General features: G+C 56.9%; 49 protein-coding genes, 7 tRNA genes, 3 rRNA genes and 1 other annotated feature (2 of these 60 only partly in view). Of the genes, 9 read left to right on the top strand and 50 right to left on the bottom strand.

Annotation, left to right across the window (positions count from 1 at the left end; genetic code table 11):
- From rrf to rluD, 8 genes are all read right to left on the bottom strand, one after another.
- Positions 1–59 (bottom strand): 5S ribosomal RNA (gene rrf, locus E7738_RS18705); it reaches 57 nt to the left of the window's first position.
- A 202-nt stretch (positions 60–261) separates the two neighbouring features.
- Positions 262–3167, bottom strand: a 23S ribosomal RNA gene (locus E7738_RS18700).
- A 199-nt stretch (positions 3168–3366) separates the two neighbouring features.
- Positions 3367–3442, bottom strand: a tRNA-Ala gene (locus E7738_RS18695).
- A 149-nt stretch (positions 3443–3591) separates the two neighbouring features.
- A tRNA-Ile gene (locus E7738_RS18690) sits at positions 3592–3668 on the bottom strand.
- A 74-nt stretch (positions 3669–3742) separates the two neighbouring features.
- Positions 3743–5284: ribosomal RNA gene (locus E7738_RS18685) — 16S ribosomal RNA — on the bottom strand.
- The 16S, 23S and 5S rRNA genes sit together here with 2 tRNA genes alongside, the layout of an rRNA operon.
- Positions 5285–5757: 473 nt before the next feature.
- Positions 5758–8331 (bottom strand): ATP-dependent chaperone ClpB, encoded by a 2574-nt coding sequence (clpB, locus tag E7738_RS18680; RefSeq protein ID WP_021507314.1) that lies wholly within the window; start codon positions 8329–8331, stop codon positions 5758–5760.
- A gap of 125 nt (positions 8332–8456) precedes the next feature.
- A complete protein-coding gene (gene yfiH / locus E7738_RS18675) occupies positions 8457–9185 on the bottom strand; it encodes a purine nucleoside phosphorylase YfiH (RefSeq protein WP_222951717.1) in 729 nt (242 codons plus the stop codon).
- Positions 9182–10162 (bottom strand): 23S rRNA pseudouridine(1911/1915/1917) synthase RluD, encoded by a 981-nt coding sequence (gene rluD / locus E7738_RS18670; protein ID WP_021507316.1) that lies wholly within the window; start codon positions 10160–10162, stop codon positions 9182–9184. Before rluD ends, yfiH begins: the two co-directional genes overlap by 4 nt.
- 129 nt (positions 10163–10291) lie before the next feature.
- On the opposite strand from rluD, the gene bamD reads away from it, so the two are divergent.
- The 4 genes from bamD to pheA all read left to right on the top strand — a co-directional run bounded on the left by bamD (position 10292) and on the right by pheA (position 13034).
- Positions 10292–11032: an outer membrane protein assembly factor BamD gene (bamD, locus tag E7738_RS18665; RefSeq protein ID WP_058759616.1), complete on the top strand. Its 741-nt coding sequence runs from the start codon at positions 10292–10294 to the stop codon at positions 11030–11032.
- A 267-nt stretch (positions 11033–11299) separates the two neighbouring features.
- Positions 11300–11626, top strand: coding sequence for a ribosome-associated translation inhibitor RaiA (raiA, locus tag E7738_RS18660; RefSeq protein WP_021507319.1), 327 nt, complete (start codon positions 11300–11302; stop codon positions 11624–11626).
- Positions 11627–11723: 97 nt separating this feature from the next.
- Positions 11724–11848 (top strand) — a sequence feature (Phe leader region).
- Positions 11725–11772, top strand: a complete 48-nt coding sequence (pheL, locus tag E7738_RS18655) for a pheA operon leader peptide PheL (protein WP_121497579.1) — start codon at positions 11725–11727, stop codon at positions 11770–11772. It overlaps the preceding feature by 48 nt.
- Positions 11849–11870: 22 nt before the next feature.
- Positions 11871–13034 carry a bifunctional chorismate mutase/prephenate dehydratase gene (pheA, locus tag E7738_RS18650; protein WP_021507320.1) on the top strand — a complete coding sequence of 388 codons (1164 nt, stop codon included), beginning with the start codon at positions 11871–11873 and terminating at the stop codon, positions 13032–13034.
- A gap of 33 nt (positions 13035–13067) precedes the next feature.
- Here pheA and tyrA read toward each other — a convergent pair whose 3' ends face one another.
- Complete coding sequence (gene tyrA / locus E7738_RS18645; RefSeq protein ID WP_021507321.1) at positions 13068–14189, bottom strand: bifunctional chorismate mutase/prephenate dehydrogenase; 1122 nt, start codon at positions 14187–14189, stop codon at positions 13068–13070.
- Positions 14190–14195: 6 nt separating this feature from the next.
- Entirely contained in the window at positions 14196–15275 is a 1080-nt protein-coding gene (locus E7738_RS18640) for a 3-deoxy-7-phosphoheptulonate synthase (protein WP_021507322.1), read from the bottom strand.
- Positions 15276–15578: 303 nt separating this feature from the next.
- Between E7738_RS18640 and E7738_RS18635 the strand changes: the two genes are divergently transcribed.
- Positions 15579–16100: a GNAT family N-acetyltransferase gene (locus E7738_RS18635; RefSeq protein ID WP_021507323.1), complete on the top strand. Its 522-nt coding sequence runs from the start codon at positions 15579–15581 to the stop codon at positions 16098–16100.
- 57 nt (positions 16101–16157) lie between these two features.
- Here E7738_RS18635 and rplS read toward each other — a convergent pair whose 3' ends face one another.
- From rplS to ffh, 5 genes are all read right to left on the bottom strand, one after another.
- Positions 16158–16508, bottom strand: coding sequence for a 50S ribosomal protein L19 (gene rplS / locus E7738_RS18630; protein WP_021507324.1), 351 nt, complete (start codon positions 16506–16508; stop codon positions 16158–16160).
- Between the two features lie 42 nt (positions 16509–16550).
- Positions 16551–17315, bottom strand: a complete 765-nt coding sequence (trmD, locus tag E7738_RS18625; protein WP_021507325.1) for a tRNA (guanosine(37)-N1)-methyltransferase TrmD — start codon at positions 17313–17315, stop codon at positions 16551–16553.
- Positions 17316–17350: 35 nt separating this feature from the next.
- Complete coding sequence (gene rimM / locus E7738_RS18620; RefSeq protein WP_021507326.1) at positions 17351–17899, bottom strand: ribosome maturation factor RimM; 549 nt, start codon at positions 17897–17899, stop codon at positions 17351–17353.
- Between the two features lie 18 nt (positions 17900–17917).
- Positions 17918–18166, bottom strand: coding sequence for a 30S ribosomal protein S16 (gene rpsP / locus E7738_RS18615; RefSeq protein WP_007893313.1), 249 nt, complete (start codon positions 18164–18166; stop codon positions 17918–17920).
- A gap of 142 nt (positions 18167–18308) precedes the next feature.
- Complete coding sequence (gene ffh / locus E7738_RS18610; RefSeq protein WP_021507327.1) at positions 18309–19670, bottom strand: signal recognition particle protein; 1362 nt, start codon at positions 19668–19670, stop codon at positions 18309–18311.
- A gap of 166 nt (positions 19671–19836) precedes the next feature.
- On the opposite strand from ffh, the gene E7738_RS18605 reads away from it, so the two are divergent.
- Together E7738_RS18605 and E7738_RS18600 are read left to right on the top strand one after the other, a co-directional pair.
- Positions 19837–20631, top strand: coding sequence for a cytochrome C assembly family protein (locus tag E7738_RS18605; protein WP_010617128.1), 795 nt, complete (start codon positions 19837–19839; stop codon positions 20629–20631).
- Between the two features lie 13 nt (positions 20632–20644).
- Positions 20645–21931, top strand: coding sequence for an HlyC/CorC family transporter (locus E7738_RS18600; protein ID WP_021507328.1), 1287 nt, complete (start codon positions 20645–20647; stop codon positions 21929–21931).
- Between the two features lie 57 nt (positions 21932–21988).
- Here the strand turns inward: E7738_RS18600 and luxS are convergent, their stop codons facing one another.
- From luxS to mltB, 17 genes are all read right to left on the bottom strand, one after another.
- Positions 21989–22504 (bottom strand): S-ribosylhomocysteine lyase, encoded by a 516-nt coding sequence (gene luxS, locus E7738_RS18595; RefSeq protein ID WP_010617126.1) that lies wholly within the window; start codon positions 22502–22504, stop codon positions 21989–21991.
- 150 nt (positions 22505–22654) lie between these two features.
- Entirely contained in the window at positions 22655–24259 is a 1605-nt protein-coding gene (gshA, locus tag E7738_RS18590) for a glutamate--cysteine ligase (protein WP_021507329.1), read from the bottom strand.
- Between the two features lie 31 nt (positions 24260–24290).
- On the bottom strand, positions 24291–24719 hold the full coding sequence (locus E7738_RS18585; protein ID WP_264442093.1) for a YqaA family protein: 429 nt from the start codon (positions 24717–24719) through the stop codon (positions 24291–24293).
- Positions 24716–25282, bottom strand: coding sequence for a fructose-1-phosphate/6-phosphogluconate phosphatase (gene yqaB / locus E7738_RS18580; RefSeq protein ID WP_264442090.1), 567 nt, complete (start codon positions 25280–25282; stop codon positions 24716–24718). The genes E7738_RS18585 and yqaB overlap by 4 nt, the downstream gene beginning before the upstream one ends.
- A gap of 404 nt (positions 25283–25686) precedes the next feature.
- Positions 25687–25763 (bottom strand) — tRNA-Arg (locus E7738_RS18575).
- 57 nt (positions 25764–25820) lie between these two features.
- Positions 25821–25897 (bottom strand) — tRNA-Arg (locus E7738_RS18570).
- Positions 25898–25955: 58 nt separating this feature from the next.
- Positions 25956–26032 (bottom strand) — tRNA-Arg (locus E7738_RS18565).
- Positions 26033–26131: 99 nt separating this feature from the next.
- Positions 26132–26208 (bottom strand) — tRNA-Arg (locus E7738_RS18560).
- 9 nt (positions 26209–26217) lie between these two features.
- Positions 26218–26310: transfer RNA gene (locus tag E7738_RS18555), tRNA-Ser, on the bottom strand.
- A 307-nt stretch (positions 26311–26617) separates the two neighbouring features.
- Positions 26618–26803 (bottom strand): carbon storage regulator CsrA, encoded by a 186-nt coding sequence (gene csrA, locus E7738_RS18550; protein ID WP_058759760.1) that lies wholly within the window; start codon positions 26801–26803, stop codon positions 26618–26620.
- A gap of 249 nt (positions 26804–27052) precedes the next feature.
- Entirely contained in the window at positions 27053–29680 is a 2628-nt protein-coding gene (alaS, locus tag E7738_RS18545) for an alanine--tRNA ligase (RefSeq protein WP_264442088.1), read from the bottom strand.
- A 135-nt stretch (positions 29681–29815) separates the two neighbouring features.
- Positions 29816–30331: a regulatory protein RecX gene (locus E7738_RS18540; protein WP_223815705.1), complete on the bottom strand. Its 516-nt coding sequence runs from the start codon at positions 30329–30331 to the stop codon at positions 29816–29818.
- 107 nt (positions 30332–30438) lie between these two features.
- Complete coding sequence (gene recA / locus E7738_RS18535; protein WP_058771490.1) at positions 30439–31509, bottom strand: recombinase RecA; 1071 nt, start codon at positions 31507–31509, stop codon at positions 30439–30441.
- Between the two features lie 93 nt (positions 31510–31602).
- Positions 31603–32097, bottom strand: coding sequence for a nicotinamide-nucleotide amidase (gene pncC / locus E7738_RS18530; protein WP_010616727.1), 495 nt, complete (start codon positions 32095–32097; stop codon positions 31603–31605).
- Between the two features lie 102 nt (positions 32098–32199).
- A complete protein-coding gene (gene tam / locus E7738_RS18525) occupies positions 32200–32976 on the bottom strand; it encodes a trans-aconitate 2-methyltransferase (RefSeq protein ID WP_152390528.1) in 777 nt (258 codons plus the stop codon).
- 214 nt (positions 32977–33190) lie between these two features.
- The gene (locus tag E7738_RS18520) at positions 33191–33526 is read right to left on the bottom strand and encodes a zinc ribbon domain-containing protein YjdM (protein ID WP_211725143.1); all 336 of its coding nucleotides are present in this window, start codon (positions 33524–33526) and stop codon (positions 33191–33193) included.
- Between the two features lie 86 nt (positions 33527–33612).
- Positions 33613–34695 (bottom strand): lytic murein transglycosylase B, encoded by a 1083-nt coding sequence (gene mltB / locus E7738_RS18515; protein WP_031279678.1) that lies wholly within the window; start codon positions 34693–34695, stop codon positions 33613–33615.
- A 455-nt stretch (positions 34696–35150) separates the two neighbouring features.
- Here mltB and mutS point away from each other — a divergent pair, with 455 nt between their 5' ends.
- The gene (gene mutS, locus E7738_RS18510) at positions 35151–37694 is read left to right on the top strand and encodes a DNA mismatch repair protein MutS (protein WP_394516354.1); all 2544 of its coding nucleotides are present in this window, start codon (positions 35151–35153) and stop codon (positions 37692–37694) included.
- A gap of 95 nt (positions 37695–37789) precedes the next feature.
- Here the strand turns inward: mutS and rpoS are convergent, their stop codons facing one another.
- The 17 genes from rpoS to cysG form a co-directional block, all read right to left on the bottom strand.
- Positions 37790–38782: an RNA polymerase sigma factor RpoS gene (rpoS, locus tag E7738_RS18505; RefSeq protein WP_021507339.1), complete on the bottom strand. Its 993-nt coding sequence runs from the start codon at positions 38780–38782 to the stop codon at positions 37790–37792.
- Between the two features lie 51 nt (positions 38783–38833).
- Positions 38834–39958: a murein hydrolase activator NlpD gene (gene nlpD, locus E7738_RS18500; protein ID WP_058776000.1), complete on the bottom strand. Its 1125-nt coding sequence runs from the start codon at positions 39956–39958 to the stop codon at positions 38834–38836.
- A gap of 166 nt (positions 39959–40124) precedes the next feature.
- Positions 40125–40751, bottom strand: coding sequence for a protein-L-isoaspartate(D-aspartate) O-methyltransferase (locus tag E7738_RS18495; protein ID WP_021507341.1), 627 nt, complete (start codon positions 40749–40751; stop codon positions 40125–40127).
- A 385-nt stretch (positions 40752–41136) separates the two neighbouring features.
- Positions 41137–42981, bottom strand: a complete 1845-nt coding sequence (locus E7738_RS18490) for a glycoside hydrolase family 9 protein (protein WP_394515930.1) — start codon at positions 42979–42981, stop codon at positions 41137–41139.
- 11 nt (positions 42982–42992) lie between these two features.
- A complete protein-coding gene (locus tag E7738_RS18485; RefSeq protein WP_394515929.1) occupies positions 42993–44384 on the bottom strand; it encodes an OprD family outer membrane porin in 1392 nt (463 codons plus the stop codon).
- A 79-nt stretch (positions 44385–44463) separates the two neighbouring features.
- The gene (locus E7738_RS18480; protein ID WP_394515928.1) at positions 44464–45831 is read right to left on the bottom strand and encodes a PTS transporter subunit EIIC; all 1368 of its coding nucleotides are present in this window, start codon (positions 45829–45831) and stop codon (positions 44464–44466) included.
- Between the two features lie 30 nt (positions 45832–45861).
- A complete protein-coding gene (locus E7738_RS18475; protein ID WP_394515927.1) occupies positions 45862–46932 on the bottom strand; it encodes an SIS domain-containing protein in 1071 nt (356 codons plus the stop codon).
- Between the two features lie 159 nt (positions 46933–47091).
- A complete protein-coding gene (locus E7738_RS18470; RefSeq protein ID WP_150361125.1) occupies positions 47092–48135 on the bottom strand; it encodes a LacI family DNA-binding transcriptional regulator in 1044 nt (347 codons plus the stop codon).
- Between the two features lie 15 nt (positions 48136–48150).
- On the bottom strand, positions 48151–49194 hold the full coding sequence (gene truD / locus E7738_RS18465) for a tRNA pseudouridine(13) synthase TruD (RefSeq protein ID WP_394515926.1): 1044 nt from the start codon (positions 49192–49194) through the stop codon (positions 48151–48153).
- Entirely contained in the window at positions 49191–49673 is a 483-nt protein-coding gene (gene ispF / locus E7738_RS18460) for a 2-C-methyl-D-erythritol 2,4-cyclodiphosphate synthase (RefSeq protein WP_031279680.1), read from the bottom strand. The genes truD and ispF overlap by 4 nt, the downstream gene beginning before the upstream one ends.
- Positions 49673–50389, bottom strand: coding sequence for a 2-C-methyl-D-erythritol 4-phosphate cytidylyltransferase (gene ispD, locus E7738_RS18455; protein WP_021507349.1), 717 nt, complete (start codon positions 50387–50389; stop codon positions 49673–49675). Before ispD ends, ispF begins: the two co-directional genes overlap by 1 nt.
- Before the next feature lie 3 nt (positions 50390–50392).
- Complete coding sequence (ftsB, locus tag E7738_RS18450; RefSeq protein ID WP_021507350.1) at positions 50393–50710, bottom strand: cell division protein FtsB; 318 nt, start codon at positions 50708–50710, stop codon at positions 50393–50395.
- 170 nt (positions 50711–50880) lie between these two features.
- Positions 50881–51201, bottom strand: a complete 321-nt coding sequence (locus E7738_RS18445; RefSeq protein ID WP_021507351.1) for a DUF3561 family protein — start codon at positions 51199–51201, stop codon at positions 50881–50883.
- 54 nt (positions 51202–51255) lie between these two features.
- Positions 51256–51861 carry an adenylyl-sulfate kinase gene (cysC, locus tag E7738_RS18440; protein WP_059010914.1) on the bottom strand — a complete coding sequence of 202 codons (606 nt, stop codon included), beginning with the start codon at positions 51859–51861 and terminating at the stop codon, positions 51256–51258.
- Entirely contained in the window at positions 51861–53288 is a 1428-nt protein-coding gene (gene cysN / locus E7738_RS18435) for a sulfate adenylyltransferase subunit CysN (protein ID WP_058775992.1), read from the bottom strand. Before cysN ends, cysC begins: the two co-directional genes overlap by 1 nt.
- Before the next feature lie 10 nt (positions 53289–53298).
- Positions 53299–54207: a sulfate adenylyltransferase subunit CysD gene (gene cysD, locus E7738_RS18430; RefSeq protein ID WP_021507354.1), complete on the bottom strand. Its 909-nt coding sequence runs from the start codon at positions 54205–54207 to the stop codon at positions 53299–53301.
- Between the two features lie 9 nt (positions 54208–54216).
- On the bottom strand, positions 54217–55632 hold the full coding sequence (gene cysG / locus E7738_RS18425; RefSeq protein WP_021507355.1) for a siroheme synthase CysG: 1416 nt from the start codon (positions 55630–55632) through the stop codon (positions 54217–54219).
- A 248-nt stretch (positions 55633–55880) separates the two neighbouring features.
- Here cysG and E7738_RS18420 point away from each other — a divergent pair, with 248 nt between their 5' ends.
- Positions 55881–56900, top strand: a complete 1020-nt coding sequence (locus E7738_RS18420) for an aminopeptidase (RefSeq protein WP_394515925.1) — start codon at positions 55881–55883, stop codon at positions 56898–56900.
- A 56-nt stretch (positions 56901–56956) separates the two neighbouring features.
- Here the strand turns inward: E7738_RS18420 and E7738_RS18415 are convergent, their stop codons facing one another.
- On the bottom strand, positions 56957–57671 hold the 3' portion of the coding sequence (locus E7738_RS18415) for a phosphoadenylyl-sulfate reductase (protein ID WP_058759741.1). 20 nt of this gene lie beyond the right edge of the window; 715 of the gene's 735 nt are visible here — the last part of the coding sequence; its start codon lies off the right edge, out of view; its stop codon occupies positions 56957–56959.

The following is a 57671-nucleotide window of genomic DNA, read 5'->3' as shown; positions in this document are numbered from 1 at the left end:
CGTTTCACTTCTGAGTTCGGCATGGGGTCAGGTGGGACCACCGCGCTGTTGCCGCCAGGCAAATTCTGGTGCACGAAACGAATCTTTTTCACTGATGCCGCGTTGGCCGCCCTCGCAAAGTCAGTCACATACTCGTGTATGCTCCTTCCTTTCCTTCGGCCTGCCGCCTCGCCTCAGCGCAAAATCTTTCGTTTCCGCTAATTTTTCCGTCACAAGCTGAAAATTCTCCGGTCTCTCAGACCAAAACGCCTCTGGCGTTGTAAGGTTAAGCCTCACGGGTCATTAGTACCGGTTAGCTCAACGCATCGCTGCGCTTACACACCCGGCCTATCAACGTCGTCGTCTTCAACGTCCCTTCAGGACCCTCAAGGGGTCAGGGAGAACTCATCTCGGGGCAAGTTTCGTGCTTAGATGCTTTCAGCACTTATCTCTTCCGCACTTAGCTACCGGGCAGTGCCATTGGCATGACAACCCGAACACCAGCGGTGCGTTCACTCCGGTCCTCTCGTACTAGGAGCAACCCCCCTCAATTCTCCAGCGCCCACGGCAGATAGGGACCGAACTGTCTCACGACGTTCTAAACCCAGCTCGCGTACCACTTTAAACGGCGAACAGCCGTACCCTTGGGACCTACTTCAGCCCCAGGATGTGATGAGCCGACATCGAGGTGCCAAACACCGCCGTCGATATGAACTCTTGGGCGGTATCAGCCTGTTATCCCCGGAGTACCTTTTATCCGTTGAGCGATGGCCCTTCCATTCAGAACCACCGGATCACTATGACCTGCTTTCGCACCTGCTCGAGCCGTCACTCTCGCAGTCAAGCTGGCTTATGCCATTGCACTAACCTCCTGATGTCCGACCAGGATTAGCCAACCTTCGTGCTCCTCCGTTACGCTTTGGGAGGAGACCGCCCCAGTCAAACTACCCACCAGACACTGTCCGCAGCCCGGATTACGGGCCTACGTTAGAACATCAAACATTAAAGGGTGGTATTTCAAGGTTGGCTCCACGCAGACTGGCGTCCACGCTTCAAAGCCTCCCACCTATCCTACACATCAAGGCTCAATGTTCAGTGTCAAGCTATAGTAAAGGTTCACGGGGTCTTTCCGTCTTGCCGCGGGTACACTGCATCTTCACAGCGATTTCAATTTCACTGAGTCTCGGGTGGAGACAGCCTGGCCATCATTACGCCATTCGTGCAGGTCGGAACTTACCCGACAAGGAATTTCGCTACCTTAGGACCGTTATAGTTACGGCCGCCGTTTACCGGGGCTTCGATCAAGAGCTTCTCCTTGCGGATAACCCCATCAATTAACCTTCCGGCACCGGGCAGGCGTCACACCGTATACGTCCACTTTCGTGTTTGCACAGTGCTGTGTTTTTAATAAACAGTTGCAGCCAGCTGGTATCTTCGACTGGCCTCGGCTCCGGGAGCAAGTCCCTTCACCTACGCGCCAGCGTGCCTTCTCCCGAAGTTACGGCACCATTTTGCCTAGTTCCTTCACCCGAGTTCTCTCAAGCGCCTTGGTATTCTCTACCTGACCACCTGTGTCGGTTTGGGGTACGATTTCGTGTTACCTGGAGCTTAGAGGCTTTTCCTGGAAGCAGGGCATCAGTTACTTCACCGCCGTAGCGGCTCGTCGTCACGCCTCAGTGTTAAAGAAGACCGGATTTGCCTGGTCTTCACACCTGCACGCTTAAACCGGGACAACCGTCGCCCGGATAACCTAGCCTTCTCCGTCCCCCCTTCGCAGTAACACCAAGTACAGGAATATTAACCTGTTTCCCATCGACTACGCTTTTCAGCCTCGCCTTAGGGGTCGACTCACCCTGCCCCGATTAACGTTGGACAGGAACCCTTGGTCTTCCGGCGAGCGGGCTTTTCACCCGCTTTATCGTTACTTATGTCAGCATTCGCACTTCTGATACCTCCAGCGTGCCTCACAGCACACCTTCAGCGGCTTACAGAACGCTCCCCTACCCAACAACGCCTAAGCGTCGCTGCCGCAGCTTCGGTGCATGGTTTAGCCCCGTTACATCTTCCGCGCAGGCCGACTCGACCAGTGAGCTATTACGCTTTCTTTAAATGATGGCTGCTTCTAAGCCAACATCCTGGCTGTCTGTGCCTTCCCACATCGTTTCCCACTTAACCATGACTTTGGGACCTTAGCTGGCGGTCTGGGTTGTTTCCCTCTTCACGACGGACGTTAGCACCCGCCGTGTGTCTCCCGTGATAACATTCTCCGGTATTCGCAGTTTGCATCGGGTTGGTAAGCCGGGATGGCCCCCTAGCCGAAACAGTGCTCTACCCCCGGAGATGAGTTCACGAGGCGCTACCTAAATAGCTTTCGGGGAGAACCAGCTATCTCCCGGTTTGATTGGCCTTTCACCCCCAGCCACAAGTCATCCGCTAATTTTTCAACATTAGTCGGTTCGGTCCTCCAGTTAGTGTTACCCAACCTTCAACCTGCCCATGGCTAGATCACCGGGTTTCGGGTCTATACCCTGCAACTTAACGCCCGGTTAAGACTCGGTTTCCCTTCGGCTCCCCTATGCGGTTAACCTTGCTACAGAATATAAGTCGCTGACCCATTATACAAAAGGTACGCAGTCACACCCGAAGGTGCTCCCACTGCTTGTACGTACACGGTTTCAGGTTCTGTTTCACTCCCCTCGCCGGGGTTCTTTTCGCCTTTCCCTCACGGTACTGGTTCACTATCGGTCAGTCAGGAGTATTTAGCCTTGGAGGATGGTCCCCCCATGTTCAGACAGGATACCACGTGTCCCGCCCTACTCGTCGGACTCACAACTCATGCATCTTCGTGTACGGGGCTGTCACCCGGTATCGCGCGACTTTCCAGACGCTTCCACTGATGCACAAGCTGATTCAGGTCCTGGGCTGCTCCCCGTTCGCTCGCCGCTACTGGGGGAATCTCGGTTGATTTCTTTTCCTCGGGGTACTTAGATGTTTCAGTTCCCCCGGTTCGCCTCGTTAACCTATGTATTCAGTTAACGATAGTGTGTCGAAACACACTGGGTTTCCCCATTCGGACATCGACGGCTGTAGCGGTTCATATCACCTTACCGTCGCTTTTCGCAGATTAGCACGTCCTTCATCGCCTCTGACTGCCAGGGCATCCACCGTGTACGCTTAGTCGCTTAACCTCACAACCCACAGGCGTTTTGCAACGCTGCGGACTGCAAGCATTTGAGAGACCCGAACGCATCGTAAATTTCATTCTTATTACGGAGAATGAATACGACGCGTCGTTTCAAATTTTCAGCTTGTTCCGGATTGTTAAAGAGCAAATACTTCGCAGCACACCGTCGCCGGTATACTCTGAAGTAAGTTTCAGTACTGTAATGGTGGAGCTAAGCGGGATCGAACCGCTGACCTCCTGCGTGCAAGGCAGGCGCTCTCCCAGCTGAGCTATAGCCCCATACAGTCACTGCAGAGACCATCTACATCCACTCACCAGGAGTCACGTTTCTCACACGGGAAATGTGATTTCGTCTCAGGCAAGGCATGTTTTCGCGAAGCATAGTGAACTATGCGAGCCGGAAACATAACGCGGCATGAGAAGAAATCTGGTAGGCCTGAGTGGACTTGAACCACCGACCTCACCCTTATCAGGGGTGCGCTCTAACCACCTGAGCTACAAGCCTGTAGAGGTTTTTTCTGCTCGTTACTTTTCTATCAGACAATCTGTGTGAGCACTTCGCGGGAAGGTATCTTCAGGTAAGGAGGTGATCCAACCGCAGGTTCCCCTACGGTTACCTTGTTACGACTTCACCCCAGTCATGAATCACAAAGTGGTAAGCGCCCTCCCGAAGGTTAAGCTACCTACTTCTTTTGCAACCCACTCCCATGGTGTGACGGGCGGTGTGTACAAGGCCCGGGAACGTATTCACCGTAGCATTCTGATCTACGATTACTAGCGATTCCGACTTCATGGAGTCGAGTTGCAGACTCCAATCCGGACTACGACGCACTTTATGAGGTCCGCTTGCTCTCGCGAGGTCGCTTCTCTTTGTATGCGCCATTGTAGCACGTGTGTAGCCCTGGCCGTAAGGGCCATGATGACTTGACGTCATCCCCACCTTCCTCCGGTTTATCACCGGCAGTCTCCTTTGAGTTCCCGGCCGAACCGCTGGCAACAAAGGATAAGGGTTGCGCTCGTTGCGGGACTTAACCCAACATTTCACAACACGAGCTGACGACAGCCATGCAGCACCTGTCTCAGAGTTCCCGAAGGCACCAAAGCATCTCTGCTAAGTTCTCTGGATGTCAAGGCCAGGTAAGGTTCTTCGCGTTGCATCGAATTAAACCACATGCTCCACCGCTTGTGCGGGCCCCCGTCAATTCATTTGAGTTTTAACCTTGCGGCCGTACTCCCCAGGCGGTCGACTTAACGCGTTAGCTCCGGAAGCCACGCCTCAAGGGCACAACCTCCAAGTCGACATCGTTTACGGCGTGGACTACCAGGGTATCTAATCCTGTTTGCTCCCCACGCTTTCGCACCTGAGCGTCAGTCTTCGTCCAGGGGGCCGCCTTCGCCACCGGTATTCCTCCAGATCTCTACGCATTTCACCGCTACACCTGGAATTCTACCCCCCTCTACGAGACTCAAGCCTGCCAGTTTCAAATGCAGTTCCCAGGTTAAGCCCGGGGATTTCACATCTGACTTAACAGACCGCCTGCGTGCGCTTTACGCCCAGTAATTCCGATTAACGCTTGCACCCTCCGTATTACCGCGGCTGCTGGCACGGAGTTAGCCGGTGCTTCTTCTGCGGGTAACGTCAATCGGCGAGGTTATTAACCTCACCGCCTTCCTCCCCGCTGAAAGTACTTTACAACCCGAAGGCCTTCTTCATACACGCGGCATGGCTGCATCAGGCTTGCGCCCATTGTGCAATATTCCCCACTGCTGCCTCCCGTAGGAGTCTGGACCGTGTCTCAGTTCCAGTGTGGCTGGTCATCCTCTCAGACCAGCTAGGGATCGTCGCCTAGGTGAGCCATTACCCCACCTACTAGCTAATCCCATCTGGGCACATCCGATGGTGTGAGGCCCGAAGGTCCCCCACTTTGGTCTCGCGACGTTATGCGGTATTAGCTACCGTTTCCAGTAGTTATCCCCCTCCATCGGGCAGTTTCCCAGACATTACTCACCCGTCCGCCACTCGCCACCCAAAGAGCAAGCTCTTCTGTGCTGCCGTTCGACTTGCATGTGTTAGGCCTGCCGCCAGCGTTCAATCTGAGCCATGATCAAACTCTTCAATTTAAAGTTTGATTTGCTGCAACCAGTGCAGCGATGCTCTGTGAATTAAACTTCGTAATGAATTACGTGTTCACTCAGCAAAGACTTGATATTTTTTTACGTCCGGAGACGCTGATATCAATCCTGCGAGTGCCCACACAGATTGTCTGATAAATTGTTAAAGAGCGGTGCGACGCGGCGTTCGGCCTGCTGTCGCGAGGTGGCGTATATTACGCTTTCCTCCTTCAGAGTCAAACACTTTTTTCAGCGTTTTTCTCCGGCGGGGTGAATCGCTTCACGCCCTGCTGAGCCGCCTGCGTTGCCGCTTTGCCGTCTCAGTGGTGGCGCATTATAGGGACTTCGTTTCGCCTGACAAGCGCTAATTTGCAGTTTTTGCGCGACCGCTCACTTTCCAGGCAACACGTTGCAAAAACCAGCTGATTCTTGCGAAACAGCATAAAAAAACGGGCCCTGAGGCCCGTTTTTGTCACGTTGCGTTATTGATGCGCGACGATGGCATCGTCCTGCACATCCATTTCGATGGTTTTTCCCGGAACCAGCGCGCCAGACAAAATCTTCTGCGCCAGCGGGTTTTCAATCTGCTGCTGAATCGCCCGTTTCAATGGCCGCGCACCGTAAACCGGATCGTAACCATTTTCGCCCAGCAGTTTCAGCGCCGCGTCGGAAATGTGCAGCTGATAACCGCGCTCTTCCAGACGCTGATACAGCCGCTGCAGCTGAATCTGCGCAATCGAGGCAATATGTTTTTCACCCAGCGGATGGAATACCACCACCTCATCAATACGGTTGATAAACTCCGGACGGAAATGGTGTCCGACGACCGTCATCACCACATCTTTCATTTCCGCGTAATCAAGCGCGCCGAAACGTTCCTGAATCAGATCCGAACCGAGGTTAGATGTCATGATCACCACGGTATTGCGGAAGTCCACGGTGCGCCCCTGACCATCGGTCAGACGCCCATCATCCAGCACCTGCAGCAGAATGTTGAACACATCCGGATGCGCTTTTTCCACCTCATCCAGCAAAATCACCGAGTAAGGGCGACGACGCACCGCCTCTGTCAGGTAACCGCCTTCTTCATAACCGACGTAGCCTGGAGGTGCCCCGACCAGACGCGACACCGAATGTTTCTCCATGAATTCCGACATATCGATACGCACCATCGCGTCGTCGCTATCGAACAGGAAATTAGCCAGCGCCTTACACAGCTCGGTTTTACCGACACCGGTCGGTCCAAGGAACAGGAACGATCCGATTGGCCGGTTCGGGTCAGACAAACCGGCTCGGCTACGGCGAATGGCGTTCGATACCGCTTCAACCGCTTCGTCCTGGCCGATAACCCGGGCATGCAGCTCCTGCTCCATCCGCAACAGTTTATCGCGCTCACCTTCCATCATGCGGGCCACCGGAATACCGGTCCAGCGCGCCAGCACATCGGCGATCTCGACATCCGTTACGCGGTTGCGTAACAGCTTCATGGTTTTACCTTCCGCCTGCGTGGCGCTTGCCAGCTGTTTTTCCAGCTCCGGAATTTTGCCGTACTGCAGTTCCGACATCTGGCCAAGGTCACCCACACGCCGTGCCTGCTCCATAGCCAGACGCGCCTGTTCCAGCTCAGCTTTGATGTTTTGCGTGCCGGTCAGCGAGGCTTTTTCCGCTTTCCACTCTTCTTCAAGCTCAGCATATTCGCGCTCTTTCTGATCCAGCTCGCTTTCCAGCATCTCCAGACGCTTAACGCTGGCGTCATCCGATTCTTTCTTCAGCGCCTGCTGCTCCAGTTTGAGCTGGATGATACGCCGTTCGAGACGATCGAGCGGTTCCGGCTTGGAGTCAATCTGCAAACGAATACTCGACGCCGCTTCATCAATCAGGTCGATGGCTTTATCCGGCAACTGGCGATCGGCAATATAGCGGTGCGACAACGTTGCCGCAGCGACAATCGCCGGATCGGTAATTTGCACATGGTGATGCAGCTCATAACGCTCTTTCAGGCCACGCAGAATGGCGATGGTGTCTTCCACGCTCGGTTCGGCGACGAACACTTTCTGGAAGCGGCGCTCCAGCGCGGCATCTTTCTCAATGTACTGGCGATATTCATCCAGCGTGGTGGCACCCACGCAGTGCAGTTCACCGCGCGCCAGCGCCGGCTTCAGCATGTTGCCGGCATCCATCGCGCCGTCGGCTTTACCGGCGCCGACCATGGTATGCAGCTCATCGATAAACAGAATGACGTTGCCTTCCTGCTTGGCGAGGTCGTTCAGTACGCCTTTCAGGCGCTCTTCAAACTCGCCGCGATATTTCGCGCCGGCCACCAGCGCGCCCATATCCAGCGCCAGTACGCGCCGGCCTTTCAGCCCTTCCGGCACTTCGCCGTTAATGATGCGCTGTGCCAGCCCTTCAACGATGGCGGTTTTACCGACGCCCGGCTCACCGATGAGCACCGGGTTGTTTTTGGTACGACGCTGCAATACCTGAATGGTGCGGCGAATCTCTTCGTCACGCCCGATAACCGGATCTAACTTGCCGAGCTCAGCGCGCTCCGTCAGATCGATGGTGTATTTTTTCAAAGCCTGGCGCTGATCTTCAGCCCCCTGATCGTTCACGTTTTCCCCTCCCCGCAGTTGCTCGATGGCCTTAGCGAGTTTGTCCGCCGTGGCACCGGCAGACTTCAGTAAATCCGCCAGCGAGCCGCGCGATTCGAGGGCCGCCAGAACAAATAATTCAGATGAAATAAAGTTGTCGCCGCGCTTTTGCGCCAGCTTGTCACACAGATTCAGTACCCGGACCAAATCCGCTGATGGCTGAACGTCGCCGTCGGTCCCTTCGACCTGCGGCAAACGATTGATGGCTTGTTCAATGCTGGTACGCAGGTTAGCGACATCCGCTCCCGCCGCGCTGAGCAGCGGACGTACCGATCCACCCTCCTGGTTGAGCAGCGCGCTCATCAGGTGCAGGGGTTCGATGAATTGATTATCGTGTCCCAGAGCAAGGGACTGTGCATCGGCCAGGGCCAACTGGAATTTGTTGGTAAGACGATCCAGACGCATGATTCCTCCCATTACAGGTCAAAATGCTACTGGAGATTAAATGAGGTCATCCCTCAAATTTTCAAGGTTAATGACCTGAGTTGTGAGCAAAAAATACGCTTACTGGATCGTCTTGCGGCGTAAGGTTATCTCAGCCAAATCAAAGTTGCCATACGCCCGGTGATTCCGTCGCGTCGGAAGGAGAAAAAATCGGCGCTTTCCTGATAGGTGCAGCGCGCATCAGCCGTGACAGATCGCACGCCAGCGGCCTGCAGACGCTGGGTTGCCAGCAGCCAGATATCGGCAAAATATTTCTCGCCGGCCGGGCGAAAAGCCGCATCGGCAGCGGCATCCTGCGCCAGGAACGCACTGCGCACCTCGGCCCCCACTTCAAATGCCTGCGGACCAATCGCCGGACCGAGCCAGGCATGAATCTCGCTCGCCGGGCAGTGAAACTGTGCCAGCGTCTGCTCCAGCACCCCATGACACAACCCGCGCCAGCCGGCATGTGCCGCGGCAACTTCGCTGCCATCATGGCTGCAAAACAGCACCGGCAGACAGTCGGCGGTCATCACTGCACACACCACGCCGCTTTCCCGCGTTATCGCCGCATCGGCTCGCGGCAGGGACGCAGCCGCCGGCAGACGCGCCACCGTCTGGCCGTGTACCTGCTCCAGCCACTGCGGCATCGCCGGTAGCGCCAGTTGCTCGACCACGCGCTGACGATTGTGCATCACGCAATCCGCCTCGTCCCCGACGTGCGCGCCAAGGTTGAGGGAATCCCATGGCGCAGTGCTAACGCCGCCGTGCCGCGTGGTCGAATAAGCCTGCACGCGCGCCGGCGCTGGCCACTGCGGCACGATCCAGTCACTCATAGCCAGTCCAGCTGATCGCGGAACTCGTCGGTATCGGCTTTCAGTGCCTCAATCAGATCAACCATGTCCTGCGGCAATGGCGCGTGCCACTCCATCTCAATCCCGGTGATCGGATGATAAAGACGCAGCATAGTGGCGTGCAGCGCCTGGCGGTCAAAACCGCGCAGCGTACTGATAAAAGCCTCAGAAGCGCCCTTTGGCGGACGCGGACGACCACCGTACAGCGGATCGCCCACCAGCGGATGATTAATGTGCGCCATGTGCACGCGAATCTGGTGAGTACGGCCGGTTTCCAGGCGCAGGCGTAAGCGCGTATGGGCGCGGAAATGCTCCATGATGCGATAGTGCGTGGTGGCCGGTTTACCCATCGGATGCACCGCCATGTGGGTACGCTTGGTAGAGTGACGCGCCATCGGCTCATTCACCGTACCGCCGGCGGTCATGGTGCCAATCGCCACCGCTTCATATTCACGGGTGATTTCACGCAGCTGCAGCGTTTCAACCAGATGCGTCTGCGCCGGTACCGTTTTGGCCACCACCATTAGTCCGGTGGTGTCTTTATCCAGACGGTGCACGATGCCGGCGCGCGGCACGTCGGCAATCGCCGGATAGTGATAAAGCAGCGCATTCAGTACCGTGCCGTCCGGATTACCGGCGCCAGGGTGGACCACTAAGTCGCGCGGTTTGTTGATCACCAGGATGTGGTCATCTTCATAAACAATATCCAGCGGAATATTTTGCGCTTCCCAGCGCTGCTCCTCTTCGATCTCGGCATCAATCGCCACCCGCTCACCGCCGAGTACTTTCTCTTTCGGTTTATCGATGATGGTGCCGTTGACGCTGACCCGACGCTCAAGGATCCACTCTTTTATGCGGGAACGTGAATAATCAGGGAACAATTCCGCCAAAGTCTGATCTAAGCGTTGTCCAAGCTGTGCTTCGGACACCGTTGCGGTGAGTTGAACTTGTTGTGCCATATACAGCTTCTTCGTTAACGTTGGGTTTTCACGGCGATGCCGTTTAATATAATGTGCTATCGTACTGGTCATTACCGGGAGCTATACGGACAGCTTCCGCCATAACACTTTGAGGATAATCATTTCGTCATGACGCGTATGAAACATCTGGTGGCTGCTGCCACACTGAGCCTGAGCCTGGCACTGGTGGGCTGTTCCGGCTCATCGGACCCGGTCCCGGACAGCCCGCCGTCTGAAATTTACGCCACAGCGCAGCAAAAGCTGCAGGACGGTAACTTTAAAGCGGCGATTAAGCAACTGGAAGCGCTGGATAACCGTTATCCGTTTGGTCCTTACTCGCAGCAAGTGCAGCTGGATTTGATCTACGCGTACTACAAAAATGCCGATCTGCCACTGGCGCAAGCCGCCATTTCCCGCTTTATGCGCCTGAACCCGACGCACCCTAACATTGATTACGTGATCTATATGAAGGGCCTGACGGACATGGCACTGGATGATTCCGCGCTGCAGGGCTTCTTCGGGATCGATCGTTCCGACCGCGATCCTACCCATGCGCGTGATGCATTCCGTGACTTCTCTCAGCTACTGCGCGGCTATCCGAACAGCCAGTACGCGGCAGATGCGCAGAAACGTCTGACGTTCCTGAAAGATCGCCTGGCGAAGTATGAGCTCTCCGTGGCGCAATTCTATACCAAGCGCGGTGCCTATGTCGCCGTTGTTAATCGGGTTGAAGGTATGATGCGCGATTATCCGGACACCCAGGCCACGCGTGACGCGCTGCCGTTGATGGAAAATGCCTATCGCCAGCTGCAGCTGACGACGGAAGCCGACAAAGTCGCGAAAATCATTGCGGCGAATAGCGCGTCCTGATTTTCGTGCCATAAAAAAAGCAGCCGCTGTGGCTGCTTTTTTTTGGTCAGAAAACCGTCTGCAACGGGTTTTTCCGCTACGGTTAACTCATCAATCTTGCCCCTGTCCCCGCTGTGCATCAAGCTTTTTTCGCCCTTTTCCCGGCCTTTCTCACAATTCGCTGGCATTGACAAAAAGTGACATTCCAATGTGATCCAGATCACACATTTTCCTGATTTGCGCGGTATGCTGGTCCTACCCAGACGGAAATGACAGAGAGGTTTAACTATGATTCTGAACATTACCAGCAAACAAATGGAAATCACTGCGGCAATCCGCAACCATGTCGAAGACCGTCTCGCCAAGCTGGAAAAATGGCAAACCCACCTGATAAATCCGCACATTGTGTTATCGAAAGAGCCGAAAGAATTTGTGGCCGATGCCACCATTAACACGCCAAACGGCACGCTGGTCGCCAGCGCGAAACACGATGATATGTATACGGCCATCAATGACTTGATCGCCAAGCTGGAGCGCCAGCTAAATAAAGCACAGCACAAGCCTGAAGCACGGCGCGCCACCAGCAGTGTTAAAGATTTCACCCCTGCCGGGTAATTTATCGCTTTTCAGCAACGCGCCTGCGGGCGCGTTTTTTATTGACAGCTTTTAAGCTGTGCGGTTACTCTCAGTTCACTTTATTGCCGGAATTGATCATGAAACTACTGCCGTTCTTCTTCGCATTCTTTTTTACCTTCCCCTGATTGGGAGGCGATTCGTCGTGTGAAAATGAATGCGAAGACGAACAACAAAGCCTCCCAACCGGGAGGCTTTTTTATTGGACATTTTACAGGTGAGCCCTATGAATCCCGAGAATCCGCTGCTGGCGTTACGCGATAAGATCAGCGCTGTCGATGCCAGGCTGTTAACGCTGCTGGCTGAACGGCGCGCGCTGGCCGTTGAGGTAGCGCAGGCCAAGCTGGCCACCCATCGCCCGATTCGTGACGTCGAGCGCGAACGCGCCCTGCTGGAAAATCTCATCGCGCTGGGTAAAAAACATCAGCTGGATGCGCACTACATCACGCGCCTGTTCCAGTTAGTGATTGAGGATTCGGTGCTGACCCAGCAGGCGCTGCTGCAGAAAAACCTGAATCATCCACATGCGCACGCGCCGCGCATCGCCTTCCTCGGCCCAAAAGGCTCCTATTCGCACCTTGCCGCCCGTAAATACGCCACGCGCCACTTCGATTCGATGGTGGAAATGGGGTGTCTGAAATTCCACGACATCATTCAGCAGGTTGAAAGCGGTCAGGCGGATTACGCGGTGATGCCGATTGAAAACACCAGTTCCGGCTCGATCAATGACGTATATGATTTGCTGCAGCAAACGTCGCTGTCGATCGTCGGCGAGCTGACGATTCCTATCGAACACTGCGTGCTGGTTAGCGGTAATACCGATTTGCAGCAGATTGAAACCGTGTATAGCCATCCGCAGCCGTTCCAGCAGTGCAGCCAGTTCATCAACCGCTTCCCGCAGTGGAAAATCGAATACACCGAAAGTACGGCGGCGGCGATGGAAAAAGTAGCCGCGATGAACTCGCCGCACGTGGCCGCGCTGGGCAGCGAAGCCGGCGGTGAGCTGTATGGTCTGCAGGTGCTGGAGCGCAACCTGGCGAATCAGCAGCAGAACCATACCCGCTTCATTGTGCTCGCGCGTAAACCGATTGAAGTCTCCAGCCAGGTGCCGGCCAAAACCACGCTGATTATGGCGACGGGCCAGCAGGCCGGCGCGCTGGTTGAAGCACTGCTGGTGTTGCGTAATCACAATCTGATCATGAGCAAGCTGGAAAACCGGCCAATCAACGGTAACCCGTGGGAAGAGATGTTTTACATTGATGTGCAGGGCAATCTGCAGTCGGAGAATATGCAGCAGGCGCTGGAAGAACTGCGTGCGCTCACGCGTTCACTGAAGGTGCTGGGCTGCTATCCCGGTGAGAACGTGGTACCGGTAGAACCGCGTCTGTAAAACAAAAAGGCATCCTCGCGGATGCCTTAATCATTACTGGCGACTGTCGTTGGCGGAGCGCAGCATGCTGCGGCTCTCGACAAGGAAGCGTTTCGCGTAGTCACCAAACCAGTGTTCCACACGCTCAAAGCTGTTGATGAACGCCTGTTTATCGCCCTGCTCCAGCAGCGTGATGGCTTCACCAAAACGCTGATAGTAGCGTTTAATCAGCGCCAGATTACTTTCCGACGACATGATAATGTCGGCGTACAGCTGCGGGTCCTGCGCAAACAGCCGTCCTACCATCGCCAGTTCGAGGCGATAGATAGGCGAGGACAGCGCCAGCAGTTGATCCAGATTGACGTTCTCTTCCGCCAGATGCAAACCGTAAGCAAACGTGGCGAAGTGGCGCAGCGCCTGAATGAACGCCATGTTCTGATCGTGCTCAACCGCACTGATGCGGTGTAAGCGCGCGCCCCACACCTGAATCTGTTCCAGGAACCACTGATAGGCTTCCGGCTGACGGCCATCGCACCATACCACCACCTGCTTCGCCAGGCTGCCGCTGTCCGGACCGAACATCGGATGCAGTCCCAGTACCGGGCCGCTGTGCGCCGCCAGCATCGCCTGCAGCGGACGGTTCTTCACCGACGCCAGATCCACCAGAATGCAGTCATCAGGCAGCGCTGGCAGATCGGCAATGATCTGTTCGGTCAGGTGGATCGGCACGCTGATGATCACCATGCCCGCATCGTGCAGCAGTTCATCCGCGCGCGGCCAGTCATCTTTATCAAGAATACGCACCTGATAGCCGGAGAGCGTCAGCATCTTCTCGAACAGACGTCCCATCTGACCGCCGCCGCCGACAATCACCACCGGACGCAGTTCAGGACACAGCGTTTTGAAGCCTTTGTCATTTTCATGCGCATAGGATTCACGCATCAGACGACGCAGTACATCTTCGATCAGGTCCGGCGACACGCCGAGCGCTTCCGCTTCCTGACGACGCGACGCCAGCATACTGGCCTCGCGCTCAGGCACATAAATCGGTAAACCGTAGCGGCTTTTGACTTCGCCGACTTCGGCCACCAGCGCCAGTCGTTTCGCCAGCAGCCCCAGCAGGGCTTTATCTACTTCATCAATTTGATCGCGCAGCGCGGTCAGTTCAGCCACCATGACTCATTACACCTCGTGTGACAGACGCGCCGACAGCACTCCCTGCAGATCCCGATGGATTTCACGCAGCAAAGTTTCAGTGGTTTCCCAGTTGATGCAGGCATCAGTGACGGAAACCCCGTACTTCATCTCGCTACGCGGTTGCTCAGAAGACTGGTTGCCTTCGTGAATATTACTTTCCAGCATCAGGCCAATGATGGAGCGGTTTCCATCTTTAATCTGCGCGATAGCCGATTCGGCTACGCCAGGCTGACGGCGATAGTCTTTGTTAGAATTGCCATGGCTGCAATCTATCATTAAGGCCGGACGCAGTCCCGCTTTCAGCATCTCTTTTTCACACTGCGCGACATCTTCCGGGCCGTAGTTTGGCGCTTTGCCACCGCGCAGAATCACGTGACCATCCGGGTTGCCCTGAGTTTGCAGCAGGCACACCTGACCGGCCTGGTTAATGCCGACGAAGCGGTGCGGCATCGCAGCGGCGCGCATGGCGTTGATTGCGGTGCCGAGGCTGCCATCGGTGCCGTTTTTAAAGCCTACCGGCATCGACAGGCCAGACGCCATTTCACGGTGCGTCTGCGATTCTGTGGTACGCGCCCCAATCGCCGACCAGCTAAACAGATCGCCGAGGTATTGCGGGCTATTGGGGTCGAGTGCTTCGGTGGCCAGCGGCAGGCCCATCTCCACAAGATTGACCAGCAGCTGACGCGCAATGTGCAGGCCGGCTTCCATATCAAACGAGTTGTTCATGTAAGGATCGTTGATTAACCCTTTCCAGCCGACGGTGGTACGGGGTTTTTCAAAATAGACGCGCATAACGATATACAGCTGATCCTTCAACTGTGCTGAGAGTGTTTGTAACTGACGAGCGTAATCCAGTGCGGCTTCGGTATCGTGAATCGAGCAGGGACCGCACACCACCAGCAGACGCGGATCGCGACCCGCGATGATATCCGCGATGGTCTGGCGGGAAGCGGCAATTTGCGCTTCCTGCGCCGCAGTCAGCGGGAACTTCGCTTTCAGTTCCTGTGGCGTGATTAAAATCTGTTCGTCGGCGATATGCACATTGTTCAGCGCGTCTTTTTGCATGATGGCGATCCTTTTTCACTCGTTATGCGGTTTTACGATCCTCACTGAGGATGACGCTTACTTTACCACAGCATGTAAATCATGCAATCCATGCATGTACACTTTTATTACCACTCTCTTTTAAACTACAAAATAAAAGTTAATTAAAATATATAAATCATTAAGTTAACAACCTTAAAGCCTGTAAGCTCCATCAAACAAAAATGTAAAGTTATAATTACACCCATCTGACCAGGCCAGATGTTTTTTCCTTACGATATCGCTAACATGCTGTTATCCATTTGATTAATTCAGGATCGCTTTATGTCCATCCCTGAAGTCGCGCTGCGTCCTTTTATTCTGCAGGATGCCGAAGCGTTTACGCATGCCGTTAATCAGTCTCTGAACAGCCTGCTGCCGTGGATGGTATGGGCACATGCGGATTACAGCGTTGATGAAGCCGTGAGCTGGATCAACTTCACCCATCTGCAGCGTCAAAAGGGTGAAGCTGAAGAGTTCGCGATTGTTGATGGCAACGATCGGTTGCTGGGCGGTGCTGGCTTACGTTATGCGCGTCAGCCCGGTGAGTTCAGTGCGCTGGGCTACTGGGTTCGCAGCGAGGCGCAGCAACAGGGCGTTGCCCGCCGGGCAGTGGCACAGCTGGTGAATCTGGCGTTCGCCCAGCCACACATAACTGTGCTGGAGATTCTTGCTGCAGAAGAGAATCACGCCAGCCGCGCCGTGGCCCTGCGCAGCGGCTTCTCGTTTGTGGATTACCGCTACGGGTTGATTGTGCTGGAGAGCGGGCCGGTCAACACGGCGATCTATCACCTCAGACGCCCATAAAAAAAGGGGCTGGCCTTATGGCCAACCCCTTGTTTGCTATTAACTTTGGGATGTCGCTTACGCGCCAAGACGCTCTTTGATACGAGCTGACTTACCGGTACGCTCACGCAGGTAGTACAGTTTGGCTTTACGCACAGCACCACGACGTTTGACAGTAATGCTGTCAATTACCGGAGAGTGAGTCTGGAAGACACGCTCAACGCCTTCGCCGTTAGAAATCTTGCGAACAGTGAATGCAGAGTGCAGACCGCGGTTACGAATAGCGATAACCACGCCCTCGAATGCCTGCAGACGTTTCTTAGAACCTTCAACGACCCATACTTTCACTTCCACGGAATCACCCGGACGGAAGGAAGGTACGTCCTGTTTCATCTGCTCTTGTTCAAGTTGCTTGATAATGTTGCTCATAATTAAATCTCTTATCCTGGGTAAACTGATAGTCAGGGAAGATTACTCTTCCACCTCATCGTTTTGTTGCTGCTGATGTTCCCGCTGGAACTCACTTAGCAACCTTGCTTGCTCTTCAGTCAGAGCCAGGTTTTCCAGAAGTTCAGGTCTTCTTAGCCAGGTACGGCCCAGCGACTGTTTCAGGCGCCAGCGGCGAATATCGGCATGGTTGCCCGACAGCAGAACTGGCGGAACCTCCATCCCTTCTAACACTTCAGGTCGGGTATAGTGCGGGCAATCCAGCAGACCTTCCGAGAACGAATCCTCATCGGCTGACGCCTGTTTCCCCAGCACGCCAGGAATAAACCGGGCGACCGAGTCAATTAACGTCATCGCTGGCAGCTCACCGCCACTGAGCACGTAATCACCGATTGACCATTCTTCATCAATCTCAGTGTGAATCACACGCTCATCTATCCCTTCATAACGACCGCAAACCAGAATTAACTTCTGGCTGGTCGCCAGTTCGCAAACGCCTTGCTGGTCAAGTTTGCGACCCTGAGGTGAAAGATAAATCACCTTAGCGCCTTCTCCCGCCGCCGCTTTCGCTGCGTGGATAGCATCCCGTAAGGGTTGCACCATCATCAACATACCCGGTCCGCCGCCGTAAGGACGATCGTCCACGGTACGGTGCCGGTCATGCGTGAAGTCACGTGGACTCCAGCTCTCTATGTTGAGCAGGCCATTCTTTACTGCCCGGCCAGTTACCCCGTACTCGGTAATAGCGCGAAACATCTCAGGAAACAGGCTAATAACACCAATCCACATCGCGTTCGCCGTTACGTTACCGGATTGTCCGGAGATCAAAAACCAGGATCCCAGTCTACTTCAATGGTGCCAGTAGCGAGATCGACTTTCTTGATAACCTGTTCATCAAGAAACGGTATTAACCGCTCCTGTACACCGAATGCATCTTTCAGGTTTGCCTTTACGACGAGAACGTCGTTCGAGCCGGTCTCCATCAAATCAATGACTTTGCCCATCTCGTAGCCATCGAGGTTTACCACTTTGCAACCCATCAGGTCTTTCCAGTAGTAATCGCCCTCTTCCAGCGCCGGCAGCTGCGTGGAGTCAACCGTAATTTCGCAATTGGTCAACTGTGCCGCAGCGTCCCGATCGTCAATGCCTTTGACTTTGATGATCAGGTCCTGATTGTGGTGCTTCCAACCCTCAAGCTCGACCTGCTGCCATTGACCGGCGCGCTGGATAAACCAGGGTTGATAGTCGAAGATGCTTTCAGCGTCTTCAGTGGAGGAAAACACTTTGAGCCAACCCCGAATTCCGTAAGCGGCACCCATTTTGCCCAGAATGATTGGGTTAACGGGAGGCTGTGCGGCAGGTTTACTGCTCATGCTCACCACCGTGACAGATTAAGCTGCTTTTTTTGCTTCTTTGATCAGCGCGTTAACGCGATCAGAAAGCGTTGCGCCCTGGCCAACCCAGTGCTCAATACGGTCCAGATCCAGACGCAGACCTTCAGCCTGACCAGAAGCGATCGGGTTGAAGAAACCTACGCGCTCGATGAAACGACCGTTGCGAGCATTGCGGCTGTCAGTGACGACGACCTGATAGAACGGACGCTTTTTAGCGCCGTGACGTGCCAAACGAATGGTTACCATAACATCCTCTTTAGTTAATAAAACAACCGGGCCCCATCGAGGAACGGGGCCCGGGTGCAATATAAAAAGCCCGAAAATTTTACTCATTTTGGCGCAAAAAGCAACCTGAGTGACTTAATTTTCTGGTTCGGGCTCTGTCGCCTTAGCGGCCGGGGAATCCTGGCGGCATCATGCCTTTCATGCCACGCATCATTTTGGCCATGCCGCCCTTCTTCATTTTCTTCATCATGCGCTGCATATCATCAAACTGCTTCAGCAGCCGGTTGACGTCCTGCACCTGCATACCGGAACCGGTAGCGATACGGCGCTTACGCGAACCTTTGATGATCTCGGGCTTCTCACGCTCTTTGCGCGTCATCGAATTGATGATGGCTTCCATGCGCACCAGCACCTTGTCATCCATCTGCGATTTAACGTTATCCGGCAGCTGGCCCATGCCCGGCAGTTTGCCCATCAGGCTGGCCATGCCGCCCATGTTGCGCATCTGCTTAAGCTGCTCCAGGAAGTCGTTGAGATCGAAACCGTCGCCGGTTTTCAGCTTCTTCGCCAGCTTTTCCGCCTGCTCGCGGTCAACTTTGCTCTCGATATCTTCAATCAGCGACAGCACGTCGCCCATGCCGAGAATGCGCGACGCGATACGGTCCGGATAGAACGCCTCCAGCGCATCGGTCTTCTCGCCCATCCCCATGAATTTGATTGGCTTGCCAGTGATGTGACGAATCGACAGCGCCGCACCGCCGCGCGCATCGCCGTCGACCTTGGTCAGGATCACACCGGTTAGCGGCAGCGCTTCGTTGAACGCTTTCGCGGTATTGGCGGCATCCTGACCGGTCATGGCATCGACGACAAACAGCGTTTCAACCGGATTGATCGCAGCATGCACCTGCTTGATCTCATCCATCATCGCTTCGTCAACGTGCAGACGGCCGGCGGTATCCACCAGCAGCACGTCATAGAACTGCAGACGGGCTTCTTTCAGCGCGTTGTTAACGATATCCACCGGCTTCTGGCTGAGGTCGGACGGACAGAAATCCACACCGACCTGCTGCGCCAGGGTTTCCAGCTGTTTGATCGCCGCCGGGCGGTAGACGTCCGCAGACACCACCAGCACCTTTTTCTTGTGCTTTTCGCGCAGGAATTTACCGAGTTTACCGACGCTGGTGGTTTTACCGGCACCCTGCAGGCCCGCCATCAGCACCACGGCCGGCGGCTGAGCATTAAGGTTCAGCGCGTTATTTTCGGCCCCCATCGCCGCAACCAGTTCGTTGCGCACGATTTTGATAAACTCCTGACCCGGCGTCAGGCTTTTGTTTACATCCTGACCCACCGCGGCTTCTTTCACGCGGTTGATGAAATCGCGCACTACCGGCAGCGCAACGTCGGCCTCCAGCAGCGCCATACGCACTTCGCGCAGCGTATCTTTGATGTTGTCTTCGGTCAGCCTTCCGCGGCCACTGATATTGCGCAGGGTTTGCGACAAACGATCGGTTAAATTATCAAACATGCTCTCTCACTTAATAGCGTAGCGAGGCCGCCAGGGCGACACAATGCGGCGGATTATAACACGAAGCCAGGCCGATCTCTGCAATTGACCGTGAGATCGTTTGGAGCCTGCTGCCGCTGGCGCTATACTGCTTTTTTCCTTATCTGACCGACACCTGAAAGGATCTATGTTCGTTTTCGCGATCGTGGCGCTGTTCGCCTACTCTCTCAGTCTTGCATTGATCATTCCCAGTCTGCTGAAACGCAACAGCGGCTGGCGGCGTTTTGCCGTGTTATCCGCCTGCGTGGCGCTGATTGCCCATGCGGTAGCGCTGCAGCAACGCATATTTGCCGTCGATAATGGACAAAACCTTAGCCTGCTGAATATTGGTTCGCTGGTCAGTTTGCTCATCTGCGCCATCATGACTATCGTCGCGTCGCGCAATCGCGGCTGGCTGCTGCTGCCGATTGTTTACAGTTTTGCGCTGATCAATCTGGCCTTCGCCACCTTTGTGCCAAACGCCTTTATCACCCATCTTGAGACCACGCCTGGCATGATGGTGCACATCGGTCTGTCGCTGTTTGCCTATGCCACGCTGATCATCGCGGCGCTGTATGCGCTGCAGCTGGCGTGGATCGACTATCAGTTAAAGAACAAAAAGCTGACGTTCACCCAGGATATGCCGCCGCTGCTCAGCATTGAGCGTAAGATGTTTCACATCACGCAGATAGGCGTGGTATTGCTGACGCTGGTGCTGTGCACCGGCCTGTTCTTTATGAATAACCTGTTCAGCCCGGAAAACATTGATAAAGCGGTGCTGTCGATTATCGCCTGGTTTGTCTACATCGTGCTGCTGTGGGGCCACTATCATGAAGGCTGGCGCGGTCGCCGTGTGGTGTGGTTCAACTGCGGCGGTGCGCTGCTGCTGACCATGGCCTATTTCGGCAGCCGCGTTCTGCAGCACCTGCTCACCTCTCACTAAAGGAATTTTTGCGTTGGAACATGTTTCAACCACCACGCTCATTATCACGCTGATCATTATGGTGCTGGTCTCGGCCTACTTCTCGGGTTCAGAGACCGGCATGATGACGCTCAACCGCTACAAACTTCGCCACAAAGCCAAAAGCGGCAACCGCAGCGCGCGTCGCGTTGAGAAACTGCTGCGTCGCCCCGACCGTCTGATTAGCCTGGTGCTGATCGGCAACAACCTCGTGAATATCCTCGCCTCGGCGCTCGGCACCATTGTCGGTATGCGCCTGTACGGCGATGCCGGCGTAGCCATCGCCACCGGCGTGCTGACCTTCGTGGTGCTGGTGTTTGCCGAAGTGCTGCCTAAAACCGTCGCGGCGCTCTATCCGGAAAAAGTTGCGTATCCCAGCAGTTTTCTGCTGGCGCCGCTGCAGTACGTGATGCTGCCGCTGGTGTGGCTGCTCAATACCATTACCCGCATTCTGATGCGCATGGTGGGCATCAAGACCGAAGGGTCGATTAACTCCGCTCTCAGCAAAGAAGAGCTGCGCACCATCGTGTATGAATCCCGCTCGCTGATGTCGCGCCGCAACCAGGATATGCTGCTGTCGGTGCTGGACCTTGAGAAGGTCAACGTTGACGACATCATGGTGCCGCGCAATGAGATCGTCGGCATCAATATCAACGATGAGTGGAAGTCGATCGAGCGTCAGCTAAGCAACTCACCGCATGGCCGTATTGTGCTGTTCCGCGACTCACTGGACGATAGCGTAGGCATGCTGCGCGTGCGCGAAGCGTGGCGCATGATGGCCGAGAAAAAAGAGTTCAATAAAGAGCGACTGCTGCGCGCTGCCGATGAAATCTACTACGTGCCGGAAGGTACGCCTCTTAACGTGCAGCTGGTAAAATTCCAGCGCAATAAGAAGAAAGTGGGGCTGGTGATCGATGAGTACGGCGACATCAAAGGACTGGTTACCATCGAAGATATTCTGGAAGAGATCGTCGGCGACTTCACCACCTCCATGTCACCGTCACTGGCCGAAGAAGTGATGCCGCAAAACGACGGTTCGGTACTGATTGAAGGCAGCGCCAACGTGCGGGAAATCAATAAGGCCTTCAACTGGACGCTGCCGGAAGAGGAAGCGCGCACCATCAACGGTATGCTGCTGGAAGCGCTGGAAGAGATCCCGCAGATGGACACGCAAGTACAGGTTGGCCATTACGACATTGATATTCTTGATGTGCAGGACAACATGGTGAAGCAGGTGCGCATCACGCCGCATCAGCCGCTGAAAGCGTCCATCGGTTCCTGAGACGATAAAAACAAAACGCCGCGATAATCGCGGCGTTTTTTATGGCTGAAGCGGCAACTAGAGTTGCAGCTCTTTGAGCTTTTCAGCCGGCAGCTTCAGATCTTCGTTACGGTTAACGCCAATGTCGTGCGCCAGCACGTTGCGCGCAATCTGCTGCGCTTCGTCCAGCGAGTGCAGCTTGTAGCTGCCGCACTGGTATTCGTTCAGTTCCGGAATCTGGTTCTGATCTTTTACCTTCAGCACATCTTCCATCGCGCCTTTCCACGCTTTTGCCACGCGCTGCTCGTCTGGCGTACCAATCAGGCTCATGTAGAAGCCGGTGCGGCAGCCCATCGGTGAGATATCGACGATTTCCACGCCGTCACCGTTGAGGTGGTTACGCATGAAGCCCGCGAACAGGTGCTCCAGCGTGTGGATGCCGCGTTCGGTCAGGATGTCGATATTCGGACGGCAGAAACGCAGATCGAAAACGGTGATGGTATCGCCATGCGGAGTGTTCATGGTCTTCGCCACGCGTACCGCTGGCGCGCCCATGATGGTGTGATCAACAGTAAAACTATCCAGTAGTGGCATACGTCACCTCCTGTTTTGAGATTTTTTTTAAAACGATGAAACTTTTCTGTTCGCCCAACGTCTGAATATATGAAAGACGCGCATTTGTTATCATCATCCCTGACAACAGAGATGTTAATTTAGGCCACAGTGATGTGGCCATTTTCTTTTCTAGCCTTCGCGACCTGCCAGATAGCTGGCAAAATCCAGTGTATCACTCTGCTCCAGCTGCTGCTGTTTCAGCACCGACTCCTGCGCCTGACGGCTAAAATCGGCTTCGGTAAGAATTTCCAGTGGCTCTTCGCACAGCAGATGACGATACTGCTCGGCCAGCGCCACGCCGGCTCCGGTCAGCCCCTGCTCTTTAATGGCTTGCAGAATGCGCGCCGAATAGGTTAGCTCAGGATCGTCAAACGACGCTACCAGTTGATCGCAAACCTGTTGATATTGCGTGCTGCCGTCGTTGCTATCCAGCACTTCAGCCACCCGGCGCAGATCGGCAAACAGCGCTTTACCGACATCAACCAGCAGATGTTCCGTATCACTGCAGCCCACGCCGATCACCTGACCCGGCTTGCGCCCTTCCAGCACCACGCGGTTCCAGTTTTTCCGGCTGCACAGCAGCTCATCTGCGCTCATCTCCGGCGCATCGGCCAGCGTACACCAAATCAGGAACAGATCGAGGAAGCGCGCCTGATCGGCGTCCACACCGATGGCAGAGAACGGGTTGATGTCCAGTGAACGCACTTCAATGTACTCAATGCCGCCGCGCAGCAGCGCATCGGACGGCGCCTCACCCGAGCGGGTCACGCGTTTTGGACGAATCGGTGCGTACAGTTCGTTCTCGATTTGCAGCACGTTGGTATTGAGCTGCAGCCAGTTGCCTTCCGCGTCTTTGGTGCCCATCGCCGCATATTCGGCAGACGGTGTTTTGATCGCCGCTTTCAGCGCAGCGACATACCCTTCCAGCGAGTTGAAGGTAATGCCCAGCCCGCTTTGTGATTTATTGGTGTAGCCCAGATCGCTCAGGCGCAGCGACGTGGCATACGGCAGCCACAATGTTCCTTCGCCGTTGGTTTCGAACGGCAGCTTACTTTCCCGTCCCTGCAGGAAGGAAGAGCAGATGGCTGGCGAAGCGCCAAACAGATAAGGAATCACCCAGCCGTAGCGATAGTAGTTGCGAATCAGGCGCAGATAGCCCGCCGAGATGGTCTCTTTGCCGCTCTCCGCGTCTTTGACATCCGCCCACTCCTGCCAGAACGACAGCGGCAGCGAGAAGTTATAGTGCACGCCAGAAATAATCTGCATCAGCGCGCTGTAGCGGTTTTTCAGCCCCTGACGATACAGGGTTTTCATTTTGCCGATATTGGAGCTGCCGTACTGCGCCAGCTCAATGTTGTCCACATCTTCAACATAGCCCGGCATACTGAACGGCCACATGCGCTCGTCGCCCAGCTCGCGTGCCACGTGACGGTGGATGTCGCGCAGAAACGCCAGGGAGCGATCGATGTTCTGATCCACCGGGGTGATGAACTCCAGCAGCGTTTCAGCAAAATCGGTGGTAATCCAGTCGTGCTTCAGCGCTGAACCCAGCGATTCAGGGTGGCCAGTGGTAGCCAGATGACCATTCGGCTGGACGCGAAGTGTTTCACGTTCAATGCCACGGCCGATACCCTTTAACGCGTCGGGATGCGCTTCCAGCCAGGAGAGCGCTTTTGATACGTCCGGGATCACATTAACCTCCCGCTGTGTGAATAATTTATTTTTGTTCAGCATAATGTTAACCGTAGCCTCGAATCTGTGCGAATCAATGCCACCATTGCATACCTTGTAAAGTGGCGGTCGCGATAACGATATAACGCAGCGTTTTACCCAGGGCGAGAAACAGCACGCAGGGCAGCCAGGAGAAGCGCAACCACCCTGCGAGCACGCAGAGTAAATCGCCCACCACTGGCAGCCAGCTAAACAGCAGCGCTGCGGGTCCCCATCGTTGTAGCCACGTCATTGCTGTGTCGTGCCATCGCCCCAGCCCTGTTGCTGGCATCAGGCGACCAAGAAGAATGTTGGTCAGGCCGCCCAGCGTGTTTCCCACTGATGCAGCCAGTAACAATCCATAGACCGACCCTTTCTGGGCGATCAATAACGCAATCAGCACCGCTTCTGAGCTGCCCGGAAGCAGCGTTGCACTCAGAAAGCTACTGCCGAATAACGATCCATACGTCAGAAATTCATTCACAGTAAACGAACATCAACCACATCCATGCCCGCCACTTTAGCTGCCTGCACGCCAAAGTCAGCATCCTCGAATACCACGCAGCGCGCAGGCGCAACGCCCATCAGCTCTGCACAGCGTAAGAAGGTATCAGGCTGCGGCTTATGACGCTGGACATCGTCCGCGCCGACTACCGCATCAAACAGATGATAAACGTTGAGCGCTTCCAGCAGCGCTTTGGCTAAGCTGTGTTCGCTGCCGGTGCCAACCGCCATCGGACGGCGACCGTGATAGGCTTTGACCACCTGCATCAGCGGCAGCGGACGCACGTCTTCCAGCAGCATCGCTTTCAATGCCGCCGTTTTCTCTGCCGCCAGCTGATGCGGATCGTGCTGCGCCTGATTCTGTTCCAGAATATAGCGGGCCAGTTGCCAGGTGGGTGCCCCGTTGAATGCCACCATCTTTTCTTCGTCCATGGTGAAACCATAGCGGCTCAGCACCTGCTGCCAGGCTTTTCGATGTGTCGGCTCGGTATCAAGAATGGTGCCGTCCATATCGAAAATCAGGGCGTCATAGTGGTCGTACATTGTGACTCCATTAACACCACAAAATGAGCCATTACTTTAGCGTAATGCGCTCAGGTTGTCGCCAGGCAGGCTTAACCGCAAATGCTTTGAAAGCATTAGCAATTTTCCTTTTCAGAATAAGGTCAGACCGCGCGACCGGGGATAAATGGCGGTAAATGCAGTGATTTTTTGATGGAGACGGCGCGTGAGAAAATCTTTCGGAATGCGGATGTTGAAACGGGTCAGGAATGAAGCGGAACAGCGCACAAGGGCAGTTTGCTTTTTATTTGATGGTGCATCCAGGAGGATGATTCGGCTGGCGCCTCACCCTGCGGGCCGTTGCTGAAGCAACGTTATCCTCCTTGGCACGTCCTGAACGATTATCGCATCATGACACACTGAGGCACTTTCCATCTCGGAGAAGATGGTGCATCCAGGAGGATTCGAACCTCCGACCGCTCGGTTCGTAGCCGAGTACTCTATCCAGCTGAGCTATGGATGCATTGAGAGATTTTCTTACGATGGACTAACTGAAATCAATCTGGGAATGATACAAGAATGGTGCATCCAGGAGGATTCGAACCTCCGACCGCTCGGTTCGTAGCCGAGTACTCTATCCAGCTGAGCTATGGATGCATTGAGAGATTTTCTTACGATGGACTAACTGAAATCAACCTGGGAATGATACAAAGAATGGTGCATCCAGGAGGATTCGAACCTCCGACCGCTCGGTTCGTAGCCGAGTACTCTATCCAGCTGAGCTATGGATGCATTAAATGATTCTTGTACAACGCAGGGTGCTAACAACTCACCATGAAAGGAACTACTCGTTCACTCTTACTACTCTGAAGTAAATACCATATCCGAAGATGGTGCATCCAGGAGGATTCGAACCTCCGACCGCTCGGTTCGTAGCCGAGTACTCTATCCAGCTGAGCTATGGATGCATCGGAAAATGGCGGTGAGGCGGGGATTCGAACCCCGGATGCAGCTTTTGACCGCATACTCCCTTAGCAGGGGAGCGCCTTCAGCCTCTCGGCCACCTCACCTTACGCGTTCTTGCGAACCGTGCTTTTGAACTTTGTTTCCGCTCATCGGCACTGCGTGGCGCACATATTACTTTCCCGGACTTATAAGTCAAACAATTTTTCCCGACTTTTTACCGATTCAGGTTTGATTGCGCAAATGACGTGCAATCCGCATGTTTTGCCGACAAAAAGAGTGATTTATCAACAGTAAAAGCGTGCGGCAGCCGACATAATTCGCGTAAAAATCAGGAGAGCGTGAACGGGTAAAAACAACGACGGGAGGAAGAGAAGCGGTAGCGCCTCGCCACATAGCGAGGCACTGAATACGTTATTGAGGTGTAATCTGTGTTTTTTCAGCCTGGATGCGCTGATAGATCTCTTCACGGTGAACCGACACTTCTTTTGGCGCGTTTACGCCTATGCGGACCTGGTTACCCTTAACACCCAGCACCGTTACAGTTACCTCATCACCAATCATGAGGGTTTCACCAACTCGACGAGTTAGAATAAGCATTCTTTGCTCCTTGAAAGATTAAAAGAGTCGGGCCTGTTCGGTCTCCCGGCCATATCCATCATATAACGCTGAACAATGCCTATGACAAATACACCATTGTGTTCTGCCATGCCAATACATTCTGCTGATAGTTAGTTTAGCCGAAATACACTACATCAACCGGACTTTGTCATTACCTGGTGCACACCGCGTTAAAAAGCGCCGAAACAGATGTTCCTGGCGCTCTTCACGATGCTTAATTTTATTTAGTTACAGCCGGTTACTCACCCACTCCGGCACGCCAGCCAGCGCGCCAGAAAGTGCCTGGGCGTCGGTTCCGCCAGCCTGCGCCAGGTCCGGACGCCCGCCGCCTTTACCGCCGACCTGCGCAGCCAGTTCGCCAATCAGCTCACCGGCCTTCACCCGATCGGTCAGATCTTTGGTGACGCCAGCAATCAGCGACACCTTACCTTCTGCAACGGTTGCCAGTACGATGACAGCAGAACCAAGCTGATTTTTCAGATCGTCCACCATCGTGCGCAGCATTTTTGGCTCGACATTGCTGAGTTCGCTTACCAGCAGTTTCGCGCCCTTCACCTCAACCGCTTTGCTACTCAGTGAAGCGCTTTCCTGCGCCGCTTGCTGATCGCGTAGCTGTTGCAGCTCTTTCTCCAGCGCACGCACATTTTCTACCAGTCCGCGCACTTTCTCGTTCAGATTACTGTGGTTGGCTTTCACCACCTGAGCAATATCGGTTAGCTGATCGCTCTGCGCGTGCAGTTGTGCAATCGCGGCTTCACCGGTCACCGCTTCGATACGGCGAATACCCGCCGCCGTGCCGGCTTCGCCCTGAATGCGGAACAGGCCGATGTCACCGGTGCGAGCCGCGTGTGTACCGCCGCACAGCTCAATGGAGTATTCGCCCATGCTGACTACGCGCACACGCTGATCGTACTTCTCACCGAACAGCGCGGTGGCGCCCAGCGCTTTCGCCTCTTCCAGGTCCATCACGTTAGTAGTGATAGGCAGGTTGCGGCGAATCTGGGCGTTAACGATATCCTCAACCGCACGAATCTGCTGCGGCTTCATGGCTTCGCCGTGTGAGAAGTCAAAACGCAGGTACTTGTCGTTGTTGAGCGAGCCTTTCTGGCCAACGTGATCGCCCAGCACTTCGCGCAACGCTTCGTGCATCAGATGCGTCGCGGAGTGGTTAAGGATGATGCGCGAACGACGCACTTCATCCACCTGCGCCTGCAGGCGATCGCCCACCCGCAGCTGACCCTGACGTAGCTTACCGATATGACCAAAGGCTTTGCCATATTTTTGCGTATCCTGCACGCTAAATTCAGCATTTTGCCCGGTCAGAACGCCGGTATCGCCCACCTGGCCGCCAGACTCACCGTAGAACGGGGTCTGATCCAGAATCACCACCGCATCCTGCCCGGCAGTAACCTGCTCAACCTGCTGGCCGTCCACAAACAGCGCCTGCACCGTCGCCTCGAGCGAGAGGTGGTCGTAACCTTTGAATTGAGTCGGCGTATCAAAGCGGATAACCGTGTTGTAATCGGTACCGAAGCCGCTGGCTTCACGCGCACGCTGACGCTGCTGCTCCATCGCCGCTTCAAAGCCCGCTTCGTCAATCTTCAGATTGCGCTCACGGCATACGTCAGCAGTCAGGTCCGCCGGGAAGCCGAAGGTGTCATACAGACGGAACACCGTTTCGCCGTCGAGGGTGTCGCCTTTCAGCTTCGCCAGCTCGTCGTCCAGCAGTGCCAGGCCACGCTCCAGCGTTTTAGCAAACTGCTCTTCTTCATTTTTCAGGGCGTTCTCAACGTGCTTCTGCTGACGTTTGAGATCCTCACCTGCTGCGCCCATCACCTCGATCAGCGGAGCCACCAGTTTGTAGAAGAACGCTTCTTTCGCGCCCAGCATGTTGCCATGACGCACTGCGCGGCGAATGATGCGACGCAGCACATAGCCACGGTTTTCATTCGACGGGATGACACCATCGGCAATCAGGAAGGCACACGAACGGATGTGGTCGGCGATTACGCGCAGTGATTTGTTGTTCAGATCGGTCGCACCGGTTACCTGCGCCACCGCTTTAATCAGCTTCGCGAACAGATCGATTTCATAGTTGGAGTTCACATGCTGCAGTACCGCGGCGATACGCTCAAGGCCCATACCGGTATCCACCGACGGTTTCGGCAGTGGCTGCATGGTGCCGTCGGCCTGACGGTTGAACTGCATGAACACGATGTTCCAGATTTCGATATAGCGATCGCCATCCTCTTCCGGACTGCCCGGAGGACCGCCCCAGATATGGTCACCGTGATCGTAGAAGATTTCGGTGCACGGACCGCAAGGGCCGGTGTCACCCATCTGCCAGAAGTTGTCAGAGGCGTAAGCACCGCCTTTATTATCGCCAATGCGGATAATACGTTCGCGCGGTACGCCGATGTCATTGGCCCAGATTTCAAAGGCTTCGTCATCGGTTTCGTATACGGTTACCCACAGACGCTCTTTCGGCAGCTTAAACCACTGCTCGCCCGTCAGCAGTTCCCAGGCGTAGGCAATGGCTTCTTTCTTGAAGTAGTCGCCAAAGCTGAAGTTGCCCAGCATTTCAAAGAAGGTGTGGTGACGCGCGGTGTAGCCGACGTTTTCCAGGTCATTGTGCTTACCGCCGGCACGCACGCAGCGCTGCGACGTGGTGGCACGCGAATAATCGCGCTTGTCCTGACCAAGGAAAACGTCTTTAAATTGCACCATGCCGGCGTTAGTAAACAGCAACGTCGGATCGTTGTTTGGTACGAGGGAGCTGCTGGCTACAACCTGATGTCCCTTGCTATGAAAAAAGTCGAGAAACGCTTGACGGATCTCAGCAGTGCTCTTGCTCATAAAATTCCTGGAATCACGCTAACGAACGTTCCCTTTCGCTGGCAAACCGCATGCGCCCGGCCCGCCACTGACTGAGGAACAAAAAGTGGGAATAAGATAAATTTTCTTCAATGGGAAGTAAAATCCCATCGCCTTTCAGTCGTCAATATTTCTGAAAATCGCCTGAATGTCTTCCATCATAAAGCCTTTCGACATCAGAAAGCGCTGGACTTTGCTTTTTTCCGCCCAGCTTTGCGGCAGCGGTTCGCCGAATTTACGTTTAGCGACCTCGGCCGCGCACTGGCTCCAGTCAACCTCGCTGTCGAACAGCGCCTGGTTGATCTCATCGCGGTCGATGCCTTTTTGCTGCAGCTCCATGCGCACCCGCTGTGGACCATAGCCTTTGCGCGCGCGACTCTGAATAAAGCGTTCGGTAAAACGCTGGTCGTTGAGCCAGCCATTCTCCTGACACCAGTCGAGCACTTTCTCCAGCAGCGCTTCCGGTATCGGCTGGCTCTCCTGTTGCTGTAGCCAGGCCGCACGCTGATTGTTCAGCTGCAGTTTGCGTTTCAGCTCGTCGCGGCTATGGTCGCGCTGCGACAAAATACGCATGGCACGATCGAGTACCCGGGAAAAGGTAGGCTCCGGAGCCTGTGATGAGGTCGATGACATAGGATTACCTTGTTGTGACTGTTGCGCAGGGTAAAGCAAGAAGGCAGAGAGGAAAAGCACAGGCGGGAAAAAGCAAAACGGGAGCATTGCTGCTCCCGTGGGTATGGTTAGAAATCTTCGTTGGTTTCGCTGGCTTCTTCGTATTTATCAGCCGCGCTATCCGCTGTCGCCGCATCTGCCGTTGCACCGGTCAGCAGCATGTCACGCAGCTTAACGTCGAGCTCATTGGCAATCGCCGGGTTCTCTTTGAGGAAGTTGGTGGCGTTCGCTTTACCCTGGCCGATTTTATCGCCGTTGTAGCTGTACCACGCACCGGCTTTTTCCACCAGTTTGTGCTTCACGCCGAGGTCAACCAGCTCGCCGAAGGTGTTGATGCCTTCACCGTACATGATCTGGAACTCAGCCTGCTTAAACGGTGCTGCCACTTTGTTCTTCACCACTTTAACGCGGGTTTCGCTCCCCACCACTTCGTCGCCCTCTTTAATGGCGCCGATACGGCGGATATCCAGACGCACGGAGGCGTAGAACTTCAGGGCGTTACCACCGGTGGTGGTTTCCGGGTTACCGAACATCACACCAATCTTCATACGAATCTGGTTGATGAAGATCAGCAGCGTGTTGGACTGCTTGAGGTTACCCGCCAGCTTACGCATCGCCTGGCTCATCATACGCGCAGCCAGACCCATGTGCGAATCACCGATTTCACCTTCGATTTCCGCTTTCGGCGTCAGCGCCGCCACGGAGTCAACGATGATCACGTCTACCGCACCCGAACGGGCCAGCGCATCACAGATCTCCAGCGCCTGCTCACCGGTATCCGGCTGCGAACACAGCAGGTTATCAATGTCGACGCCCAGTTTCTTGGCGTATACCGGATCCAGCGCGTGCTCGGCATCGATAAAGGCACAGGTTTTGCCTTTACGCTGCGCAGCAGCAATGACCTGCAGGGTCAGCGTGGTTTTACCGGATGACTCAGGTCCGTAAATCTCAACGATACGGCCCATTGGCAGGCCACCCGCGCCCAGCGCGATGTCCAGCGACAGGGAGCCGGTAGAGATGGTTTCAACATCCATCGAGCGGTCTTCACCCAGGCGCATGATGGAGCCTTTACCAAATTGTTTCTCAATCTGGCCCAGCGCGGCAGCTAAAGCCTTCTGTTTGTTCTCGTCAATCGCCATTTCCACTCCTAATCATGCCGGGTGAGCGGGCACCGTGTATGCCTGCTCGTTCTGTTGCCGCTAATTATACTGTATAGTCATACAGTATCAAGTTTAATTTGTCAGAAATTCATCCAGCAGCGCCTGCAGCGCCCAGCTGACCGACTGACGCCGGACAGCATCACGATCGCCGGTAAACTGCTGGCGCTGCGCCAGCACGCGGCCCTCCGGACCCGCCAGCGCAAACCAGACGGTACCGACCGGCTTTTCAGCCGTGCCGCCATCTGGTCCGGCGATGCCGCTCACCGCAATACCGTAGCCAGCGCCGGCCGCGGCACAGGCGCCGGTCACCATTTCGCGTACCGTTTGCTCACTGACGGCACCATGCTGCGCCAGCGTCGCCGCCTGCACGCCAACCATCTGCTGCTTGGCCTCATTGCTATAGGTAACGAAGCCGCGCTCAAACCAGGCAGAACTGCCGCTGATGTCGGTAAATACCTTGGCAATCCAGCCGCCGGTACAGGACTCCGCCGCCGTCACCGTCGCCTGACGATGCCTGAGCTGTTCGCCAATACGGCGGCTGAGCTGCTGAAGTTGTTCGTCGTTCATCGCCTTCTCCTGTTGTGGCGCTTCACGTTAGCAGTAAATGGTGCGGCGACAAGCCCTTTTCAACCGCCGCCGTCGCATTTTGCGCGCTGCGTTCCGGCAGGGTCAGCGCGTTTTCACTGCCACCATAAATAAACGCGGAAAGGCCAGCAAAACCTGTCCATTGCTGCGCGTCGGGTAAGCGGGCAGCAGCGCCTGATGATAGTCGTGTAAAAAGTCAGCCTGCTGCGCCTCATCCAGCGCGGCAAGGAACGGACGCAGCCCGGTGGCACGCAGCCAGCTGATGATCGCCTGCGCATCCGCCATCGGATGATAGTAAGTGGTGCGCCAGATATCGACCTGACAGCCTGCATCGCCTAATAAATCATAGTAGCGATCGCTGCTCAGCAGGCGTTTGCGTTCTGCCGCCTGAGGCGAAATATGCGCCTGCCAGCGTGAGCTGGCTGCTACCTCACGCATCAGACGATGCGACGGCTCCTGCAGGTTATCAGGCATTTGCACCGCCAGTGCACCGCCCGGTGCCAGCTGGTTTACCAGATGCGGCAACAAGGTGTCGTGGTCGGTCAGCCATTGCAGCGACGCGTTGGCATAAATGACCTGTTGCGGCTGCTCAGGCTGCCAGCTGCGGATATCGGCCTGACGAAAATCACAGTCCGGCAGGCGTTGCCGCGCCTGTTCCAGCATCGCCTCGGAGCTGTCGATGCCGGTGATGTGCGCCTGCGGCCAGGCCTGTGCCAGCAGTTCCGTGCTGTTGCCCGGGCCACATCCCAGGTCCGTAGCAAAGCGCACCTCGTTGACGGGAATACGCGCCAGCAACTCCTGTGCCGGACGCGTACGCTCAGATTCAAACTGACGATACAGCTGGGGATTCCAGTCTTGCATAGCAACGCTCCTGTCTGTGTGGAAGAGTCACACACTACCTGTTTTGCTGCGCGAGGCGCGAAGAGAAAAGTGCGGTTGCCGGAAAAGTGTGAGTGGCGCAGCGGAATCAGAGACAGCAGGTTCGGGCGTGGCGATATCGCGCGCTGGTGAGGCTGTGGTTACCAGCCCAACCAGAAGGGAGAAAGCAACAGGACGGCACATGGCCGTCCTGCAATTAGTTCTTTTTCACAAACTCAGATTTGAGTTTCATCGGACCGAAGCCGTCGATTTTGCAATCGATATTGTGGTCACCTTCAACCAGACGGATGCTTTTCACTTTAGTGCCGATTTTCAGGGTGGAAGAGCTGCCTTTCACCTTGAGATCTTTCACTACGGTTACGCTATCGCCATCTGCCAGCAGGTTACCGTTGGCATCGCGCACCACCAGCCCTTCGCTGCTGTCATCCACGCTGGCGGACCAGATATGGCCGCAGGAGGGGCAGTTCAGGTTATCACCCTCCTGCCAGGTGTAATCTGCCTGGCAGGCCGGGCAGGCAGGTAAAGTCGTCATACATTTTCCTCAGTGGTCGGTATGCGATGAAGAAGGCACCGCAAAACGGGCGCCATCTTATACCCTCATACTTTATAAGGACAGGATTAAAGCATGTTGCCCTGACGCGCCTGGGCGACCGCCTGCCCCAGCTGCCATACCGCCATGGCATAGTGCGTGCTGTGGTTGTAGCGCGTAATCACGTAGAAATTAGGCAGACCGTACCAGTATTGATAGCTGGTGCCGAGATCCAGCCGCAGCAGGCTGACCTGGCTGTTGCCGTCCAGCGAACCCTGCGGTGCCAGACCGCTGGCCGCCAGCGTATTCACTGAATAAGAGGTTTTGAAACCGTTCTCCAGCGCCGGTGCCTGACCGCTGGCGGGCACGGCGACGTTTTCACCGGAACGCCAGCCGTGCGCTTTAAAGTAGTTGGCAACGCTGCCGATGGCATCCACCGGATCCCACAGATTGATATGGCCGTCGCCGTTAAAATCGACCGCATACTGCTTATAGGAGGACGGCATAAACTGGCCGTAGCCCATGGCACCGGCGAAAGAGCCGCGCAGATCCAGCGGATCGTCCTGCTCGGTGCGCGCCATCAGCAGGAAGGTTTCCAGCTCGCTGCTGAAGTAAGCGGCACGGCGCGGATAGCTGAACGAGAGCGTTGCCAGCGCGTCCAGCAGACGGGTTTTGCCCATTACCCGACCCCAGCGTGTTTCCACCCCGATAATCCCGACAATGATCTCCGGCGGTACGCCATACACCTGCTGGGCGCGCTGCAGCGCATCCTGATACTGATTCCAGAAGGCGACGCCGTTCTGCACGTTATCCGGGGTGATGAATTTATTGCGATAGCGAATCCACGCGCCGTTCGGCCCGCTCGGCGGCGTATAGCTCGGCGCCTGCTGATCCATCAGGCGCAGCACGTAATCCAGTCGCTTCGCCTGGCCAATGACCGCATGCAGCTGGTCGCGGTTGAAACCGTGCTTCGCCACCATCTGATCGATAAATTGTTCTGCCGCCGGATTACCGGCAAAGTCGCCAAACATCGGCTGAATGGCGTGAGAAGGTTCCAGTAAAAACCCCCCTTTCGGTGCAGGCACAACGGCGGATTGCTGCTGGGGGGCAGGCTTACTGCTGCAGGCAGCAAGCAAACAAATAAGCGGAAGAAGAGCAACCTTAAAACGCATCGGATATCCATAAGCCAGATGAAACACGAATGCTCATGGTAATCGTTCAACGAAGCGACTTACAGAGCAATGTCGTAAATTTACGCCCGTTGTGATTCTGCAGTTATGACCAGCCATATCTCTGGTCAGGTAATGAAAACGCCGCTGAGGTAAGGGGTGCACTGGCCGAACTGACGCTCATCTGTAGCACGGCCGCGGCTAAGCGCCGAATTTGCGCGCTGGCTCCACAGTTTTCCCTGCCACGTAAAATTTGTTTTTTCCCGCCTGACGCAATTTGTTATGGTCGCCAGCCAGAAACATCGGCTGGCGGATGAAGCGAGCTGCGCAAAAATGCTAACATCTGCCCTTTCGTTATCCGCCAGCGTGATAACCATCCATCCCGGCTGTCACTGTCCAGCCAGCGGTAATCAAAAGAGTGAATCCTGAGTGAGAATGAGATGAAAGGAGCAGAGCAAATGGACTTCAGTGGTCATACCCCCATGATGCAGCAATACCTGCGCCTGAAGGCCGATCATCCTGACATCCTGCTGTTTTATCGCATGGGCGATTTCTACGAGCTGTTTTATGACGATGCCAAACGCGCCTCGCAGCTGCTGGAAATCTCGCTGACCAAACGCGGCGCGTCCGCCGGGGAACCGATCCCGATGGCCGGCGTGCCCTATCATGCCGTTGAAGGCTACCTGGCGAAGCTGGTTCAGCTGGGCGAATCGGTGGCGATCTGCGAGCAGATTGGCGATCCGGCGCTGAGCAAAGGGCCGGTTGAACGTAAAGTGGTGCGCATTGTGACGCCCGGCACCATCAGCGATGAAGCGTTGCTGCAGGAGCGCCAGGATAACCTGCTGGCGGCCATTTTCCAGAGCCAGCGCGGTTTTGGCTATGCCACGCTGGATATCAGTTCCGGTCGTTTCCGCCTCTGCGAACCGGATGATGTCGAAACCATGGCGGCCGAACTGCAGCGCACCAATCCGGCAGAACTGCTCTATCCGGAGGATTTACAGGCTATGACGCTGATCGATCAGCGCCGTGGCCTGCGTCGCCGTCCGCTGTGGGAATTTGAAATCGACACCGCGCGCCAGCAGCTCAACCTGCAGTTTGGCACGCGCGACCTCAGCGGCTTTGGCGTCGAGCAGGCGCATCTGGCGCTGCGCGCGGCGGGCTGTCTGCTGCAGTATGTGAAAGATACGCAGCGCACCTCGCTGCCCCATATTCGTTCACTGAGTATGGAGCGCCAGCAGGACAGCGTCATTATGGATGCGGCTACCCGGCGCAATCTGGAAATCACCCAGAATCTGGCGGGCGGCAGCGAAAATACGCTCGCGGCGGTGCTGGATAAAACCGTCACGCCGATGGGCAGCCGCATGCTGAAGCGCTGGCTGCATATGCCGCTGCGCGACGTAGCCACCATCACGCGCCGCCAGGAATCAATTGCCGAACTGCAGTCGCTGAGCGAAGAACTGCAACCGGTGCTGCGCCAGGTGGGCGATCTGGAGCGTATTCTGGCACGTCTGGCGCTGCGCACCGCGCGTCCGCGCGATCTGGCACGCATGCGTCATGCCTTCCAGCAATTACCAGAACTCAATACCCTGTTAGCGGGCGTGGCAGCGCCCCATCTCAACGCGCTGCGCGATCGGATGGGAGATTTCAGCGAACTGCGCGAACTGCTGGAAAGCGCCATTATTGAATCGCCGCCGGTGCTGGTGCGCGACGGAGGTGTTATCGCGCCCGGCTATAACGCCGAGCTGGACGAGTGGCGCGCGCTGGCCGACGGCGCCAGCGACTACCTTGACCGCCTGGAGATTCGCGAGCGCGAAAAACTGGGGCTGGATACGCTGAAGGTTGGCTTCAACGCTGTGCACGGCTATTACATTCAGGTCAGCCGCGGACAGAGCCATCTGGTGCCTATCCATTACGTTCGCCGCCAGACGCTGAAAAATGCTGAGCGCTATATCATTCCCGAACTGAAAGAGTACGAAGACAAGGTTCTCACGTCGAAAGGCAAAGCGCTGGCGCTGGAAAAGAGCCTGTATGACGAGCTGTTCGATCGCCTGCTGCCGCACCTCGACGCGCTGCAGCAGAGCGCCGCGGCGCTGGCAGAACTGGACGTACTGGCCAACCTGGCCGAGCGCGCCTGGACGCTCAACTATTGCCGCCCGGTGCTGCAGGAGAAAGCCGGTATCCGCATCACCGCCGGTCGCCATCCGGTGGTGGAACAGGTGCTGAAAGAGCCGTTCATTGCCAACCCGCTGTCGCTCTCGATGCAGCGTCGCATGCTGATCATTACCGGCCCCAACATGGGCGGCAAGAGTACTTATATGCGGCAGACGGCCCTGATTGCACTGATGGCCTGGATCGGCAGCTATGTGCCAGCGGAAGAGACAGTGATCGGCCCTATCGATCGCATCTTTACCCGTGTCGGTGCCGCCGACGATCTCGCCTCCGGCCGCTCTACCTTTATGGTCGAGATGACCGAGACCGCCAACATTCTGCATAACGCCACCGAAAACAGCCTGGTGCTGATGGACGAAATCGGCCGCGGGACGTCCACTTATGATGGCCTGTCGCTCGCCTGGGCCTGTGCCGAAAGCCTGGCGAATCGCATCAAAGCCATGACGCTGTTTGCCACCCACTACTTCGAGCTCACGACCCTGCCGGAGAAAATGGAAGGCGTGGTGAATGTGCATCTTGATGCGGTGGAACACGGTGACACCATTGCCTTTATGCACAGCGTGCAGGATGGCGCCGCGAGCAAGAGCTACGGCCTGGCCGTGGCGGCGCTGGCCGGTGTGCCGAAAGAGGTGATTAAGCGTGCGCGCCACAAGCTAAAAGAGCTGGAAGCGCTGTCGGGCAGTTCTGCCGGCTCAACGGTGGAAGGCTCACAGCTGCCGCTGCTGGTGGCGGAAACCTCGCCGGCAGTGGAGGCGCTGGAAGCGCTCGACCCGGACAGCCTGACGCCCAAACAGGCGCTGGAGTGGATTTACCGTCTGAAAACCCTGATGTAACCTGCCACCGGCGCGTGCGCGGCGCGCGCTGGCCTGAATGACAGGCATAAAAAAACGGTGACCTTATGGTCACCGTTTTTATTGCCAGCTACGGCTTATTCGCGGAACAGTGCTTCGATATTCAGACCCTGCGTCTGCAGAATTTCACGCAGACGACGCAGACCTTCTACCTGAATCTGACGGACACGCTCACGGGTTAAACCGATTTCGCGGCCCACATCTTCCAGCGTTGCCGCTTCATAGCCTAACAGGCCGAAACGACGCGCCAGCACTTCACGCTGCTTGGCATTGAGTTCAAACAACCACTTAACGATGCTCTGTTTCATATCATCGTCCTGCGTGGTGTCTTCCGGACCGTTGTCTTTCTCATCGGCCAGGATATCCAGCAGCGCTTTCTCGGAATCACCGCCTAACGGCGTATCAACCGACGTAATGCGCTCGTTGAGACGCAACATACGGCTTACGTCATCAACTGGCTTGTCCAGCTGCTCGGCGATCTCTTCCGCACTCGGCTCATGGTCCAGCTTGTGCGACAGTTCACGCGCGGTACGCAGGTAAACGTTCAGTTCTTTAACAATGTGAATCGGCAGACGGATGGTACGGGTTTGGTTCATGATAGCCCGTTCAATGGTCTGACGAATCCACCAGGTGGCATAGGTTGAGAAGCGGAACCCGCGTTCCGGGTCAAACTTCTCTACGGCGCGAATCAGGCCGAGATTCCCCTCTTCAATCAGATCCAGCAGCGCCAGACCACGATTGCTATAACGACGGGCAATCTTTACCACCAGGCGTAAGTTACTTTCAATCATGCGACGACGAGAAGGAATGTCACCGCGTAATGCGCGACGGGCGAAGAACACCTCTTCTTCCGCCGTTAACAGTGGTGAATAACCAATCTCGCCGAGGTAAAGCTGCGTCGCATCCAGAACGCGTTGCGTCGCACCTTGTGACAGCAACTCTTCTTCAGCTACTTCATTATCACCAGGTTCGTTCTCAACGAGAGCCTTCTCATCAAAAACCTCAGCTCCGTTCTCCTCGAATTCCGCATCATCGTGTAACTCATTAACTTTCAGCGTATTCTGGCTCATAAGCGGCTCCTACCCGTGATCCAAGGGCAGAACACCTAAGGTTCTGCCGGATTATCGCTGCGGTAAATAACGCAACGGGTTTACGGATTTCCCCTTGTAACGAATTTCAAAGTGCAATCTTACTGAACTGGTTCCGGTGCTACCCATGGTAGCGATTTTTTGCCCCGCCTTAACTTCCTGTTGTTCCCGGACCAGCATGGTATCGTTGTGGGCGTAGGCACTCAGGTAATCATCGTTGTGTTTGATGATGATTAAATTACCGTACCCGCGGAGCGCGTTGCCTGCGTATACCACTCTTCCTGATGCAGTGGCGACGACAGGTTGTCCACGCGACCCGGCGATATCGATCCCTTTGTTTCCGCCTTCCGCAGCGGAGAAGTTATCGATGATCTTCCCATCAGTCGGCCAACGCCAGCTTCCCACTGGTGTTGTGCTATTAGTTGTGCTGCTAACTGTGGGCGGTGCGGTAACCGGAGCTGTGGTCGTTGCCACATTATTTGCCCCTTTCGACGGCAGCATTTTCCCGCCTGTCGAACCCGAATCATCAGAATACGTAATAACAGGTTGCTGTGCAACAGGGGTGGATTTAATTTGCGTCTGATTCGATGCCACCGGAACGCCGCCCTGCGTGGCATCCGCTGCGGTTATCGCGTTACCACCGGTGATGGTCTGACCGTTACCGTTACCCACCTGTAACGTCTGCCCGGCGCTCAGGCTATAGGGCGCCGCAATATTATTGCGCTGTGCCAGATCGCGGAAATCATTGCCGGTAATCCAGGCAATATAGAACAGCGTATCGCCTCGCTTAACGGTGTAGGTTTCACCGCCGTAGCTGCCTTTAGGAATATTCCCATAATTGCGATTGTACACAATACGACCATTTTCGGTGGTCACATTATTATTACCACTAACCATTCCACCTGCAGGCGCGGCTGATGGTGTACCACCGCTTAACATTCCACCACGCGGCATCGCCGGCACGGTGCTGTTCTGCGCGGCGATCATGCCGCCGCCTGTGGTGGGAGCAGCAGCCATACCGCTGTCGCCGCTGTTGCTGCCAATCTGGCTGATGGGGGCTTGTGTGTTGTCGCCAGAGCTACAGCCTGCCAGCCAAAAACCGACCAGTGAAAGTGCCGCCAGACGGCGTAATTGAAATACTGTGCTTCCCGTGCTCATTGATCCCCCGTGATGGCAATCCTGGATAAAACTGTGTGTCGACGTTGACCGCATGATTCACTATCTGTGCCGTCAAAAACGCGCTTTCGCATTGATTAACAAGGATAGTAACAATATCAACTGCGCCATGCCATGTAACGATTGTGAAGAAATACGTAAGATGGCTTTATGCCAGATCGCCCTGAACCAGCGGCACAAAGCGCACCGGCTCAATCGTTTCTTCAATGATTTCACCACCCTGACGACGCAGGCGCTTAAGTACCTGCTGGTCCTCACCCACCGGCAGCACCATTTTGCCGCCTTCTCCCAGTTGCGCTATCAGCGCAGTCGGAATTTCTGGCGGTGCGGCAGTCACAATAATGGCATCAAACGGCCCCCGCGCGGCCCAGCCCTGCCAGCCGTCGCCGTGGCGTGTGGAAATGTTATGCAGATCGAGCTGCTTCAGGCGGCGTTTCGCCTGCCACTGCAGCCCTTTGATGCGTTCAACCGAGTAAACGTGGTTAACCAGATGCGCGAGAATGGCGGTCTGATAACCCGAACCGGTGCCAATTTCCAGCACGCGCGAGGTCGGGTTCAGCTCCAGCAGCGCCGTCATGCGCGCCACCATATAAGGCTGAGAAATGGTCTGGCCGTTGCCAATCGGCAGCGCCACATTTTCCCAGGCTTTATGTTCAAAAGCCTCGTCAATAAAGCGTTCACGCGGGACATCAGCGATGGCTTTCAGCAGATGCTCATCGTGAATACCCTGCGTGCGCAGTTGGGCCAGAAGCGTTTCGATGCGCCGGTTTACCATGCCGGATTCACCTCAGCCTGGTACAGCCCGTCGCCTGCCCTCTTCCGCGCCACGCCGGCGCCAGGATCAACCTGTCGTAATGTCTTCACGCCAGGGAACACGCCAATGCCGGGAGTCTGAATTCCATCATCGTTGCTGAGCCGTATCCGCATCTGATTCTGACCTTTTTCATTAACCGGTCCACCGACCGCCGCGCCCGTTTTGCGCCTTCAGCGGCGCAAGCGGTCCTGCGCTGGCGGCACAAGGATGTTTGCATTCTAGCGGTGAGGCGCGGGAAGTGGTAGGCGTAAATCACGCAACCGTCGGCAGTTGTCGCAACAATAAGCAGTCAAACGCAATGGCACCCAGTAAAAAGCCCGGCGAAAAGCCGGGCTGATTTATCACCTCAGTGACGATCCGGTAAGCTCACCGCATACAGATACCAGGCCGAGTGCGGCAGCCAGCCTTCCGCCCAGCGCCAGTCGTCATCCTTCCGTGTGACCGCATAACCTTCATCAAAGGCGATGCCGTCCGCCACCTGATTCGACGCGCCGGTGATGCCGTTAACGATACCGCCTGGCAGCGTGGTGTATTTCCACGAATTGAAGAACAGATAGCTGATGTGACGATAGCCGCTGCCGGTCAGCATGCTGACGTCGTACGGATTATGACCGAGAATCCAGTTGAGCTGATCCCAGGCATAGCTCTGCAGCTGCTGCGTAAAGGCTTTATCGTCCGCGAACAGTGGCATCGCCTGACGGGCGGCGGCGGCCAGCGACGCGATACGCGCGTTTTCGCCCTGCCACCACGGCGCAGCTTCGCTGTCGTGCGGGAAGAAGAAGCTGGTGCGCTTCACGCCGTCTTTCAGCTGAATCAGCTGGCGCGCATAGCCAAACGGGTTATTGCTCTCTTTGGTGACCGCCAGCTCAAAGCCCAGCGAGCGTTTTACCGTCTGGCGGATGCTCGCCTGCTGTGCCTGTGGCGCGATGCGCGCGTACTCCAGCAGTGCGATCACCGGCAGACCGGCATCGGACGGATGGAAGAACGGGCGTTTTTCGCCGTCGGCACGCCAGTAGTCATGCCAGTTATCCAGCGACGTCAGTCGCGCCATCAGGCTCTCCGCGCGCTGCTGCGCCGCAGCCAGATAGACCGCTTTTTGCGAGGCGCGATACAGCTCGGTAGCCGCCAGCAGCGCGGTATAATCATCCACAATGTTCTCTTTGCCGTCATTCACCATGCGCAGGTTATTTTTCTGCAGGAAGGCAAAGGCATCTTCTGCGGTTTGCAGATACTGCTGCCGCGTGAAATTGCCGTCATTCTCCATGGTGCTGGCCAGCGCCAGCGCGGCAATTGACATGCCGGCACCGGATCGGAAGCTGGCCTGCCACGCCAGCGGGCCGACCGCCTCTTCTTCAACAATGGTGGAATCTGACTCCTTCTCTTTAATCTGCGTGCGCCAGTTGGGATTGGCGATCACCCGGTCCTGAGCCAGCTTCTCTTTGCCCGGCGACGAGATCGCCTGGAAGAAGGATTCACCCGGCCGCTTCATGCGCACCAGGAAATCGGCACCGTACAGCCCTTCGTCGAGCATGCGCCGGCGATACTCATCAAAGTTCGGGTTATCCCGCGCCCCGAGATTTTGATAACCGCGCAGTAAACTCCACGCCACCAGCGGCGCCTGCTGCGGATTGAAGTAAGAGGTCAGATTCTGGTGCGACAGGTGCACGCCGTAATCGCCGGTGGCGTCATACCAGCCGCCGTGGACGTCAACCGTACCGCTGCCGGTGCCCGGTGGCAGCGGCAGTTTGCGGTCCGCCTTATCGAACAGGCCGGTGACGCGCTGGCTTTTGAAGTAGGCAATCACATCGGACAGCGTATAGCGCTCGAGCAGATCGGCACCAATAATGAACGGCCCGGAGCGCACATCGCCGTCGCTGCTGGTGGTTTGCAGCACGTAGCGGCCCGGCGTTTGCCAGCCGGAGAAATCGGCACGATAGAAGGTGCGATCGCCCCAGCCCGGCACGTCACCCTGCGGCTGCAGCGTGCCGCTCAGCACCGCTTTATTAGTCTCATTATCCAGCAGGGTAAATTTCGCCGGCGGCTTAGCGCGCGAGTCGCCGGTCAGCTGCACGATGGCGTTTTTCGGCGCGGCAACATCGTAGCCGACCTGATTGATTAAAACGTGGGTTTCGGCATGCGCCAGCCCGGCCAGTAACAGCGCTGCGGTCAGCGCGGAGAAGCGAATCCTCATGGTCATCATCCTTAGTGTCGTGAGTGATTGAACAGGCTAAAAGGGGCAATCATCATGAATTTGACGTCCTTTTCATCCTGGAAAACGTTGCCATAGCCGCCGCCCCAGCTGGGATTATCGCTATGGTTGTTGTAGGCGGTGAGATGCAGCTTAAATACCGTGTCTTTGGCCCAGCCGGATTGCACCTGCCACACCAGATCGCCGTTGATGGCGGTTTCCGTCAGGCGCTGCTGCTGCGACCAGTCGCCGCCGCGCGCCGGTTTGCCGTCCCAGCCCCAGGCGAATGAACCACCGATGCTGACGCCCGGCCAGACGATGTCGCTGAGATCGATCATCAGGCCCGCGAACAGCGCTTTTTCGCCGTCGGCGTTGAAGTCAGAGCGCGAATCCCACCACATATCGATGCGGCCCGCGGAGTTGGGATAGATCGGCGTCATCGCCACGGTGTAGTAACCCTGTTTCCCCGGTGCGTGCACCGCGCTGCCCTCCAGCCGGAACTGGTAGCGATTCCACTGGTACGCCAGCGTCAGGCCCTGCTGCCAGGCAAACTCATCGTAAACATCATGGCGACCGGTACGATCCTGCGAGCCGTAGAACTGCCAGCTGACGCTGAACGGGTTATCCCACAGCGTGGTCTGACGTGCCGCTTTGGCGAAATATTTGTCGAGATAATGCGGAGATTCCCCCCACGCCAGCTCCAGCGTGTTGCCGTTTTTGAAGTCATACTTCGCGCCCAGCGAGTGCAGATAAGGAATGCGTGTTTGCCGGTCGATTTCGCGAAACTCATACATTTTGCGATACCACGGTGCTTTGTACTTGTTGGCACCCATCCACGACAGTGACAGCGCGCCGGCAGCGCCATAGTCATAGACTGCCCCGACTTCCACGCCCTGGTAGGTGCCGGGCAGAAATCCCCATTGGGTGCCAAGCAGCGTCTGACCGCTCGGCTGGATATAACCGGCCCGCAGCCAGTAGTCGCCGGCTTTGAGTTTCAGCGCGGCACGGTAGAGATCCAGCCCGTTACGTTCGCCGACGCCACGGTCTTCCCACATCGAAGGCCCGTGACTGAAGCTGATCTCGTTGGGATGCGCCGGACTGCCTTCAAACAGATCCCAGGTGGCGAAGGCCGCCACATCAATGCCCACGGTATCGGCCAGATAGCCGGACTGATAATCGAGCGCGCCGGTCAGCGTGCTGTGATGCAGGTTGGTCTGATAGTGCTGATAGTGCGCGCTGTGCGGATCGAGATCTTTACGCTCACGGTGGCGCTGCCAGTAATAGACGGTGCCCTCCAGCGTGCTGTCTTCAACAAATCCTTCCGCCAGCGCCGACGGTGCCGCGCCCAGCATCAGGGTGGCCAGCGGCAGCAGCGCTGCCTTTTTTCTCCTGGTGAATGTGTTCATGACCTTTCCTTAAGGTGCACGCGGCCCTGCGAAGCAGCCGCATGCGATTTCCCTGTTTTGGTGTTAACGAATCAGCGCATCAGGCGCCGGTTTTATTCACGCTGCGCAGCGTCCAGCGGCCGTAAATCAGCGTCAGAATGAATGGGGTGAGGAAAGCCACGGCAATTGCCGCCACTTCATAGATCATCTTCGACTCAGGGCCTTCGAACAGGCCGAGTTCAAACACGTTCAGCACCGGCAGGAAACTGTAGGTTTTCACCTGCAGCAGCCCGGTGATGCCACCGCCGAGCGCCGCGCCGATGCAGCCGAAGATAAACAGCATGCGGTACTTGAGATTGACGCCGTACAGCGCCGGTTCGGTGATGCCAAAGAACGCTGACAGCGACGCCGAGATTGCAATCTGCCGGTCGCGCAGGCTGCGGGCGATGAAGATCGCGCCGGTGACCGCGCCAAACTGCCCCATCACCGCCGACATAAACATCGCCATGATGGTGTCGTAGCCCTGCACCTGAATATTGATCAGCGCCAGCGGGATGATGCCCCAGTGGACGCCAAACACCACAAATAGCTGACCAATGCCCGCCAGCAGCGCGCCGGAGATCATCGGGCTGAGCTGATAGAGCCAGCTGTAGCCACTGGCGATGCCGACGCCAACGTAATCTGCCAGCGGGCCAATCACCGTGAACACCACAAAACCGCAAATCAGCAGCGACAGGCACGGCACAAACACCAGCGCTGCCACCTCGGGGATCCACTGTTTCAGCCGGCGCTCAACCTTGCTCAGCAGCAGCACCGCCAGAATCGCCGGAATCACCGCGCCGCCGTAAATCTTCAGGCTGATGCTCAGGCCGAACAGCGCGAAGTGCGCCGGCAGATCCGGCTGGGTGAGCGGAAACACCATCGCCGCCGTCAGCGCCAGCGCGGTGAAACGGCTGGCACCGAAACGGTCTGCCGCGGTAACCGCAATAAACAGCGGCAGAAAGACAAACACCCCGCTGGCCAGCGCGTTGAACATGGCGAACAGCAGGTCATCGTCCGCCACCCAGCCCTGCGTCTGCAACAGCACAATGATGCCTTTGATCACCCCGATGCCGGCCAGTACGCCAATGTAGGGCGTAAAGATAGCGCCGAGCGTGGCCAGCATTTTACCCGCGACGCCGCGCTCGTCTTTGCCGGGCTTCACCGGTTCGGCCACCGGCGCTGTGCCCTGCTGCATCGCCTGATACAGCTGTTCGACCTGCGGCCCGACCACAATCTGCAGCTGTCCGGACGCGTTCACCACGCGGATGACGCCCGGCAGGCTACTGATGGCCGGCATATCGACACTGGTCAGATCGTTTATCGTCAGCCGCAGCCGCGTGGCGCAGTGTGAAATATGGCTGATGTTATCGTCGCCGCCGACCTGTTCCCTGATGGCCTGCGCCAGCTTCACGTAATCGAGTTTCATTGTTGTTATCCTTATGGCTCGCGCCCGGCGTTAGTCGTAATCACCCGGTTTGGTTTTGCTCTTCATCGCCACGCCAAAATCAGTGAATATGCGCTGCGGCAGATTGTTGCCTTTGGCTTCAGCGATGTGATGCGCGAGGATCTGGAATGGAATCACCATCAGCAGCGGCGCTATCCATTCGCTGACCTCCACGCCGAGCGCCAGCGTGCGCGCATCATCACTTTCCCCGAGACACAGACTCCAGACGTGCGGCGTCACGCGCTGCTCATACTGGCGCAGCAGCTGCAGGCGTTCGCGCACCGGCGCCTCGACGTCGATGAAGAACAGCCGGTGCTGCGGATTGATTTCGAAATAGGGGCCGTGCATAAACGCTTCCAGTTCAATGCCCTGCGACGGCACGCGCACCGTTTCGCTGAATTTGGTCTCCATCTCTTTGATCACGCCAATCGCCGGACCAAAGCCAATCGAGATAAAGCGTGGCGCCGCAGTGAGATCGTCCTGCCAGCGCTGCCAGAAGCGCTCGGTGCGGGCGATGATGTCCGGAATCGCGTCGACGCCGTGCTGCAGTTGCGCCAGCGCCTGCTGCTCCTGCTCTGCGCTGAGGCGACCGCTGTGGCGCGCACTTTGCACGCCAATCAGCATCAGCGTCAGGATCGTGGCGACATAGCCTTTGGTGACATACCCGACGCGCTCTTCGCCGTTCATGATGTCTACGGCGTGATCCACCGCCTGCGCCAGCGGACTGGTGATTTTGCTGGTGATGCCCCAGGTTGCCACGCCGTGCTGTTTTTTCAGCGCGTCGATCGCTGCCAGCGTCGAAGTGCTCTCGCCGCTCTGTGAAATCGCGATCACCAGATCGGTCGCCGGGTCCCACTGCTCGTAATGCTGAAAATGGAACGGCTCCTGCACGCTGATGCGTACGCCAGTCAGTTGCTCAACGTAATATTTGGCGCTGAGCGCGGCGTTGATGCTGGAGCCGGTGGCCAGAATCAGCACTGTTTTCGCCTTGCCCAGCACCGGTAATCCCTGCGGATAGCACGCCAGCAGATGGCTCAGCACCTCGGGTTGCTGGTGGATGTAGGTCATCATGGTGGGTTTCATTACCGCTCCTTAAACTGTTTTCCCGCCAACCTGAAAACGTTTTCAGGTTGTGAGCCAACTTATTTAATGGCGCATATTAAGTCAACGTGAGGATCGTGAAATTGCGATCGCGCTAACAAAGCGCAACGAAAGCAGGCGGAACGTTTAAGGGGGAGAAGATCAGGCGGATTCGCCGGGGATCAATACCGGCTTTAGCGGTGCGCTGCAGCGCGCGTGCGGGCTTAAGCTGCCGTCCAGCTGCGCCATCATCATGGTGATAATGTTTTGCCCCAGCTGCGGATTCTGGTGATCGACGCTGGTCAGGCGCGGAATAAAATACTCGCTGCCGGGGAAACGCTCGCAGCTGATTACCGCTACCTGCTCAGGCACGTCAATGCCGCGATCGCGTAGCGCGCGGATCGCGCCCATCGCCACGCGATCGTTGATTGCCACCAGCGCCTGCGGTTGCTCTGCCTGCTGCCACAGCGTATCAATCGCCTGATAGCCGTGTTCAGGATAGAAGTTATTCAGGCAGATCCAGCTGTCGCGCGGCGTAATGCCGGCCTGCTGCAGCGTGGCGTGGAAATGACTGACGCGCTCGCGCGTCACCCACACTTTGCGCGAACCGCCAATAAACGCGATATCACGCAGGCCGCGCGCCAGCAGGTGATTCACCGCCAGTCCGACGCAGTGCTGCTGGTCGCGCATCACGCACGGCCAGCGGCCAGCAGGATGCGGCTGCCCCACCACCACCACCGCCATTTTGTCCATCAGCGATTCCAGCAGCGTCAGGTAGCCGGCCGGAATCGGCGCATAGTCGCTGTGGCCGCCGAGCACGATCACCCCATCGATCTGGCTATCGATAATCGACTGAAAAATCGCGCTTTCGTCATCGTCGTGCTGAGGGCTACGGTTGGCCGACTGGGTATCGTACAGGGTGATTTTGTAACCGATGGCCAGACAGGCCTGCTGAATCTGCGCCACCAGCGTGACGAAGTAAGGGTTAGTGATGTCAGAGACGATCACCGCGAGCGTATAGCTCTGGCGCGATATCATGCCGCGCGCCATCAGGTTGGGGCTGAACTGATGCTCGGCGATCACCTGTTCCACCCGCGTGCGGGTTTTTTCCGACACCCACGCATGCTTATTGAGCACGCGCGAGACGGTGGTAATCGACACACCGGCGAGTACGGCAATATCCTTGATGGTGAGATTTTTGCTCATCGTCGCCGGGTTCGCTTATTCGTCGCCGAGCGGGGCCGCCGCGCCGTTGCTCAGCAGCTCACGCACTACGCTGGTGGCAAAACTGCCGGCCGGCAGCCAGAACTGCAGCTCGAGCGTGACGTCATCCCACCAGTTCCACTGCAGATCTTTCGGCACCACCAGCATGGCGCGCCGCGCGGCATCGACGCGTTCACGCTCCAGCAGGCCGAGCAGATCGGCCGCGCCCGCCAGTTGCTGCTGTTCAAACGCCAGCGTTTCGCCCTGAGTGCCCAGCTCGCCGCGTCCGGCCAGCGGTGCGGTGATGCGCAGCTCGTGGTTATCCACACGCTGTTGCAGCGCAGGTAACTCGTCCGCCCGGGCAACAAACCAGCTGCCGCGCCCGCTGAGCTGCAGCGCATCGCCGGGCTGCACGCGGTCCAGCGCACCTTCACGCTGCAGGCGCGCGCTGGTCAGCTGATTGAACAGCTGGCTGCGCGCCGCCGACAGCAGAATGCCTTTCATACTGCGGTCGCGTGGACGGAATTTCTCCTCTGCCCACAGGCGCGCCTGCGTCAGGTTATTGCCGCCGCGGCCAAAGCGCTGTTCGCCAAAGTAGTTGGGCACGCCCTGCTGCTGAATCTGCTGCAGCCGCGATTCCACCTGCGCGCGATCGGAAACCTGACGTACCACCAGACGAAACGCATTGCCCGCCAGCGCGCCGGTGCGCAGTTTACGCTTGTGGCGAATCACCTGCAGGATCTCTACGCCTTCCAGCTGGAAGCCGGCAAGGTTGGGCATCGCCGTGCCCGGCACGCGGAAGCACAGCGTCTGCTCGGTGACCGCGTGGCGATCTTTCATGCCGGCATAACTGAGATCGCGCTGATGCACGCCGAGGAATTTGGCGATCGCCTCAGCGACAAAACGCGTGTTGCAGCCAATTTTACGGATGCGCACCAGCAGCTGCTCGCCTTCGCCATCATAGGGATAGCCGAGATCTTCAATTACCACGAAATCTTCGGGACTGGCTTTGATTACCCCGGTGGCAGCGGGCACGCCGTGCAGGTAGAGCAGCTCACTCATGCCCGATCGGCCTTCACCAGCAACGCCACGGCTTCGCAGGCAATGCCTTCACCGCGACCGGTGAAGCCCAGCTTCTCGGTGGTGGTGGCTTTGACGTTGACATCATCCATGTGGCAACCGAGATCTTCGGCGATGTTGACGCGCATCTGCGGCACGTGCGGCAGCATTTTCGGTGCCTGAGCGATAATGGTGACATCAACGTTGCCGATGCGGTAGCCCTTCTGCTGGATGCGGCGCCAGGCTTCGCGCAGCAAACCGCGGCTGTCGGCGCCTTTGAATGCCGGATCGGTATCCGGGAACAGTTTGCCGATGTCGCCCATCGCCACCGCGCCCAGCAGCGCGTCGGTCAGCGCATGCAGCGCCACATCGCCGTCGGAATGCGCAATAAAGCCCTGTTCGAAGGGAATACGCACCCCGCCAATCACCAGCGGGCCTTCGCCGCCAAACGCGTGCACGTCAAAACCGTGACCGATACGCATCATGCGTGCTCCTTTAACTGAATCTGAGTGAGATAGAAGGCCGCCAGCGCCAGATCTTCCGGCCGCGTTACCTTAATATTGTCGCTGCGTCCGCTGACCAGCTCAGGATGATAACCGCAATATTCCAGTGCCGAGGCTTCATCGGTGATGGTCGCGCCTTCATTGAGCGCGCGCGTCAGGCAGGCGGTCAGCAGCGCATGCGGGAAAAACTGCGGCGTCAGCGCATGCCATAAGTCATCGCGTTCAACGGTATGCGCAATGGCACCTTTGCCAGGCTCCGCGCGCTTCATGGTGTCGCGCACCGGTGCCGCCAGAATCGCGCCGACTTTGCTGTGCTCACGCACCGCCAGCAAACGCGCTAAATCATCGGGATGCAGGCACGGACGCGCCGCGTCGTGCACCAGCACCCAGGCGCTGTGGCGGATGGTCTGTAATCCGGCCAGCACCGACTCGGCGCGGGTTTCGCCGCCGGTGACGCGCAGTACGCGGGCATCCTGCGCCAGCGGCAGGCTATCGAACCAGCCGTCATCCGGGCTGACTGGCACCACCACCTGCTTTACCGCCGGATGCGCCAGCAGGCGCGCCACGCTGTGCTCGAGCAGGGTTAACGGACCGATGGTGAGATACTGCTTCGGACAGGCGGCCTGCATGCGGCTGCCGATACCGGCAGCCGGCACCACGGCAATCACATCCGCAGAGGAAGAGAGCTGATTCATGGTTTATCGTTGTTGATTCTGCGCCGCTTGTTGCGCATTACGTTTGTTTTGGTCTGGCACCAGACGATAGAAAGTCTCGCCAGGCCTGATCATGCCCAGCTCGCTGCGTGCGCGTTCCTCAATCGCCTCTGAACCGCCATTGAGATCGTCAATTTCGGCAAACAGCTGATCGTTACGCGCTTTGAGTTTGGCGTTATTCGCCTGTTGTGACGCCACGTCTTCGCTGACGCGCGTGTAATCATGGATACCGTTCTTGCCCAGCCACAGAGAGTATTGCAACCATCCCAGCAGCACGAGCAGCAGTAACGTCAGTTTTCCCATCCCCGCCCCCTGAAAAACGGCTCAATCATCCCATAACTTGACGCCGGACTCCACTGCGGCAGCGAAAATGGCGCGCAAGCAGATTTGTCTGGACAAATAATGACGGAGAAAGCGCCGGACGGCAGGTAAAGTTTTGTAACCTGCCGATGCGTTTGCACATCAGCGCCGGATTACCAGCCGGAGAGAAAGGAGAACAGCAGCCAGAACAGGCACACCACCACCAGGGCGGTAATCAGGCCGCTCCACCACAGCCGGCCACGCAGCATCAGGCTGAGCACGATGCCAATCAGCACCGAAACCGGCAGCAGCGCAAGGAAAAAAGGCCAGGTGTAGAGAAAGAAAAACAGCGTGTTAGAGCCGTACAGCAGAAACGGGATGCCCAGCGCACACCAGTACGAGAGAAAGCCGATCACGCCGCCCGGCAACGATGAGCGTGGCTCATCCGGGGTGCGTTCATCTTTGCGTGCCAGCATGGGGGTAACGTTCTGCATAGAGATCCTGTTGACGCTAAAGCGCGGCAAACCGTGAGATTTGCCGCTGTCGGTTCAGGATCTGATGATATCGTGGTGGCGCAGCAGGTCTAACAATTGGCCGGTCAGTTTTGTAACCAATTGTTCACCATCCAGCTGGATTTCCGGCGCGTCTGGCGCCTCGTAAACGCTGTCGATACCGGTGAAGTTACGCAGCTCGCCGGCACGGGCTTTTTTATACAAGCCTTTCGGATCGCGCGCTTCGCACACCGCCAGCGGCGTATCGACGAACACCTCGATAAACTGTCCGTCACCGAGCAGATCGCGCACCATCTGGCGCTCGGCACGGTGCGGCGAGATGAACGCCGTCAGCACCACCAGTCCGGCATCCACCATCAGTTTCGCCACTTCACCCACGCGCCGGATATTCTCTTTGCGGTCTTCATCGCTGAAACCGAGATCGCGGCACAGGCCGTGACGCACATTGTCGCCGTCCAGCAGATAGGTGCTGACGCCCAGCCGGTGCAGTGACTGCTCCAGTGCACCGGCCACGGTAGATTTACCCGAGCCAGAGAGCCCGGTAAACCACAGCACCACGCCACGATGGCCGTGCTGCTGTTCGCGTTCAGCGCGCGTGACCGGATGGTCATGCCACACCACGTTTTCGTCGTGCTGCGCCATTACTGACCGCCCAGCAGGTCGCGTGCGTTCCAGTGCGGGAAGTGACGGCGCACCAGCGCGTTCAGCTCCAGCTCGAAATCACTGTACTGGCCAGCCTGACTGCGCGCGGCGCTCAGCGGCTGATGGATCATGCCGGCACCGACGGTCACGTTGCTCAGGCGATCGATAAAGATCATGCCGCCGGTCACCGGGTTCTGCTGGTAAGCATCCAGCACCATCGGTTCATCAAACGTCACTTCTACCAGACCGATGCCGTTGAGCGGCAGGCTGTCGACCGCGCGTTTTTCCAGCGTATTGATCTCCACCTGATGGAGAATCTTTTCGACGCGGCCACGCGCTTTCTTACCGGCAATTTTCACTTCATAGCTTTGCCCCGGCTGCAGCGGCTGTTCCGCCATCCACACCACGTCGACGGTCGCAGACTGCACCGCCTGCAAATCGGCTGCGGCATCCACCAGCAGATCGCCACGGCTGATGTCGATCTCATCGTTCAGCACCAGGGTAATCGCCTCACCGGCGGCCGCCTGCTGCAGGTCGCCATCAAAGGTGACGATACGCGCAACGCTGGATTCCACGCCGGACGGCAGCACTTTCACCCGCTGGCCGACGCTGACCGTACCTGACGCCAGCGTACCGGCATAGCCACGGAAGTCGAGGTTCGGCCGGTTAACATACTGCACCGGGAAGCGCATCGGCTGCGTGTCGACCACGCGCTTCAGCTCTACCGTCTCCAGCACGTCGAGCAGCGTCGGGCCGCTGTACCACGGCATGGTTACGCTCGGGGTGGCGACGTTATCGCCTTCCAGCGCCGACATCGGCACAAAGCGGATATCAAGATCGTCCGGCAGCTGCGCGGCAAAATCGAGGTAATCCTGTTTGATCTGCTCGAAGGTCTCCTGGCTGTACGCCACCAGATCCATCTTGTTGATCGCCACCACCAGATGTTTGATGCCCAGCAGCGTGGCGATGAAGCTGTGGCGACGGGTCTGATCCAGCACGCCTTTGCGCGCATCGATCAGCAGGATCGCCAGATCGCAGGTTGAGGCACCGGTCGCCATGTTGCGGGTGTACTGCTCGTGCCCCGGCGTGTCGGCGATGATGAACTTGCGCTTCTCGGTGGAGAAATAGCGATAGGCCACATCGATAGTGATGCCCTGCTCGCGCTCGGCCTGCAGGCCATCGACCAGCAGCGCCAGATCGAGTTTCTCGCCCTGGGTGCCGTGGCGTTTGCTGTCATTGTGCAGCGACGACAGCTGATCTTCATAAATCTGGCGCGTATCGTGCAGCAGACGGCCAATCAGCGTACTTTTGCCGTCGTCGACGCTGCCGCAGGTGAGGAAACGCAGCAGGCTTTTGTGTTGTTGCGCGGTCAGCCAGGCTTCAACGCCGCCCTGCTCGGCAATCTGTTGGGCAATAACGGTATTCATCGGCGTCTCCTTAGAAATAACCCTGACGTTTTTTCAGTTCCATCGAACCGGCCTGGTCGCGGTCAATCACGCGCCCCTGACGTTCACTGGTGGTGGAGACCAGCATCTCTTCAATGATTTCCGGCAGCGTCTGCGCCTCGGATTCCACCGCGCCGGTCAGCGGCCAGCAGCCGAGGGTACGGAAACGCACCATACGCTGCTTAATCACTTCTCCCGGCTGCAGGTTGATACGATCGTCATCAATCATCATCAGCATGCCGTCGCGCTCCAGTACCGGGCGCGGTGCAGCCAGGTACAGCGGCACGATTTCGATGTTTTCCAGGAAGATGTACTGCCAGATATCCAGCTCGGTCCAGTTGGAGAGCGGGAACACGCGAATGCTTTCGCCTTTGTTGATCTGGCCATTGTAGTTGTGCCACAGCTCCGGACGCTGGTTCTTCGGATCCCAGCGGTGGAAACGATCGCGGAACGAATAGATACGCTCTTTGGCGCGCGACTTCTCTTCGTCACGGCGTGCGCCACCGAATGCCGCATCAAAACCGTATTTGTTCAGCGCCTGCTTCAGACCCTCGGTTTTCATGATGTCGGTGTGTTTGGCGCTGCCGTGCACGAACGGGTTAATACCCATCGCCACGCCTTCCGGGTTACGGTGCACCAGCAGCTCTGCGCCCATCGCTTTCACGGTGCGATCGCGGAACTCGTACATTTCGCGGAATTTCCAGCCGGTATCAACGTGCAGCAGCGGAAACGGCAGCGTGCCCGGATAGAAGGCTTTGCGCGCCAGATGCAGCATTACCGAGGAGTCTTTACCGATGGAGTACATCATCACCGGATTGCTGAACTCGGCCGCCACCTCGCGGATGATATGGATACTCTCTGCCTCCAGCTGGCGCAGATGAGTGAGACGATTTTGGTCCATAATTTTTCCTCAAGCCAAATTGACAACGGCGGACTCGCGAGCCCCCTGCTGTGCCGAATGTTGGAACCAGGCAAGTTGCCCGTGCAGATTCACCACTTCGCCAATCACTAATAGCGCTGGCGTTGGCGCGGCAGCTGCCAGCGCCTCGAGTTGTGCTAAGGTGCCGGTCAGCACCTGTTGATCCTGGCGCGTGCCGCGACCAATCACCGCCACTGGCGTTGACGGCGCGCGGCCGTGTTCGATCAGCCCGGCGGCAATTTCCGCCGCTTTCACCGTGCCCATGTAAATTGCCAGCGTCTGACGCGCGCGCGCCAGCGACGGCCAGTCGATACCGTCGCCGTCGGCGCGGCAGTGACCGGTAATAAACAGCACGCTCTGGGCATAATCGCGGTGGGTTAACGGAATACCGGCATACGCGGTAGCACCCGCGGCCGCGGTGATGCCCGGCACCACCTGGAACGGAATGCCCGCCGCCTGCGCCGCCTGCAGCTCTTCGCCGCCGCGGCCAAAAATAAACGGATCGCCGCCTTTCAGGCGCACCACGCGCTTCCCCTGCTGCGCCAGCGTCACCAGCAGCTGATTGGTCTCTTCCTGCGGCACCGAATGGGCGCCGGCGCGTTTGCCGACGCAGATACGATCGGCATCGCGTCTTACCAGCTCCAGCACCTCGTCGCTGACCAGATGGTCATACAGCACCACATCGGCCAGCTGCATCACCTGCAGCCCGCGCAGCGTCAGCAGACCGCTGTCGCCCGGTCCGGCACCGACCAGCGTGATTTCACCCTGATTATCAGAGGTGTTTTCCAGTTCGCGATCGAGCGTGCGGCGCGCTTCGTTGACGTTACCCGCCGCCATCTGGCTGGCAAACAGGCCATTAAAAGCCCGCTCCCAGAAGCGACGACGGTCAGACATTTTGTGGTAACGCTGTTTGACTTTGTCGCGCCACTGACCGGCCACTTCGGCCATCTGCCCAAGATTGGCGGGCAGCAGCGCTTCGATTTTCTCACGCAGCAGACGCGCCAGCACCGGCGCAGTGCCGCTGGAGGAGATCGCCACCACCAGCGGTGAGCGGTCAACAATCGACGGGAAGATAAAGCTGCATTTTGGCTGGTCGTCGACCACATTCACCAGCTTGTGGCGCGCATTGGCGGCATCAAATACCTGCGCGTTGAGGGCGTTATCGTCGGTGGCGGCAATCACGAGGAAAACATCGTCCAGCTGCGCTGCGTCGAAGTGCTGAGCAATCCACTCGATGGCGTTAATGTCGCGCAGCGCCTGCAGTTCATGGCCGAGCTCGCGCGCGGCTACCCGCACGTGCGCACCGGCACGCCGCAGCAGCTCAATTTTACGCGCAGCTATTTCGCCACCGCCGACCACCAGCACCGGACGGTTTTTGAGATCGGCAAAGAGAGGCAAGTAATCCACGTTAACCTTGTTAGTTTTACAATAAGTTAACGCGACTATACGTCCCCGCCTTCTGGCAGATGAAATTACGAATTAGCATGAGTAGTTACCAAATGGAATAACGCACCGGGATTGCTGATAACAATTTGTGCTTAACAAATGATATTGCTGGTGTTTCGGAGCGATACAAATTGTGCAGGCGGCGTCACAGTTTCATACTAACTCAGAATTTTTTTACCCTGACGGGATGTCAGAAAAGGACAACCACTATGTTTGCCACTCTCCGCCGCAGCGTGCTGGCAGCACTGATTGCCGGCGGTTTGCCTCTGCTGGCGCAGGCTGCAACGATCGCACCTGGCCACTTTGCCGAACAGCAGCTGCGCCACATTGCCACCTATTTCCCCGGCCGCATGAGCGGCAGCCCCGCCGAGCTGATGACGGCAGATTATCTGCAGCAGCAGTTCACCCAGCTTGGTTATCAGAGCAATACCCGACAGTTTAATACCAGCTACAACTGGCTGGAGAAACAGGGCATCACGCGCCGCCATAAAGTGACGGCGACCTCGGTGATCGCCGCACGCGCCGGCAGCGTGCCGCAGGAGATTTTGATCGTCACCCATCTGGATACCTGGACACCGCTCAGCCAGCACGAGGCAGACAATAATCTCGGCGGCCTGCGTTTGCAGGGCGTGGACGATAACGCTTCCGGGCTGGGCGTGATGCTGGAGCTGGCGCAGGCGCTGAGTCAAACGCCGCTGCACTATGGCGTGCGCTTTGTGGCACTGAGCGCAGGCGAAGCCGGTTTACACGGTATGGATGATTATCTGGCGCGCATGAGCGTGCAGGAGAAGAAAGATACGCTGCTGGTGATCGATCTGAATAGCCTGATCGTTGGCGATCGCCTCTACTTTAATAACGGCATGAATACGCCAGCGGCGGTACGCAAGCAGACCAGCGCGCGCGCCCTGCAGATTGCGCACCGTTACGGTATCACGGCCGCCAGCCACGTGCTGAACGCACACGATTACCCGGGCGTTAATCCGTTTGATAAAGCCGGGATTCCACTGCTGGACGTTACCGCAGCCAACTGGGCGCTGGGCAATAAAGCCGGAGAGCAGCAGCGCGCGCGGTCACCGCATTTTCCGGAGGGTACGGTGCGCCACCAAACCGGGCGCGATAATCTGACTTACATCGACCACTGGCTGCCGGGGCGCATCCATCAGCGCACGCGCGACAGCGTACGCATTTTGCAGCCGCTGCTGACGGAGCTGGCTAATCCGACGTTGTAAGATCTTGCCGGTTTTTGCGGGTGCGCACCGCTGCACACCCGCAGCAATTGCGCCCGTCAGCCTTCGTGTAACCCGCATTCGCGTTTGAGGCCGAAAAAGCGCGTCTCTTCCTCGGCCATCCCCGGCTCCCACTTGCGTGTGGTGTGCGTATCACCCACGGACAGATAACCTTCGTCCCACAGCGGATGGTACTTCAGCCCATGCTGCTTCAGATACTGGTGCACCTGACGGTTATCCCAGTCGATGATCGGCAGGATTTTGAACACGCCACGCTGCACGGCCAGTACCGGCAGGCTGGCACGGCTGCCAGACTGATCGCGGCGCAGGCCGGCAAACCAGGTCTGCGCACCCAGCGTTTGCAGCGCGCGGTTCATCGGCTCGACTTTGTTAAGCTGGTTGTACTGCTCGATCCCTTCAACGCCCTGCTCCCACAGCTTGCCGTAGCGCGCTTCCTGCCACGCCGGTGAGGTTTCAGCGCGGAAGATCTGCAGATTCAGGTTCAGCTGCTGCGTCAGTTCATCAATGAAGCGGTAGGTCTCAGGGAACAGGTAACCGGTATCGGTGAGGATCACCGGAATATCCGGGCGCTGCTGCGTGACCATGTGCAGCAGTACCGCCGCCTGAATACCAAAACTCGACGACAGCACAAAGGCGCCCGGCAGCTGCTCCAGCGCCCAGCTGACGCGCTGTTCAGCAGAGAGCTTTTCCAGCTGGACGTTGCTTTCCGCCAGCGCCATGATGCGATCGACTTTGCTGCCGCTGTTCAGGCTG

Source organism: Pantoea sp. SGAir0430 (assembly GCF_043549295.1).
This window is presented reverse-complemented; position numbering and strand designations above follow the sequence as displayed.

What these genes read in the sequence shown, in the direction of transcription:
- clpB (WP_021507314.1), bottom strand. Translation starts at nt 8,331, where the DNA reads ATGCGTCTGGATCGTCTTACCAACAAATTCCAGTTGGCCCTGGCCGAT.
- yfiH (WP_222951717.1), bottom strand. Translation starts at nt 9,185, where the DNA reads ATGAGTGACTGGATCGTGCCGCAGTGGCCAGCGCCGGCGCGCGTGCAG.
- rluD (WP_021507316.1), bottom strand. Translation starts at nt 10,162, where the DNA reads ATGGCACAACAAGTTCAACTCACCGCAACGGTGTCCGAAGCACAGCTT.
- bamD (WP_058759616.1), top strand. Translation starts at nt 10,292, where the DNA reads ATGACGCGTATGAAACATCTGGTGGCTGCTGCCACACTGAGCCTGAGC.
- raiA (WP_021507319.1), top strand. Translation starts at nt 11,300, where the DNA reads ATGATTCTGAACATTACCAGCAAACAAATGGAAATCACTGCGGCAATC.
- pheA (WP_021507320.1), top strand. Translation starts at nt 11,871, where the DNA reads ATGAATCCCGAGAATCCGCTGCTGGCGTTACGCGATAAGATCAGCGCT.
- tyrA (WP_021507321.1), bottom strand. Translation starts at nt 14,189, where the DNA reads ATGGTGGCTGAACTGACCGCGCTGCGCGATCAAATTGATGAAGTAGAT.
- E7738_RS18640 (WP_021507322.1), bottom strand. Translation starts at nt 15,275, where the DNA reads ATGCAAAAAGACGCGCTGAACAATGTGCATATCGCCGACGAACAGATT.
- E7738_RS18635 (WP_021507323.1), top strand. Translation starts at nt 15,579, where the DNA reads ATGTCCATCCCTGAAGTCGCGCTGCGTCCTTTTATTCTGCAGGATGCC.
- rplS (WP_021507324.1), bottom strand. Translation starts at nt 16,508, where the DNA reads ATGAGCAACATTATCAAGCAACTTGAACAAGAGCAGATGAAACAGGAC.
- trmD (WP_021507325.1), bottom strand. Translation starts at nt 17,315, where the DNA reads ATGTGGATTGGTGTTATTAGCCTGTTTCCTGAGATGTTTCGCGCTATT.
- rimM (WP_021507326.1), bottom strand. Translation starts at nt 17,899, where the DNA reads ATGAGCAGTAAACCTGCCGCACAGCCTCCCGTTAACCCAATCATTCTG.
- rpsP (WP_007893313.1), bottom strand. Translation starts at nt 18,166, where the DNA reads ATGGTAACCATTCGTTTGGCACGTCACGGCGCTAAAAAGCGTCCGTTC.
- ffh (WP_021507327.1), bottom strand. Translation starts at nt 19,670, where the DNA reads ATGTTTGATAATTTAACCGATCGTTTGTCGCAAACCCTGCGCAATATC.
- E7738_RS18605 (WP_010617128.1), top strand. Translation starts at nt 19,837, where the DNA reads ATGTTCGTTTTCGCGATCGTGGCGCTGTTCGCCTACTCTCTCAGTCTT.
- luxS (WP_010617126.1), bottom strand. Translation starts at nt 22,504, where the DNA reads ATGCCACTACTGGATAGTTTTACTGTTGATCACACCATCATGGGCGCG.
- gshA (WP_021507329.1), bottom strand. Translation starts at nt 24,259, where the DNA reads ATGCTGAACAAAAATAAATTATTCACACAGCGGGAGGTTAATGTGATC.
- yqaB (WP_264442090.1), bottom strand. Translation starts at nt 25,282, where the DNA reads ATGTACGACCACTATGACGCCCTGATTTTCGATATGGACGGCACCATT.
- csrA (WP_058759760.1), bottom strand. Translation starts at nt 26,803, where the DNA reads ATGCTTATTCTAACTCGTCGAGTTGGTGAAACCCTCATGATTGGTGAT.
- alaS (WP_264442088.1), bottom strand. Translation starts at nt 29,680, where the DNA reads ATGAGCAAGAGCACTGCTGAGATCCGTCAAGCGTTTCTCGACTTTTTT.
- E7738_RS18540 (WP_223815705.1), bottom strand. Translation starts at nt 30,331, where the DNA reads ATGTCATCGACCTCATCACAGGCTCCGGAGCCTACCTTTTCCCGGGTA.
- recA (WP_058771490.1), bottom strand. Translation starts at nt 31,509, where the DNA reads ATGGCGATTGACGAGAACAAACAGAAGGCTTTAGCTGCCGCGCTGGGC.
- pncC (WP_010616727.1), bottom strand. Translation starts at nt 32,097, where the DNA reads ATGAACGACGAACAACTTCAGCAGCTCAGCCGCCGTATTGGCGAACAG.
- tam (WP_152390528.1), bottom strand. Translation starts at nt 32,976, where the DNA reads ATGCAAGACTGGAATCCCCAGCTGTATCGTCAGTTTGAATCTGAGCGT.
- E7738_RS18520 (WP_211725143.1), bottom strand. Translation starts at nt 33,526, where the DNA reads ATGACGACTTTACCTGCCTGCCCGGCCTGCCAGGCAGATTACACCTGG.
- mltB (WP_031279678.1), bottom strand. Translation starts at nt 34,695, where the DNA reads ATGCGTTTTAAGGTTGCTCTTCTTCCGCTTATTTGTTTGCTTGCTGCC.
- mutS (WP_394516354.1), top strand. Translation starts at nt 35,151, where the DNA reads ATGGACTTCAGTGGTCATACCCCCATGATGCAGCAATACCTGCGCCTG.
- rpoS (WP_021507339.1), bottom strand. Translation starts at nt 38,782, where the DNA reads ATGAGCCAGAATACGCTGAAAGTTAATGAGTTACACGATGATGCGGAA.
- nlpD (WP_058776000.1), bottom strand. Translation starts at nt 39,958, where the DNA reads ATGAGCACGGGAAGCACAGTATTTCAATTACGCCGTCTGGCGGCACTT.
- E7738_RS18495 (WP_021507341.1), bottom strand. Translation starts at nt 40,751, where the DNA reads ATGGTAAACCGGCGCATCGAAACGCTTCTGGCCCAACTGCGCACGCAG.
- E7738_RS18490 (WP_394515930.1), bottom strand. Translation starts at nt 42,981, where the DNA reads ATGAGGATTCGCTTCTCCGCGCTGACCGCAGCGCTGTTACTGGCCGGG.
- E7738_RS18485 (WP_394515929.1), bottom strand. Translation starts at nt 44,384, where the DNA reads ATGAACACATTCACCAGGAGAAAAAAGGCAGCGCTGCTGCCGCTGGCC.
- E7738_RS18480 (WP_394515928.1), bottom strand. Translation starts at nt 45,831, where the DNA reads ATGAAACTCGATTACGTGAAGCTGGCGCAGGCCATCAGGGAACAGGTC.
- E7738_RS18475 (WP_394515927.1), bottom strand. Translation starts at nt 46,932, where the DNA reads ATGAAACCCACCATGATGACCTACATCCACCAGCAACCCGAGGTGCTG.
- E7738_RS18470 (WP_150361125.1), bottom strand. Translation starts at nt 48,135, where the DNA reads ATGAGCAAAAATCTCACCATCAAGGATATTGCCGTACTCGCCGGTGTG.
- truD (WP_394515926.1), bottom strand. Translation starts at nt 49,194, where the DNA reads ATGAGTGAGCTGCTCTACCTGCACGGCGTGCCCGCTGCCACCGGGGTA.
- ispF (WP_031279680.1), bottom strand. Translation starts at nt 49,673, where the DNA reads ATGCGTATCGGTCACGGTTTTGACGTGCACGCGTTTGGCGGCGAAGGC.
- ispD (WP_021507349.1), bottom strand. Translation starts at nt 50,389, where the DNA reads ATGAATCAGCTCTCTTCCTCTGCGGATGTGATTGCCGTGGTGCCGGCT.
- ftsB (WP_021507350.1), bottom strand. Translation starts at nt 50,710, where the DNA reads ATGGGAAAACTGACGTTACTGCTGCTCGTGCTGCTGGGATGGTTGCAA.
- E7738_RS18445 (WP_021507351.1), bottom strand. Translation starts at nt 51,201, where the DNA reads ATGCAGAACGTTACCCCCATGCTGGCACGCAAAGATGAACGCACCCCG.
- cysC (WP_059010914.1), bottom strand. Translation starts at nt 51,861, where the DNA reads ATGGCGCAGCACGACGAAAACGTGGTGTGGCATGACCATCCGGTCACG.
- cysN (WP_058775992.1), bottom strand. Translation starts at nt 53,288, where the DNA reads ATGAATACCGTTATTGCCCAACAGATTGCCGAGCAGGGCGGCGTTGAA.
- cysD (WP_021507354.1), bottom strand. Translation starts at nt 54,207, where the DNA reads ATGGACCAAAATCGTCTCACTCATCTGCGCCAGCTGGAGGCAGAGAGT.
- E7738_RS18420 (WP_394515925.1), top strand. Translation starts at nt 55,881, where the DNA reads ATGTTTGCCACTCTCCGCCGCAGCGTGCTGGCAGCACTGATTGCCGGC.